The sequence below is a fragment of the Telmatospirillum siberiense genome (genome assembly GCF_002845745.1).
Taxonomy (GTDB): Bacteria; Pseudomonadota; Alphaproteobacteria; order Rhodospirillales; family Magnetospirillaceae; genus Telmatospirillum; species Telmatospirillum siberiense.
The window spans coordinates 56,713-106,206 of sequence record NZ_PIUM01000023.1 but is presented as its reverse complement, the minus strand read 5'-3'; the positions used below and the strand labels follow the sequence as shown (position 1 = coordinate 106,206).

Here is a 49,494-nt window from a genome sequence, read left to right as displayed (position 1 = left end):
CCAGAGGTTCGCCGTCAAATACCCGAGGTGGGAGCCGTATGCGGGAAAGCCGCACGTACGGATCTGTGCGGGGGGCGCTCAGCAATGAGCGTCCCTACCGCGATCCCCGAATCTTCAGCGGAGGCAGCCAAGGCGGACGGGTGTCCGCCGCCCGGCGCGTGAGGGAGAGAATTTAAGCCAGGATAATCGGGTTCACCCGATTATCCTGCGGTTCCGACAATCTTTTCTTGACACCGCTGCCCCAGGCTGTATTTTCCGCCGCCTGACGTTCGTCACCACGCATTTCGGGATTTTTGATCATGGCTAAGCCCGCCACCATTCTTATCAAGCTGCTCAGCTCCGCTGGCACTGGCTTTTTCTACGTGGCGAAAAAGAACCCGCGTAAGACGACTGAAAAGCTTGAATTCCGCAAATACGATCCCGTCGTGCGTAAGCACGTCGCTTTCAAAGAAGCGAAGATCAAGTAATTTTCGCTCGGATATCGTTTTCGGAACGCCCGCTTTAAAAAGCGGGCGTTTTGTTTTTCAGGCAACGAAACCGGCAACGGTTTTCAGAAAGCTGCTGACCGAGATCGGCTTGGCGATGTAGCCGTCGCACCCCCCCTGCCGGATCCGCTCTTCGTCGCCTTTCATCGCGGAAGCCGTGACGGCCACCACGGGGATGGCGTGCAACGCCGGATCGCCCTTGAGAAGACGCGTGGCCTCCAGGGCCGAAAACCGGCGCAGCTGGATGTCCATCAAGATGAGATCGGGGTGCGTCTCGCGGGCCATCTCGACGGCCGACTTGCCGTCCTTGCCGACCACGGTCAGATAGCCGTTGGTTTGAAGCAAATCATTGAAGAGCTTCAAGTTCAGATCATTGTCTTCAACGATCAATATCGTCTTCGACATATTTCCCCTGCCCCTCGATCACCCCGGTATTCAGCATACTCGGGACACCAGGAAGGGCGAAATAAAAAATTTCATCCCCGGGTTGAACGGCATCCGGCAAACGCCGACAAAGCAAGAAAAATCCATCCGAGGATGAAGGATGTGCCTCCGAAAGGCGCCACCTTGCCGACCGGCCAGCCGGTCAGGGCCAGAAGATACAGGGTGCCGCAAAAGAGGATCGACCCGATGACGAAAAACACCCCGGCAAGCGCGGTCAGCCGGCCACCCGGGCTTTGCCGGCCCGCCAGGGCCAGCAGGGCGAGCGCATGATACATCTGATAGCGGCTGGCCTTCTCGACCCATTCGGCGGCCTGGGGGGCGTCGGGAAAGCCATGGGCGGCATAAGCGCCGAAACCGACCGCCAATGCGCCGCTGACGCCCCCCAGCAATAGCCAGAGTCGGCAAAGCCCTTCGTTTTTGAGCATCATGACTTCGGGAAACTCACCTCAAAGACAAAAAAAAGGGGCCGAGAAGAACTCGGCCCAAGTTGCTCTTGAGGGAAAAAGATACTGGACAACAGCCAAAGCAATTGCCGGTATCAGAGGTCATCATAGCGCCTGCGCAATCGGCCACAGTGATCGGCATCACACTTTCCCTCAATTTCCTCGCACATCTTCCACGAGCATCGCCAGCCGCGACATATCGCGGACCAAAAGCGAATTCTTTTTTCGTTCAAGGATCCCACTGCGCGCCAGATCGTTAAGCACCCTGGCCACGGTTTCACGGGTCGTGCTGACGCGGCTGGCGATGTCGGCATGCAACGGAATCGGCGTGATGGTGGCGGCACGGCCGTCGTTCGGCGACGACCACGCTTGGCGCAGCAGTTCGGCATGCACGCGGTTATTGGCGCCCAGGGTGCTCAAATCCATGATGCGCTCGGTCGCCTGGCGAACCATTCGGGCCAGCCGCTTCATGATTTCGAGACCAAGAACGGGTTTCTTCGCCAAAAGCTCCAGGAACACCTCGAAAGGCATGGCGGCGCTAACCGCCGCCCCTCCTTGCGCCATGACGAAGGCTGAACGGGGACCGCCGTCCAGAGCCGCCAGTTCGCCGAAGAAACCGCCGGCCTGGATGTCGTCCAAGGCGACCTCCCGCCCCGAAAGCGAATAATTGACCACCCGCACCGTCCCTTCGATGACGAAGAAGACGTCGCGGCTGTCGCTTTGACCGTCGATGATATGTTCACCTGCGGCGAACCGGCGAAACCGGCATTGCCGGACCAACTGGTCGCGCTCCTCCTGACTTAGCGGTGCCAGCAGAGGGGTACCATCGAAATTGGCGTTTGCATCGTGAACCATTGTCGCCCACACGTTTCAGGCAGATATCCTACCGGCAAACAGCTCGCTTGACGAGAGGAAGACTATTTGAAAACCACCGTCTTGGCGCCGTTCATCAAGACCCGATGCTCGATGTGGTAACGCACGGCCCGCGACAATACGAGGTTTTCGATGTCACGCCCCATGGCCACCAGATCGTCCGGCGTATGGGTGTGATCGACCCGCTCGACCGCCTGGTCGATGATCGGCCCTTCGTCCAGATCGGTGGTAACGTAATGAGCCGTCGCCCCGATCAGCTTGACGCCGCGGGAATGGGCCTGATGGTAGGGCTTGGCACCCTTGAAGCTGGGAAGGAAGGAATGGTGGATATTGATGCAGTGCCCCGACAGCCGGGCGCAAAGCTCGGGTGACAGGATCTGCATATAGCGCGCCAGAACCACCAGATCGGGCTCCAGGTCGTCCAGGAGGGCGATCAGGGCCCGTTCCTGCCGCGTTTTATCCGTCTTGTCCACCGGCAGATAATGAAAAGGGATCTTGTTCCACTCGACCTGGCTTTGCATGTCCGGGTGGTTTGAAATAATGGCCGGAATCTCGACCGGAAGCGATCCGGTGTGATAGCGGTGCAGAAGATCGTTCAGGCAATGGCCGAACTTGGAGACCAGGACCACGACACGGGGCTTGTCCGCGGCGTCGTACATATGCCAGATCATCTGAAACCGTTGGGCGATCATTGAAAACCGCTTTTCCAACTCCCCCTTCGGTGGGCACAACGCCCCCGGAATGAAGACGCAGCGCATGAAAAAGCGCTTGGAAAAGGGGTCGCCATATTGTGCCGCCTCGGTGATGAAGGCGTCGTGTTCGCTTAAAAAACCAGATACCGCGGCGACGATGCCGACCGTATCCGGGCAGGTGATGGTAAGGGTAATCGTTTGTTTGCCGTCCATTCCTCGAACCTCCGCAAGGCCCTTCTGGTAGCCGATGACGGAAGCCGCGCCAAGGGATTAGTTTGTGAAAGGCATTTTCCGCGATCCCTCGCGAAGAGCTTCTTGCTTTTTTTTTCCGGATTGACGATGGTCAGGCCGCCCTTGGTTGGTGGGACGCCGCATTCGACGACAAGGCGGCGGGAACCAACGTTTCGATAAGGGGTAGACCGACAAATGGCCCCCTGCGGCTGTCCCCTCTATGGTTTTTTACCAGGAGCCCATGATGAAGACCGTCTATTTCAAATCCGGCGATGCCGAATGGAAATACGAACTGGAAGACCAAGAATACGACCAGATCATTCAAGGCATCCTTGAGGACGGCACGGATTTCGACGAGATGCTCGACGAATCGCTTGAGATTCTGCGCGATATCTCGTCGATGGACGACGACGAACTCGACGAGGACGATCAGATCGACCAGACCATTTCGGTCGCCTTCATCTGGCACTACTTCAATACGCTGCCGGAAGATCAGGGCCGTATCGAGGGCGATGTCGTGGTCATCGAGGACGAGGACGGCACTGGCGTCTCGGTGCTGTCGGCGGACGAAGCCCTCGAACAGTAAGGGCCCGTTGATATCGACAGGCCCTTGAGCCCGCCGTAGCGGAGCCTAGGCGTCGCCTGGAATCTTGGGATTTGGAGCGATAATTTCGCGACAAGCCTGAGGTGGCGCCCAAGTCAATCCGTTCCGCAGAAGCGCCGCAACGCGTCCATGTCGGCGATGGTGAAACAGCGTCCCCGCGTGGCCACGCCGACCGGCTTCAAGCGGTTGACCGCCCGCGAGAAGCTTTCCGGCGTAATGCCGATCCGGCTGGCCAATTCGCTTTTGGTCAGCGGCAGCGTCACCTGCACATTCACCGCGCCGGCCTCTTGCCCGCCGGCCAGCGCCAACAGATAGGAGCCCAGACGCTGCACCGGACTGCGTCCCTTGAGATCGGCGATCTCGCTCATCAGCCGGCGCTGCCAGCGGGCCAGCGAGGCCAGCAGTTTGGCGATCAGCCCCGGCCGCTCGGACAGCCGTTTCAGAAAGGAGGAGGCTGGAATTTCCAGGAGCCTGGTGCCCGCCGCCGCATCGCCGTTCAAGGGAAAGCGGCCGTTGGCAAAGATCGCCCCTTCGGCAAAACTGTGCCCGGCGTCGATCACCTCTATGATCGACTGGTCGCCGTTTTCCGTCAGGGCGAACAGATTGACCCGTCCCGCCAGCACGACGAAAAACCGGTCGGCCGCGTCTCCCCGCGAAAACAGCAGTCCGCCCTCCGGCAACGCCGCCGACGACGCCCCTTCAAGCAGCCAGAAGACCGTTTCCATCTCGATTTCGGAAAAGAGCGGGGCGGACGCGACCAGCGCGCGGTCGGCATCGTCGAGGACGAGGCTCACTCCTCGGCCTCCTCGATACAGAAGGCGCGAAGCGCGCCGATATCGGCGATCGCCACCAGATTTTCCGACCGGCTTTCGACGCCAAGGGGCGCCAGACGGGCCAGGGCCCGCGACAGGCTTTCGGCGGTCATGCCCAAAGCCTCGGCCGCCAGGCGCTTGTCATAGGGAAAGCGCACGGTGACGGCCCCCTCCTCCTTACGGGTCAACCCCAAGAGAAAACCGGCCAGCCGCTGGGCCGTCGACTTCAACTTCAATTCGCTGATCTGCCCGACCAGTCCGCGCAGACGGACCGACATCGACCCCAGCATCCGCTGGGCCAGATCGAATCGCCGGTCGAGAACGGCGAGAAATGGGGCACGGGGCACCGACACCAGCCTGGCATAACCGACGACGCGGGCCGAATGGGGATGGCGGCCATCGATGAACAAGGCCGCCTCGCCAAGGACGGCGGGACGTTTGGCGACATCGAGCACGGCGTTCCGTCCAGTCTCTTCGACGAACAATTCGACATGCCCGTCGAGCAGGATGAAGAACCCTTGAGCCGCGTCGCCCTGGGTAAACAGGACATCCCCGTCCGGATGGCTTTCGACCGAGGCGCCCGATAACAACAGCGTCGCCTCGTCTCCGGATAGGCCGGCGAACAGCGGCGTCAGGGACAATTCAGCCAGAACCTCCCGGCCCAACGGCTTGATCTGTGATGCGTTCATGACCGCCCGAGTAAAGCACATAGCCAAAGTGTCGGCCATCGGCTAAACCTGCCGAAGACCTATTCACGCACCACAGGAGTTATCCAATGCCATCCTTCGATATCGTCTCCAAGACCGATATGGCCGAGGTGGACAACGCATTGGCCGGAATCGGCCGCGAGATCGCCCAGAGGTTCGACTTCAAGGGGTCGAAATGCTCGGTCGAGCGGAAGGACGAGACGATCACCGTGCTGGCCGACGACGACATGAAGCTGAAGCAGATGCACGAACTGCTGAAGGTCCATTTCACCCGGCGCAACGTCGATACCAAGGCGCTGGATTTCAAGCCGGAGGAAAAGGCCGCGGGCAATTCGATCCGCCAGATCGTCATCGTCAAGCAGGGAATCGACAAGGAAATCGCCAAGACCCTGGTCAAGGAGATCAAGGACAGCAAGATCAAGGTCCAGGTCTCGATCCAGGGCGACGAACTCCGCGTCTCCGGCAAAAAGCGCGACGAACTGCAGGATGTGATCGCCCTGGTCAAGAAGATCCCGGTCGACCTTCCTCTGCAATATGTGAATTTCCGGGACTGATCCCGCGCAAGCGATCAGTCTGTCGCCAATTGCAGGCAATTACGCCCCGACTGCTTGGCGCGGTAAAGTGCCGAGTCGGCTTGACGCACGAGATCTTCCGGGATGTGTTGCCTCAAAGGTATCCGGCTGGCCACGCCAAGGCTGACGGTAACAATCCCCGGAGGTGTTTCCGCGTGTGGCAGCGCTAACGACCAGACCTCGCGCTGAATGTGCCGGGCGGTTTCCAACGCGTCATGGCCGCCCGCATTCGGCAAAAGCACAACAAATTCTTCGCCGCCGTAACGTGCCGCCAGTTCCCCACCGCGCCGCTGCGATTGCGCCAGCGTCTGAGCGAGAGTCCTCAAGCAGCCGTCACCGGCCAAATGGCCGTAAAGGTCATTAAAATGCTTGAAATAGTCGACATCAAGCATGACCAGCGACAAAGCAGTTCCGGCGCGTTGGGCACGATTCCATTCTTGTGCGAGCATGCGATCGAAATTGCGGCGATTAGCGATGCCGGTCAGCGCGTCAGTGTTGCTCAGGACCTCCAGTCTGGTATTCGCCTCTTCCAATTCCCGGGTGCGTTCCTCGACCAGGGATTCAAGCTCGCGATTGCGCTCGTGCAACTCCCTGATCGGAAAGACCTCGTCATCGCGGACTAAATGATAGGGGACGGAGATCCCACTATGCACGATCTTCCAATCCTTGCCCTCGAGGCGGTAAATAAGCACCAGCCGCGCCGTTTCCCGCGATAGAATATGATCTATAAAAGGCAGATGAATATGGAAAAATGCCGTGACGACAACCACGTCTTCGCTGATATCCTGCATTGATATATCTCGTATTTCAATGCGGATAGGGTTGGTGACTTGCGCGAAGTCCTGCCGGGTGATTTTCACCCATTCGGCCCGATCCTTGACGAGAAAATCGCCACCGCCGGTATAGCCGCTGAAGTCTTCGCTGAAGCACCCGGTCAGGCGGTCGTCACGCGAAGCATACATCTGTATGTATTCGTCGAACAGTGAACGGATCAGGTGTTGGCGCTCGCGTCGCATCGGACATGTTCCTGGAGCCGCATGATGACGGCTCATAATATTGTATTTAATTTTATGGATATTATACCGATTTTCGCGTTCCGCGCGACGCGCCTATGGCACAAGCCCATGCTGCGCCGTCCATGGTCTTGTCCACTCCCTCTCCCGGAAAAGCATAAATCCGCCCATCCGATACGCGGAAGACGATTAAAAACTCTTGACCTTTGCTCCCTCCCCATAATTAAATAACTCTTGTTTATTTATTGAATGAGATCGGCCCATCAGAAGGCCGTCGGGAAGGAACTGGCCATGTCGTCCGTCTGCCGCTTACCGGCCGCCGTTTCTATTCTGCATCCCCTTTCCGCCCCCGCCGCCGGCGTGCCGTCATGAAAATGCTGACCCTCGGCGGGGCGATGATCGACACCGTCGCGATCATCGGCAGCGATCGCATCGAACGCATGTCGATGTACAACGCCGACAGCTCCTTCCTTCTGCTCGAAGAAGGTCACAAGACCGAAGCGCAGGATATTTCCACCCACTGTGGCGGCGGCGCCATCAATGCGGCGGTGGCCATGGCCCGCCTGGGACTCGATGTGGCGGCGCTGGTGAAGGTCGGCTGCGACGCGCGGGCGGAAATCCTGCTGGAACGGTTGAGGTCGGAAGGCGTGTCGACGCGATGGGTCCGCCAAGACGGCCGCGCGCCGACCGGCGCATCGGTCCTGGTCTCGTCCCATGACCGCAACGCCGCCATTTTCACCTTCCGGGGCGTGAACACCCTGCTTGAACCCGGAGACCTCGACGATAATGCCTTCGCTGTGGATGCCGTCTATGTGACGACCCTCAGCAACAAATCGGCGGAGTGTTTTCCCACTATCGTGCGGAAGGCGAAAGCGCATGGCGCCCTGGTGGCGACCAATCCCGGCCTGCGCCAGCTCTCGGCCCATGGCGCGGCTTTCCAGGACTCGCTGAAATTCATCGATATCATCGCGCTGAACCGGACCGAGGCGGGCGCCCTGGTTCCGGCGCTGGTCTCGCGGGTCGATTCCAAAATTCCGGCGCCGGCTTTGGTGGACGACGACGGCCGCCCCCTGGCGGCGGCCAAAAGCCTGACCGGCGGCGGTTACGACATGGACATCCCGGAATTCTTTCGGATCCTTGGCGGTCTTGGCCCGGACTATGTTGTGCTCACCGACGGAAGCCGAGGAGCCTTTGTCGGCCTCCCCGATCGCATTCTCTTCTGTCCCGCCGCCGAATGTCTTGTCGTCGGCACCGCCGGAGCGGGCGATTCCTTTTCCGCGACCTTTACCGCCTATGTGGCTCTCGGGTATTCCGCCGAGGATGCGCTCCGCGCCGCCACCATCAACGCGGCCTCGGTCGTCGGCCATGTCGATACGCAAAGCGGCTTGCTGCCATTCAAGGAGATCGAGGCGGCGTTGGCGGATGAAACGCGCTCGCCGCGCGTCCATGCCTGGCCGCTGAAAAGATAAGTCCGGGTCGCGTTCCCGGCTGACCGGACGCAAAAAGCGGCCGGATCTCAACAAAAGGGGAGATACGGATGACGTTCAAAGGAAAATACGGCCTGCTCGCCATGGCGGCGCTTCTTTACGCCGCTCCCGCCCACGCCGACGACGAGACGAAACCACCGCTCGACGACGGATCGGCGGGACTGACCGGCGATTGGGGAGGCTGGCGGCATAAACTTGCCGAGGACGGTCTGATCTTCAAGCTCGGGTGGGTTTCGGAAGTTGCCAACAACCCGCAAGGCGGCACACGGTCTGGAACACGCTATACCGATCAATGGGCCTTCGGCACCACCTTCGACCTCGACCGGCTGCTTTCCATCCCCAACGCCAAGTTCCAGCTCTCCATCTCGGAACGCAACGGCCGCGAGCTCGACGCCGACGAGGATATCGGCACGCGCGGCGGCACCTTGCAGCAGGTACAGGAGGTCTGGGGACGCAATCAGACCTTCCGGCTCACCGAACTCTGGTACGACCAAACCTATTTCAATGATGTCTTGGACGTGAGACTGGGACGGATGGGCGTCGGCAGCGATTTCGCGGCCTTCAGTTGCGATTTCATGAACCTGACCTTCTGCGGCTCGCAGCCGGGCAATATCGTCGGCGGCTACTGGTACAATTGGCCGGTCAGCCAATGGGGCTCGCGGGTCAAGGTCAACTTCGAGCAGTCCGGCTATGTGCAGGTCGGCGCTTACGAGATGAACTCCAATTACGCCACACGCCGCTACGCCTTTACCCTTGAGGAGCCGCCGAACACCACAGGAGCCCTCATCCCGCTGGAATTCGGGTGGTTGCCCAAGGTCGGAACGGCAAGACTGCCCGGCAGTTACAAGCTGGGCTTCTGGTACAACACGTCGGAAGGCACCGATGTCGTCAACGACGTCAATGGCCAATCCGCCGCCCTGACCGGCAAGGCCGCCCAGTCGCGCCAGGGACACTTCGGCACCTATGTGAACTTCAGACAGTTCCTCATCAATCCGACGACCATCGATCCCACGACCTTATCGCTGTTTTTCAACGCCTCCTTCGCCGACCGGATGACGGCGACCGTCGACCGCCAGATTGCTTTCGGCGCGGTTTACGGCGGGTTCATTCCGTTCCGCCCGAATGACGACATCATGATCGGCCTCGGACAGACCCACGTGAACGATCGGGTGACCAGAAACCAGCAATTGATCGATGCGACCGATCCCGGTTCCGTCCTCATCCAGACGTCCGAATATGCCGTCGAATTCGACTACACGGCCCGTCTGACGTCATGGCTGACCGCGCGGCCGAACGTGCAATACATCAACCAGCCCGGTGGCGTCGCCAAGGCGCACAACGCCATCATCGTGGGGCTGAAAACCCAGGTCGACTTCTGATACCGACCCGGAGAGCCAGCTTATCCAAGCTGGCTCTCCGGGTGACCGAACGCGGGCGGAGATCCATATCACGGCGAGAACTTCTTATGGTTGTACAAATTATTAAATTAACTACTATTGATGATAGGTCATCAAGGGTAATGACACCTGCGAAATGCTGGGAATCTACGAACAACTGATGAAAGTCCCAAAAAGTCAGCAGAATAAAAAACGACATCCTTTTGATCTAAAAATTTTAATGATCATCGCGTTGGCTTCCGGCATTTCACCTCTCAAACCGGTCTAACGACTTTTTCACTCCCGAGTTTCGACTTGTCACCCTTTCTTGCAGATCGTACGGTTTCTGCCATCATCGCGTTTCACCATCGGGCGAACCGCGTGACCAAGGGGGAAAGCCGGAAACGGCTAATACAAGAAAGAAATGGAACGCGACTTGACATCTGCGGATTGGAGCAAGGCCCCGTTCGAAGAGGCGCGCGATCTGGGCACCAATCAGAGCGGCATGCGCCAGTTCAACGAACGCGTGGTCCTCCAGATCATCCGGCGCGCGGGCAGCATGCCGAAAGCCGACATCGCGCGGATCAGCAACCTCAGCGCGCAGACCGTCTCCGTCATCATCAATCAATTGCTCGATGACGAATTGCTGATCAAGCAGGAGAAGATCAAGGGAAAAATCGGACAGCCTTCGGTTCCCATCGCCCTTAATCAGCATGGCGCCTATTCCATCGGCATCAGCATCGACCGCCACCAATTGGAAATGGTTCTCATCGGATTTACCGGTGAAATCATGAACCGAACGGCCCAGACCTATCCCTATCCCGATCCGCAATTCATCTTTCCGCTGATCCAGCATTCGATCGATTTCATCAGCCGGTCGATCCCCGCGGAACGGCGCGACCGCCTGACCGGAATCGGAATCGCCGCCCCCTCCTTCATCGTCGGAAAGTGGGAAGAGCAACTGGACGCGCCGCCCGACATCATGGCGCAATGGAAGAACGTCGACATCCGGGCCCAGGTCTCGAAACCATCCGGGCCGCCCGTTTTTCTCGCCAAGGATTCCACCGCCGCCTGCCTCGGCGAATTGATGTTCGGATCCGGCCTCGACTTTCCCAACTTTCTTTATATTTTCGTGGGCCCCTTCATCGGCGGCGGCGGCGTCCTCAACGGCGCGCTCTATCCCGGGGTCTTCGGCAATGCCGGCGCCATCGGGTCCATTCCGCTCCCCGTCTTCGACGACAAGGGGCGCCTTGCCGGGTTCAAACAACTCGTCGATCTGGCCTCCCTGACCCTGCTTGAGGAAAAGCTGGCCCCTCTGGGACTGGATATCGACCAGGCTCTCGCCGACGACAGCGGCAAGGCCCAGGGACTGATCGACGATTGGTGCGACGTGGCGGCGCCGTCCATCGCGCAGGCCGTCGCCTCCGCCTGCGCCGTCATCGATTTCGACGGCATCATCATCGATGGGGCGATGCCACGCTGGCTTCTCGACGCCCTGGTCGAAAAGATCGCCGCGGCCATGGACGGCTTGAGTCTCGACGGCGTCGTCCGTCCCTGGATCCGCAACGGCACCATCGGAGCCAAGGCGCCGATCCTGGGCAGCGCCCTGCTGCCGCTTTATTCGAACTTCGTCCCCAACGGCATTCCCCTGCTCACCCTGCCGGAATGATCACCACTTAAACAATCATCGTGACGCTTCCCCACACTCATCGATTGTTTAATAAATAAATTTGCGTTATTAATTAATCCACAGAGCCGGAATGGCCGGATGGGAGGAAAGTCGAATCGCGGGGAAGCCACGGGTTTTCCCGCTGATTTCAAGGACGAGCGCAAACTTGTCCGGATAAGGTCCTTCCGCGTCCCTGCCCGCTCCAGAACGAATGGCGTGCTATGATCTAGCGCCCCCTCGCCGATCATTTTGATGCAGGGGAAGCGTTGCGAGGCCAAACGGATGAGACAGGTTGCTCGAATGACTCCCATCAATGAAACCAAAAATTCCGCCCGCCCTCAAACCCAACCGGCGGCAACGGGTGAAAGCATAGCACTCCACGCGCCGCTGGCCGGCTGGCTGACGGCGCTCTCCGATGTTCCCGATCCCGTCTTTTCCGGGTATGTCCTGGGCCATGGGATCGCCATCGACCCATTCGAATCGGTGCTGAAGGCGCCCTGCGACGGCGTGGTGACCGTCGCCCACCGCGCACGCCATGCCGTCACCCTGCGGCTGGCCAACGGCGCCGAGGTTTTGCTGCATGTCGGTCTCGATACCGTCGCGCTGGCCGGCGAAGGCTTCACCCTGCACGTCGCCGAGGGACAGGCGGTGAAGACCGGCGATCCCTTGATTTCCTTCGACATGGACATCCTGGCCCACAAGGCGAGAAGCCTCCTGGTGCCGATCATCGTCCTGGGCGAAGACTACACGCTTTCCGCCATGGCGCCCGGGCGTCAGGTGGCGGCGGGCGAGGTGCTGTTCACCGTCAGTCCGGCCGGCACCGCCCCGGCCGAGGCGGCTCCGCAGGCTGCGGGACCGGTCCTGACGCGGGAATTCCGGATCGACGATCCCGATGGCATCCACGCGCGGCCGGCGGGATTGATCGCCGATGCCGTGAAAGGCTTCAAGGCCCGCATAATCTTCCATGCCCACGATAAGGAGGCCGACGCGCGCAGCCCGGTCAAACTGATGCTGCTGGGCCTCGGCGGCGGTGATGCCGTCCGGGTGACGGCCGCAGGCGGTGACGCGGAAGCGGCCCTGGCCGCCATCGGCGCGGTGATCGCCGGTTTTGCCGACGGCAAAGCCCCTTCTCCGGTTCCCGCCGCAGGGACGTCGATCGCCGAAACGCCCCTCCGCCCGGCCTTCGCCTCCCATGAACGGATCGATATCACGGGGGTCCAGGCCGTCTCCGGCCTCGCCACCGGCAAGGCCGTCCGTTTCGCCCAGGAAGAAATTTCCGTCCCTGAAGCCGGCGCCGGCGTCGACGTGGAATTGGAGCGCCTGCGACTGGCCCTTGAAGCCAGCCGTCAGGACCTCGATGGCGAAATCGAGGCGGCGCGGCCCCACAATCGCCAGCAAATGGAAATCCTGAAGGCGCATTTGTCCTTCCTCGACGACGTCGATCTCCTCGGCGCCGCCCAAACATTGATCGACCAGGGAAAAAGCGCGGGCTTCGCCTGGAAGAGCGCCGCCGGACAACAAGCGGCGGCCCTGAAACGCCTGGGCAGCGCCCGGCTCGCCGAACGCGCCGTCGATCTTCTGGACGTCGAACGGCGCGTTCTGATGGCCCTGGCCGGCAAATCGCGCGCCGGCACCGATCTTCCGGCCGGAACCATCCTGCTGGCCGGCGACCTGTTGCCCTCGCAACTGACCGGCATGGACACCAGCCGCCTCGCCGGCCTCTGTCTGGCCGAAGGCGGCCCCACCTCCCATGTGGCGATCCTCGCCGCCTCGCTCGGCATACCGACGCTGGTGGCCATGGGTCCGGACCTCGCGCGGGTGCCCGACGGCACGCCGCTGATTCTCGACGCCGATCATCAGCGACTGCAGGTCAATCCGCTGCCAGAGCTGTTGTCCGCGACGGCGGCGAAAATCGAAAAGCGTCAGGCGCGCCTGGCCCTCGCGAAGAGCCGCGCGGCGGAGGACTGTCACACCGCCTGCGGCCGGCGCATCGAGGTGGTGGCCAATCTGGCCTCGCCGGCCGACGCCCTGCTGGCCGTCGCCAACGGCGCCGAGGGTTGCGGGCTGCTGCGCAGCGAGTTTCTGTTCCTGAACCGCGACACGGCGCCTTCGGAAGAGGAACAACTCGCCCAATATCAGACCGTCGCCGATTCGCTGGAAGGACGCCCGCTGATCATCCGCACGCTGGATGCCGGCGCCGACAAGGTCCTGCCCTATCTGGGCCTGCCCCGCGAAACCAATCCGGCACTGGGCCTGCGCGGCGTGCGGACGGGCATTTGGAAGCCGGAAACGCTGCGCACCCAATTGCGCGCCATTCTCCGCGTTCAGCCCTATGGGCAATGCCGGATCATGGTGCCGATGGTCGCCACCATCGACGAACTGCGGACCGTGCGGACCATGCTGGACGAGGAACGCCGGACGCTCGGCCAAGACAAGCCGATCTCCCTGGGCGTCATGGTGGAAGTGCCCTCGGCGGCGGTGATGGCCGACGTCTTCGCCAAGGAATGCGACTTTTTTTCCATCGGCACCAATGACCTGACCCAATACACGCTGGCCATGGACCGGATGAATCCTCATCTCGCCAAGCGGGTCGACGCCTTCGATCCCGCCGTCCTTCGGCTGATCGCCCAGGCGGCGGCGGCGGCCACCGCCAATGGGCGCTGGACCGGGGTCTGCGGAGGTCTAGCCTCCATTCCCCTGGCGGCCCCGGTCCTCATCGGCCTTGGCGTGACGGAACTTTCCACGACGGCCGCCACCGTTCCCGAAGTCAAGGAAATGGTCCGTTCGCTTTCCCTGGAACGATGCCAGGCCGTCGCCCGGGAAGCCCTTTCGCAAGAGTCGGCGGAGGCCGTGCACCGTCTCCTATCGTCCTATTGGCCCGAGGTGTGATCCTTAGGGCTTGTCGCGAAATAATCGCTCCAAACCCCAAGATTCCATATGACGCCTGCGCTCCGCTACGGCGGGCGAGAAGCGCCGCTCGGACTTGAGGGCCTGTTGATTCGATAATTTATGAACAGGCCCTTGAAAACATAAATGCGAATAAGAAGGAGAGGAAAAGAATGATCGCGTTCAAGACCACCTTCGGATGGCTGCAAAAGATCGGCAAATCCTTGATGTTGCCCGTGGCCGTCCTTCCCGTGGCGGGGTTGTTGCTGGGTATCGGCAGCTCCCACTTCGGCTTCATTCCTCCGGTCGTATCCAACGTCATGGCGCAGGGAGGCGGCGCCATCTTCGGCAATCTCGCCCTGATCTTCGCCGTCGGCGTCGCGCTGGGGCTGACCGAGAATGACGGCGTCGCCGCCATCGCCGCCGTCGTCGGCTTCGTCGTGATGGTCGCCACCATGGGCGTCATGGCCGTCGCCCTGGGCATCGACCCCGTCCTCGTGATGGGCATGAAATCCATGGAGACCGGTGTCTTCGGCGGCATCATCATCGGCGCCGTCGCCGCCATCCTCTTCAATCGCTATTACCGGATCGAACTGCCGGCCTATCTGGGATTTTTCGCCGGAAAACGCTTCGTACCGATCGCCACCGGCATCGCGGCCATCGCCGTCGGCGTCATCCTGTCGCTGATCTGGCCGCCGGTACAGAATGGCATCAACGTCTTCTCGCACTGGGCCGCCGACAACGATCCGCGCATGGCCGCCACCGTCTACGGCTTCATCGAGCGCCTGCTGATCCCCTTCGGCCTGCACCATATCTGGAACGTGCCCTTCTTCTTCCAGATCGGTTCCTACACCGACGCCTCCGGCGCCATCGTGCATGGCGATATCAATCGCTTCTTCGCCGGAGACCGCAGCGCGGGCATCCTGGCCGGCGCCTTTCTCTTCAAAATGTGGGGCCTGCCGGCCGCCGCCATCGCCATCTGGCATACGGCGCGGCCGGAAAACCGGGTCAAGGTGGGCGGGCTGATGATCTCGGCGGCGCTGACCTCCTTCATCACCGGCATCACCGAGCCGATCGAATTCTCCTTCCTGTTCGTCGCCCCGGTCCTCTATCTGTTCCACGCCATCCTGGCGGCCACCACCCAGTTCGTTTCCAACAGTCTCGACATCCACATGGGCTTCACCTTCTCGCAGGGCGGCATCGATTTCCTGCTGTTCAACGTGTTCGGCCCGACCGCCCACAACTGGTGGATGACGCTGGTGCTGGGACCGATCTACGCGGTCGTCTATTACGCCGTGTTCCGCCTGTCCATCATCCGCTTCAATCTGAAGACGCCCGGCCGTGAAGAGGACGGTGTCACCATCCCGGCGGTCGATATGGGCGATGACCATATCGCCATCGCCCGTCAGTTGGTGGCATCCTTCGGCGGACGCAGCAACATCGCCAGCCTCGACGCCTGCATCACCCGCCTCAGGGTCGGCGTCAACGACATGGGAAAGGTTCACCAGGATCGTTTCAAGGCGATGGGCGCCTCTGGCGTCATGGTGGTCGGCAAGGGTGTCCAGGTGGTGTTCGGAACCCGCTCGGAAAATCTGAAGACCGACATCGATGAATTCCTGAAGACCCATCCCGGCGAGTTCGACGACCTTGAAGGCGTCGGTGCCGGGACCGCTCCGGCCGCCGCTCCGGCCGTTCCGCCGAAGCGCGACGTTCCCGCCGCCTCCGACAAGGACTTCGAGCGCCTGGTCGATGCGTTGCGGGCCGCCCTCGGCGGGGCCGCCAACATCCGGCGGATCGGCGCCGTGGCCGGAACGCGCCTGGAGGTCGAAATCAGCGATCCGTCGAAACTGGACCAGCCCGCGCTGCGTAGCGCCGGAGCCCAGGGCATCGTCGATCTGGGCGGCGGCCGCTATCACATCATGGTGGGCAAAGCGGCGTCCGCCTACGCCACGGCGCTGACCGCCGCCTGACGAGAGGAAACCAACCGGATAGGGGAATGGCTTCGCCATTCCCCCCTCGGAGAAACCTCAGGAAGCCATCGACAACCGTTCGGCAAGAAAGGCCGTCAGCCGTTGATCCTCGTAAGTCTTGACCGCCAGCAGGGCGCCCGCCGCCAGCAGATTTTCCTCCGGCTGGGTGGTGGTCAGCCCGACCGTGGCGATGCCGGCCCCGACCGCGGCCCGGATGCCGAGCGGCGTATCCTCGAAGGCGACAGCCCTCTCGCCCGGCACCCCCAACCGTTCCAGGGCCACCCGATAGGGCATGGGATCGGGCTTGCCGCGCGGCACCGACCCGCCGCAAATCTCCACGGCGAATTTTCCGGCCAATCCCAGCGATTGGACCACGGCCCGCACATTGGCCGGCGGCGCGTTGCTGACCACGCCCACGCTCATGCCCCGGTCCAATGCCCATTCGACCAGCGGCACCACGCCGGGGATGGCCAGGGACGCCCCTTCCAGCAAACGGCGGAACAGGGCCTCCTTCTCGTCGGCGATCCGCTCATGCTCGGCGGCCGAAAGGTCGGGGAACAACGACAGGCAGATCTGCGCGTTGGTATGGCCGGACATATGCCTGGCGAAAAAATCGGCGTCGAAGCTGACCCCATGTTCGGCGGCCACGGCGCGAAAGGCTTGGATATGCAGGGCATCGCTATCGACCAGCGTGCCGTCGAGATCGAACAGAAGAGCGTTTAGGGACATGAGGTTCAACCAGAAAGAAGTTTCACGAACAAAATAAACATATACAACAAAATAAAATGATAAAACAAGAATTTAAAATTCAATTTAAGATTGAATCATTAACTAATAAAATATTTTTGAAAAAATATATATTACATTAATACCTAAACTTATTCGTGGCTGACACACCATCCGCCGACGACCTCATTTATCCAGACCGTTATGGAAGGTCAGGCTGTTCGATGATTGTGTCAGCAGGATGTCCACCAGAAATTCCACTGATGGCCGACATCAATTCCGGTCGGAATCGGTTTGCGCCAAGCTCAAACTTCCCTTTCGCCACATAAAACGCCCTCTGAGGAGAATCACCTCAGCAGAGCCAAGGAGTGAGAAACCGCTCACCCCTTGACCACTGTGTGACGCGTAATGACGGGAGGCACGGATTACGTCGGAAGAACCGCCTTAAGTGGCGGACTCCACCGACGAAAAATCACCCTCTGAGATCTCCAACGACAGAGATATTGAAAAAGCTTGCGGTCGCCCCCTGGCACAGACCGACGACCGTAAAATAATGGTAGACACCCTCGGCGGCGTCCACCGCGACAACGGGAGGAACCGCGAATGGTATCGTCGGAGAGGACGACCCTGACGCAAATACGCCGGTGTTGACCCCCTGATAGGCAACGGAGGTGCTGTCCAAAGCCAGTGCCACAGAACAAGATTGACCAGATGTATTCTCCACACTCGCGTAGACATAATAACCAACCATGGGCGGTTCGTCAGACCAATTGAGGGCATAGACGCGCGCGGCCGAACTCAACTCCGTCAAAGCCGACCCAGCCTCGCCCTCCTGGCCATAGACCGTGACAAGACGCAAACGACGACGGTTGAACCACGACAAGACCCCCACTGCGTTCGGCGATTGAACGAATACCGGTCCAGTCTGTGGGCATGCCATGCCAACCAGCGTCCGCGAGGCATCACCCGCCTTGATCTCCACGCCTGTGCTGCTGTCGGTGCCGTGGCTGGTGGTGCTGGCTTCAAGGGCCATTTCGCCACCGCTGGTCATATAAGCGTAGATGTAATAGACCGTGCCAGCGGTCAGGCCGATTGGGCTCAAGGATACGCCGGCCGCCGGAACGGTGCGCATCACTCCACCAACAATCAATCGCTTGCCATTGTAGGGCGACAGCAAGAGATTGCTTCCCGACAGGACAAGACGGCATTGACCGTGTTGCAGGGCCACCTTTGCGACGTCCTCGGTAGTCGCCACATCCGCCGGCAAATCCGCCAGCGTCAGCGACCGGAACGAGGGCGCGGCATCGCTGCCCGAAGCGGGTCCGGCAAAGACGGTATTGGCCGCCGCCGTCGCCGTGCCGGTGCCGCCCAGCGCCACCGCCACCGGGGTTTCCAGGCCGATGGTCACCGTCCCCGAGCTGCCGCCGCCGGTCAATCCCGTACCGGCTTCCACGGCGATGATGCGCCCCAGCGCCGACAGGTCCCGTTCGTCGGTGATCATGTCGTTGGTGATAACGGTCGCGCCGGCCGACAAGCGGACCCGCGCCACTGGGGCGAAGCCGCTCGGGATGGCCGGCACGGCGGGGCTGGCGGCCTCGGTCCCGGTGACGACCGAGACAGTGCCGGTCAACTGGTTGATGACGATGCGGTCGATCCGGGGATTGGCCGCCGGCGCGGTGAGCGACGCGTTCTGCGCGGCGACCTCGGTCAGCGTGGCGCCGTCGAAGACATGCCCGGCGTCCAGCGCCACCGTCATGTCGGGCGTGGCCCGGGCATGCGGGGCGAAGGCGGCGCCGAGGCGCGAGAGGACGGAAACGGAGGCATCGATCGCCGACGGATAGGCGTCACAAATCATGCTGGCGGAATCGGGCTGGTTAAAAGTTTTGACACTCATGGCAGTAACCTTTCTTCATGTTTTGCAGACAATGGTTCTGTTCACGGCGGTGCCCGGCGAGCCGGAACCAGGGTTCCGAATCGCTTGTCCGCAGTGAAACTTCCGGGAATACAAGTAAAAGTGATTATTGGACGTGTTCGTTCGATCGTCGGGACGACGATCCGTCATCGAGCGCCGGGGTTATTATTGTGCCGCCCCGGCCGCCCAATTTCGTAATTCCGCGAGTCTGGCGCGGAGTTCCGTTCCCCATCCGGCGAGATCGACACTCACCTGATTGAGATCGTCACGGCTGGCCAACCGATCCGGCAGAGGCGGCGGCGGAATGTCCGCCATCAGCCCCGCCGGCGGCAGAATCCTGACCATCCGCGTCTCCACCACCGGAGACGGTGGCGAGCAATCCCCGCAACTGCTCAAGAGTATCGGCATCCCGAGCATCAACGGCCCGGCAACCATCATCGGGAATCGTGACATGGCGGATATGCTCCTTGGCTTTTTCGGCGGCGGTGGCGATCGAGCGTTGACGCCGGGCGTCGGCGGCCTGCGCCCGATCGCCGAGATCCTTCGCCGCTTGCAAGGCGGCGATGGTTCGCTGATTTTGTTCCGCCGCCGCCTGCTGAACAGTGATGGTGGCGGCCTGGGTGGCGATCCGCGCTTTCGCCTCGGCCACCCGCGTCCGCAGATCGCCGACATACCAGACGGTAGTGGCGATCAGCAGGCCGGCCAGAGCCGCGCCGCCGATCTTGAGATAAGCCATCGGCGTCATCGCCCTCCTCCCTTGGACGGCGGTGGATTTCCTCCGCGCAGCATGACGCCGATGGCGCCGGACACGACCGCCGCCAACCAGCACCACCGGGACCAGTCGACGGGCACGCCCTGGCTCATGGCCCCGAAAGCCAGGGTGGAAAGATTGGCCCAACTGGTCGGGTCGCGCAGCGCCGGCCCGATTTTTTCGTGAAAGACACAAGACATGATCAAACCTCCATGTCGGTTTCGTCAGGCCGCAGAAACAAATCCCGTTCGGCGGCGCGGCGACGGACGAGACCGGGCAGACCGCCCGAGGTCCATTTCGGAAATTCCCCGGCGGCCCCGTCGTAATCGCCATTGTTGAGACGGCGCAGCAGCGTCGAGCCCCGCAACCGCCCGAGGCCGAGGTTGAAGGAAAAAGACACCAGCGCGGCGAACTGGTTATCGGTCAAAGGAACGGTCGCCGAGGAGGAAACACCGGCCTCGAAGACGGCGAGATCCGCCGCCAGAAAGGCGTCGGCCTGCTGTTCGGTAATGACGTCGCCCTCCAGGACGTGCCCCGCGTGGCCGTAGCCGATAGTCCAGGGCGCCTCGCCGCTTTGCGGATCCGGATAGGCGGTCAGCCGCAAGCCCTCGAAACTCTTGATGAGATCGAGGCCGGCCGCGTTGATATGACGGGACATGCGGTCCTCCAGGACAAAATACGACGGTGCATGCGAGGTGAAGCACTCGATATGACGCCGACAGAGGAATGCTATTTAGAAAGAGGGCTTCGGAGATGTGCAGAAATAAACGAACTACTTCGTCATCCCGTGATACCATCACCAAGAGTGGCTACGGCCGGCTCCACAAAACAGGGGAGAGCGATACTTAGTTCATTACCCCCTAATTGTGCCGCAAATCGCGACGTAGGCTGTCCCGTATTGAACGGCGACATAAGCCATAGGTGATGCGTAATGCAGCCCCTCAGCGATTGTCTGTGTTAGCCGCGCCGCTGCCGTTGCTGGTGCACCACCGGGAAATGACATGCCGTTGCTCTGCGTGCCCCCTGCCACACCATCCAATCCGACCATTATTCCCACGCTATCCCCACCGACCCAATGCACTGTTGACCCAACGGCACCAATATCTCCGCTCTCTCCACATGATATGAAGTAAGCACGAGCATTGGTCGTTACTTCCGTAAGCGCAGTGGCGGTAATGGCAGAACTCGTCGTTGCACCCACCAGAGGCAGATTCCGGCGATTAAAATAATTAATCACATATTGCTTCGCAGGGGAGGACACCCACGCCGGCCCGATTGTTGGACAAGCCCACCCGACGAAGGTATAGGCTGAATTTCCGGTCATGACCTCGATGCCGGTCGTGGCGTCGGTGCTATGGCCGGTGGTGCTGGCCACGAGCATCATCGTCTCTGAGACCATACCGGCATAGATGTAATAGAGTGTGTCTACCATCAGGTTGGTCGGAGCTAAACTGACGCCGGTGGCGGGAATTGTCTGTTCGACCCCGCCGATGATCAATCGATTGCCGTTATAAGGACTCAGCAATAGATTGCCGCCTGACAAAGTAAGATAGCATTGACCGTGTTGCAGGCCTCCGGCGACAACGGCCGACGCAACAAATGCGGTGGTAGCGATCTGCGTAGTGTCCGTTCCGGCCGGCGCGGTCGGCGCCGTCGGAGTGCCGGTCAATGCGGGCGATGACAAGGGGGCCAGAAGCGCCTCCACACTCTCTGCCCGTTCCGTTTCCACGGCGATAGCCGCAGCGACGTCCTCCGTCGTCGCCACGTCCGCCGGCAAGTCCGCCAGCGTCAGCGACCGGAACGAGGGCGCGGCATCGGTGCCCGAAGCGGGCCCGGCAAAGACGGTATTGGCCGCCGCCGTCGCCGTGCCGGTGCCGCCCAGGGCCACCGCCACCGGGGTTTCCAGGCTGATGGTCACGGTCCCCGAGCTGCCGCCGCCGGTCAATCCCGTACCGGCTTCCACGGCGATGATGCGCCCCAGCGCCGACAGGTCCCGTTCGTCGGTGATCATGTCGTTGGTGATAACGGTCGCGCCGGCCGACAAGCGGACCCGCGCCACTGGGGCGAAGCCGCTCGGGATGGCCGGCACGGCGGGGCTGGCGGCCTCGGTCCCGGTGACGACCGAGACAGTGCCGGTCAACTGGTTGATGACGATGCGGTCGATCCGGGGATTGGCCGCCGGCGCGGTGAGCGACGCGCTCTGCGCCGCCACCTCGGTCAGCGCAGCGCCGTCGAAGACATGCCCGGCGTCCAGCGCCACCGTCATGTCGGGCGTGGCCTGGGCATGCGGGGCGAAGGCGGCGCCGAGGCGCGAGAGGACGGAAAGGTCGCCGTCGACGGATTGCGCCTGGGTGCCCAGGCTGGTCTGCTGATAAGTGGATACGGTCATGAGTTCCATTCCTTCGATATCTTGAGGTTTTCAAAAAACGAGCCATCCGCCCCGGCCTTGAAAAGACGCAATTCCGCGTCCGCCCGAAAAGCTTGGGCGGATGGAAAATGACCACGACGGCGGTGAGGGAAGCAGCGGTCACGATTTGCGGTTAATTCCGTGGCCCGTGACCATGCCAACGCGATGAAAACGCCTGATTATGCCCCATCGCGCAGGGCCATGGATTCCATGTCGAAACACGAAATCCATGAAATTATTAATTCCATCAAAATAAGTTTTGAAAAATAATTAATAAAACATTGAATTACTTATTTATATATTTCGGATTAATGCAATTATATCATTTCGACAATTTTAAACCACCAAGGCACCAAGACACCAAGGTGACGGAGCAGTCCGAAATCGTTCCCGATCTCTTCAGCGACATTCCGCCGGCTACCCGCAAATGGTAAGAAGGGCAAAAGGGCGGACAAAAGCCCTTCTCCCCTCGCGGGAGAAGGGGTGGGATGAGGGGGCGTCCCGCCGAAAATTCTCAGGCGTCGCGCGACTTTCCTCACCCTCCCGCGCTACGGCATTCACGCATCTCGACTTTGCCGGGGAGAAATGCCGTCGTTCGCGAGCCTTCAGGCGAAGCAATCCAGCCCTTCCGGCAGACTGGATTGCTTCGTCGCTTCGCTCCTCGCAATGACGCTTAATATATCGACAGTACAAAAAATAGAGATGTATGAATCCCGTAGCCCGCAAAGCGGGCGAGGGAAAAGACTATAAAGCCCGGCCTTTTTCCCCTTTGCGGAAAATCGCCCGGTGCCTTTGCGGTTCATCAGAGCCCCTGATTTTTTACCTCACACCTTTGCACTCCAAAGTAATCGATCAGGGCATCCAACCCCTCGATCATCGCGCCGTAAACCCGCGACGCGATCGCCCCCTCCTCGAAGAGCCGCGCCGGCGCGGCGTCATCGATGACCAGATTTTCCACGGCGGACCAGGACATCCCCTGGCCGACCGCGTCGATCGCCCCCTGATAGCGGGCCTTCGCCCGGTACCATGCCTCGTCGGAGACGTCCGGACGCCGGCTGCTTCCGGCCACCAGGCCGTAATGGGCGACCCCCGCGGTGCGCGGCGGAAGCTGGGCCATGGCGGACCAGGTTTTCCAGGCCATGAGAAGCTTTTGAGCCGCTTCGTAATGACAGCGCTCGATCCGCCCGGCGAGAAACAACCGCCCCACCGACGAGGCGGCCTCCTCCCTGTCGGCATTTTCAAGCCCGACCAATCGCGCCCTCTGGCGATAGGTTTCGGCCAGGATGGCCGGCCGCGCCGGAGAGCGATCCAGCAGACGCCCGGATTTTCCGCGCGGTCCGATGCGTCGTTTTCCGGCCATCAACGCCTCCCCTTTCCCAACTGTTCGTCCGCCACCTGCTCGACCACTTCCCGACGCCAGGGATCGGCGACTCGCGACGGATCGAGCAAAACCAGCCCCTTCTCCCGGCGCAGCGCCTTGGCCATCACCCGAATGCGGTCCGCATCGGCCGGCGATGCCCCGGTACGGCATTCCGCCGATCCCGGACGGATGTCCGAGCGCTGAACAAGCCCCATATGTTCGTGATTTGTTCTCATAAAAACCCATCCCACGCCGGCGCTCCGCCTTACAAAAGGCATTTGCGGAGACGGAGCGCCCGACAACCAATGAATGATATGCTGACATATGTACGACATCATCGTACGAAACGCAACGATTTTTTCGCATGGACTTGTGCGCTATTTTCGCACAAAATCGCACCGTGATGGAAATCTCATTGGCATCGAAGCGGCTGAAGACCTTGCGGGAACGCTCCAAGCTGAGCGTGCAGGATCTCGCCGACCGCCTGGCCCTTCCCAAATCGACCTATGCGTCGAAGGAAGACAAATATAAGAAGGGCAATTTCCCGATCGAGTTCGTGACGCAACTGCTGCCCATCCTGACCGGCCTGGGAGATCCCCCCATTACCGCCAGAGAAGTCTGGGAACTGGCCGGAATATCGGAAAAAACCCTCAAGACCATCGCCACGCGGGCGACAGCCCCCAAAGTCGACGCCACATCCATCCGGCAACCGCCGGATATGCCGGGCACGCCTTTGGAGGGGGAGTCCAGGGCGGCCATTCCCGAAATCAACATCCGCGCCGGCATGGGCGGCGGTGGCGAAAGCCTGGTCATGGCCCACACCGACGAATTCGGCAATAGCGTCTCGGTCGATGACGTCAAAGCCGTCTGGAATCTGCCCTCGGACTACGTCCGGCACGAATTGCGGGTTTCGCCGAGGGACAGCCGGATCATCGAGGTCAAGGGCGACAGCATGAGCCCGACGCTGGAAAGCGGCGACCGGGTGATGATCGACACCCTGGACCGAACCCCCTCGCCCGGCGGATTGTTCGCCCTGTGGGACGGACTGGGCGTCATCGTGAAACGCCTGGAGCACGTCCTGAACTCCGACCCGCCGCTCATCAGGATAAAGTCCGACAATCCCCGCCACGACCAATATGAAAGGGTCATGGACGAGATCAACATCATCGGGCGCGTCGTCTGGTTCGCCCGCCGGGTCTGAGACGCGACGCCATCCGCTTCGCCCCCCCCCCCCCCCGTCAAGCCATCACGGAGCGGGCGGGAAGCGTCGCTCGCCATCGGACGGCAACTCGATATTCACCTCGAGAACGGAAAAGTTCCGATCGCTGTCCAGCTTCACCTGCACCCGCTGATCGTCGATCTCGACATATTTGCGGATGACATTGAGGATGTCGCGCTGCAGTTGGGGCAGAAAATCGGGGCTGTTCAACTCGGCCCGTTCGTGGGACAGCAGGATCTGCAGACGTTCGCGCGCCGCATCCGCCGTACCGCGCGGCGAACGGCGGAACAGATTCATCAGGCTCATGCCGTTCTCCCCAGCAAACGGTCGATGAAGCCCCGCCTGGCGACGCGCGGGATGACGATCTCCGTCTCTTCGCCGAGAATGCGCCCAACCGCATCGAGATAGGCCTTGCCGGCCGGCGACTTGTCGTCGAGGACCACCGGCATGCCGACATTGGAGGCTTGCAGCACCGACGGGCATTCCGGCACCACGCCAAGCAACGGCACCGCCAGAATTTCCTGCACGTCCTCCACCTTCAACATTTCACCCCGCTCCACCCGTTCGGCATCATAGCGGGTCAGCAACAGATGTTGCGGCATCGGCTGGCCCTGTTCGGCACGGCGCGATTTGCTGGTCAGCAACCCGATCATGCGATCGGCGTCGCGAACCGAGGACACCTCGGCGTTGGCCACGACGATCGCCTCGTCGGCAAAATACATGGCAAGATGAGCGCCGCGTTCGATACCCGCCGGACTGTCGCAGACGATGTAGTCGAACAGCGGAGCAAGCTCGGCGATGATCCGCTCGACCCCCTCCTCGGTCAGGGCATCCTTGTCACGGGTCTGCGACGTGGCGAGGATGGACAGCGTTTCGACCCGCTTGTCCTTGATCAGCGCCTGATGGAGTTTGGCATCGCCGTTGATCACGTTGATGAAGTCGAAAACCACGCGGCGCTCGCAGCCCATGATCAGGTCGACATTGCGCAGGCCCACGTCGAAATCGATGATCACGGTCTTGAAGCCGCGCAAAGCCAACCCGGTGGCGATGGCGGCGGAGGTGGTGGTCTTGCCGACACCGCCCTTCCCGGAGGTGACTACGATGACTTTTGCCACGATGACGTCCTTTTGTCGGTGAATAATTCAGAGTGGCTCGAAGATCAGCCGTTCGTTGTCCAGCCTGATCTGGACGGGCTTGCCGAACAAATGGGGCTCCATATGTTCGTTGACCTCGTAATAGCCGGCGATCGATATCAGGTCGGCATCGAAATGGCGGCAGAAGATTCGGGCCGATCGGTCGCCGTTCGTGCCGGCCAGGGCGCGTCCGCGCAAGGGACCATAGACATGGATATTGCCATCGGCCAACAATTCGGCGCCGCGACTGACCGGAGCGGTCACGATGAGGTCGCTTTCCGCCGCATAGACCTGCTGACCGGAACGCACGGGTTCCGTCACCAGGCGGGCGGTGCTCGGGCGCGGCAACGGCGCGGCCCGTCCATGGACGCTCACCGGATCGGCGCTCCGTCCCGCCGGAAAAACCGCCAGTCCTGCGGCCAGCGCATTCCGCTCCCAATCCGCCGTCGCCCCTTGGATGCCCACCGGCGTCAAGGTCAATTCACGCAATTGGGCGCAGAAGATGGTCAAATCGACAGGGTTTTTGCGGGCCACGGCGGCGAGATCGAGGATGATCGGCGCGTTGCGGTAAAATCCGGGCGCCAGAGCCAAAGTGTTCGCCAGATGGATAAAAAAGGCGGGATCGCACGGATCGATCACCTTCAGGGCGAGCAAGGTGGAACTCGTCCCACGGATCTGGAAGGGCAAAGGTGAATCGTTCGAAACGGTACCGGCGCGCCGCGCCTCCATTGGAAAATCCTGTCGGTTTCGATCTGCGAGCCCGGCGCGCTGGTCAAATTGGCCTTGGCCGGGGGGGCCGTTTCTTTGCACCATCTCCCCAGGCCGGTGCAAGTGAAAAAGCTGCTCAGCCATGCACGCCGCCGCCACCGGCAGCTTAGACCTTCACGCAATGGCTCATTTTGGGAAAGCCCCGTAAAGGGGAATGGGGCGAGTGATCGGGTTCGAACCGACGACATCCAGGACCACAACCTGGCGCTCTAACCAACTGAGCTACACCCGCCACCGAGAGGCACGTTGTCTATCCCAAACCGGAGGGCGTCGTCAAGATGAGTTAACATTATCTTCGCAGGCATCACGGCGGGACGGCCCCCCCCAGCACGAAAGCCGCCGTCAGCGCGGCCAGACCGACAAGCGTTTCCATCGCCACGCTGAGGCGCAACCACCGGCGGCCCCATTGCGGACGGCGTGACAAGGCGGGCGTCAAAAGCCCGCGATTGACCAGCGCGAGAACCATCATCAAGGCCACCAGACCGAGTTTGCCCGCGACGATCAGGCCATAGGGAGCGGCGAGCGCCTCCCATCGCCCGCCGGTCCTAATCCAAAGATTGACGGCACCGGTGAGCAGCAAAAGGGCGACGGTCGCCGCACCGAATCCCGAAAAGCGCCGGAGCGCGACCTCCAGTTCCGCCGGTGAGGCGCCCTCGCCGCGTGAGCGGGCGAGCAACCACAGGAAAGGCAAGGCGCCAAGCCAGGCTCCACCGGCCAGCAAATGCACCACCTGGACGGCCCGCTGGAAAAGGCCGGAAGCCCCCTCCTCCATGGCCGCATGGCCGATCAAGCCGAGACCGGCCAATTGCAGCAGGGCCAGCACCGGCAGCAGGCGTCCTGGACCGCCACGACGCGTCGAGACCACGGCCGCCGCCCCGGCGATTGCCAGATGCCATCGCCAAACCCGGCCGAAGGCGGTGTCGCCGAGCACCGCCAGGATGGTCTCTCGGTCCGTCATGGCGCCAAGATCATCGGTCATCGCGGCGCTCTGCAAAGACAGCCAGGCCACGGCGGTGACGAAGGCCGACCAGGCGGCGACGGCCACCAAACGCCGGCCAACCGCTCCGCCGAAACCGGCCGCCGCGGTCCCGCCGATCAGCAGCGGACGAACGGCCAGGGTGCCGAACAGCACCATGACCGCCGCCGTATGCACCGTCGCGCAAGCCACCAGCGCGACCATCATGTCCCCACTCCACGCCCCCGGCGCCAGCCCGTCACGGCCGCACCGTGAAGGTGAAATGACCGCTGCTCCGGTGGGTATCGACCGAGACGACCGACCAGGACACGCTATAGACGCCGGGCGCCAACGGCCCCGGCAGCAGCAAACCGAGGACGCGCCCATCCTGGGGATCGGCCCTTGCCGGCTCCGAGGAAACGGCCCGGCCCGCCGCATCCGTCACCGTGATCGACGAGAATTTGCCCTCCACCCCCTCGCTGAAACTCAATCGAACGGCGGCGGCGCTCGCCACCTCCGCTCCGACGGCGGGCTCGGCCTGGAGGAGATGGGCGTGGGCGAAGGCGGGGCTCGCCGAAAACACACCCGCCAGGACGGCCAGAACGGTCAGCACCTTCATCATGTTCCATCTCCTCAAAACAAAGGGCGCCCCAGGCTCTGGGGAAAGATGTCGTCAAGGAAAAGATGAAATTGCGCTATCGCGCCGACACCGGTGTTGGTCGCCCGGGTGGCCGGCAGCAAAGCCTCGACGCCGACTTGCCAGCTATCGCCGGAATAGAGAATGCCCGGCGAGACGGTGCCCACCGTCGAACTGCCGGGAGCGCCCTTGGCCGGCGTCGTCATCGCCATCTCCACAAGCGGCGTCAACCGCCCAAGAAAGCCGGGCAGCCCGAAATCCTTCACCTGCGCCTGCAGATAGGGCAGCGAATATTGGACGGAAGCGCCGAAAACCCATTGATTGGCGCTGACATTGGGTTTGTCGGAAAATTGGTAGCCGAACGTTCCCGTGACGGCCAGGGGCCGCAGGAAGGCGATGGGCAGATCACCCCACCCCTTGCCGAAATAAAGGGTGGGGGTGGTCGAACCGAAAGTCACGTCCTGCACCCTGGGAGAGCCGGTATGGCCGAATTCGCGGATCACCCCGAATGAGGACATGAACTCGTGCTCAGGGCTGACAAAGGCCTGATATTTCAAGGTTCCGGTCAAATTCTGCCAACCGTTCAACGTGCGACCGCCGTCTTCGCCAAGCGTCGTGTGGTCGACATTGAGGGCAATCCCCAAATGTTCCGTGATCCGTTTGTCCCATTCGGCGCCGGCCTCGAATTGCCGGCTGCCGGGCGCGCCGCCGTCCTTGGCGGCGCTGTTGTGGATCTCGGAGAGGGTCGGCAGGGACAATTCGTCGCCGACGGCGGGATCATCGATGGTCAGGGTGGCGGGAAACGCGCGATCGCCGGCGATGCCATGGGCTTGGGCGGCGAAATTCCAGGTGATGGCGGCCGACAAGACGGCCACCGGCAACGTAAAACGCTTCATTCCTTGGTCTCCAGGAAACGTCGTGCCTGATACCGTGGCGCCGCCCGTCCAAAATGGACGGCGTCACGATGGGATGGACATGAGTTCTCGGAGAATGGAGGGAGGCGCCCGCGGCTGTTGGGGGCGGTCCAAGGCGGGAGACGGCGGAGCGAATGTGGGCCCCGGCGGCGTCGGCCCCTCGATCCGCACCAGGGCGGTTCGCAACGATATCGGTGCCGTGGCCGGCGCGCCGGTGGACAGCACCCGGCAAACCAGGCAAAGGGGGCAATGATCGGCGTTTCCGGCGGGATCGCCGCTATCGTGTCCGCCCCGGCCGGCCGGATCGGCGTCGCCGGAATGGCAAAATGCCGCCGCCTGCCCGTCGAAGGAGCGCTCCGAAGGCGCATGGCACCACGGGAGCGCGACGACATTGAGCAGCAGGAACCAGACACTCAGCCATACCGACAAACCCTGCCGGACACCCCGCACAGACGTCTCCCCCTTCCGACCACGGAAAGGGCACGTGGTGAGTCCCCCGCGTCATTGCAAGATGCGGGGGGGCCCAACCTTTTCTGCCGACGCCGTCCGCGCCGAAGTCATTTCCGGCCGAAGAACCGGGCCAGGCGCCGTAACGCCTCCTCGATCGCCTCATCCTTTTTGGCGAAGCAGAAGCGGGCGTAATGTCGGACGTCGCCGGCCTGGTAGAAGATACTGACCGGCACCGCCGTCACCCCGGCATTGACCGTGATATGCTTGCAGAATTCCACATCGTCGCCTTCGAAGCCCAGGGGGCGGAAATCGGTGGTCAGGAAATAGCTGCCGTAGCAAGGCAAGACCTTGAAACCGATATCGGCCAACCCGTTGGCCAGCTTGTCGCGCCGGGCCTGTAAGCCGCCGGCCAGCCCCTGGTAATAGGAATCCGGGCTGGCCAGGCCCTCGGCCACCGCCTGCTGCAGATTGGGCGGCGTGGCGAAGGTGAGATATTGGTGAGCCTTGGCCACCGGCTGCAACAGCGCGGGACAGGCGGTCACATAGCCGACCTTCCAGCCGGTGACGGAAAAGGTCTTCCCCGCCGAGCCGATCCGCAGACAGCGTTCGCGCATGCCGGGCAGGCCGATCAGGGGAACATGCCGGCGCCCGTCGTAGATCAGATGCTCGTAGACCTCGTCGCAAACGCAATAGGCGTCATGACGTTCCAGCAGCGAGGCGATGAAGGCCAGGTCATCGGCGTCGAACACCTTGCCGGTGGGATTCATCGGCGTGTTGATGATCATCAGCTTGGTCTTGTCGCTGAAGGCGGCGGCCAGAGCCTCGCGCGGCAGTCCCCACTCCGGCGGCTCCAGACGGACCAGGCGGGCGATGCCGCCGGCACGCCGGACGATCGGCAGATAGCTGTCGTAGAGCGGCTCGATCAGCACCACCTCGTCACCCGGCTCGATCAGGCCGAACAGACAATCGCCCAGGGCCTCGGTCCCGCCCGAGGTGACCATCACCTCGCGGTCGGGGTCGACCGTCAGGCCGTGGAACCGCAGGGCATGGTCGGCCACGGCGCGGCGCAGCGCGGGCGTACCCATCATCGAAGGATATTGCTGTGAATCCTCGAGAAGGGCTCGCGCGGCCGATTTCAGCAGGACGGGGGGCTCCAGACCCTCAGGAAAACCCTGCCCGAGATTGACCGCCCCATGTTCGGCGGCCAGACGCGACATCACTTCGAAAATGGTGGTGCCATAACTGGAAAGAACGGAATTGGCTGGTTTCACGACGACTTTTCCCAACGATAAGGATGGATGCGGCAACGGGCTTTGAGAATTCACCCAAGACGAGACTTGCCGCTTTGGACAGCACCATTGCCGAATTATTCGGCAATGGTGATAAAAAATGAGGCACAACTGTTTGGTTCGGCAAGAAAACCCTCTAAAAATGGGTCATTTTCAGCATAGCCCAACTGGCACAATGCGTGCTAAATGGGAGTGCGGTCAACGCAACGGGTCCCAAGATTAGCAGAGCACCGGGGTACATGAAAAAGATCGAAGCGATCATAAAGCCCTTCAAGCTGGACGAGGTGAAGGAATCCCTTCATGAGATCGGTCTGCAGGGCATCACCGTCACCGAGGCTAAGGGCTTCGGACGGCAGAAAGGACATACCGAACTGTACCGCGGCGCCGAGTATGTCGTGGATTTCCTGCCGAAGGTAAAGATTGAGCTCGTCATCGAGGACAACCTCGTTGAACGGGCCATCGAAGCCATTCAGCAGGCGGCCCACACCGGTCGCATCGGCGACGGGAAAATTTTCGTCACCCCCGTCGAGGAAGCGATCCGCATACGCACCGGCGAGCGGGGCAACGACGCTATTTAATCCGTCCGGTCACGCCATTTTCAGTCCGGCTGCCGGTTGAAAGCGGTGTCCATCGGGCTTGTCTTCAACGCATGCGTTTAAATCTTTCAACAATTGGGAAACTCAACCATGTCCGAAGCCAAAAAAGTCCTCGATTTGATCAAGGAGCACGACGTTAAATACGTCGATTTCCGCTTCACCGATCCGCGTGGCAAGTGGCAGCACACCGCCCAGCACGTCAGCACGGTCGATGAAGAGATGTTGACCGAGGGTGTCATGTTCGACGGTTCGTCGATCGCCGGCTGGAAGAGCATCAATGAATCGGACATGATCCTGCAGCCGGATCTCTCCACCGCCGTCATCGATCCCTTCGCCGCGCAGACCCATCTGGTCATCTTCTGTGACATCGTCGAGCCGTCGACGGGCCAGCTCTATGACCGCGACCCCCGCTCGATCGCCAAGCGCGCCGAGAAGTATCTTGCTTCGACCGGCATCGGCGACACCGCCTTCTTCGGTCCGGAAGCCGAATTCTTCGTGTTCGACGACGTCCGCTACGAAGTCAACATGGACTCGGTGTTCTACAAGATCGATTCCGAGGAAGGCCCCTATGTCTCGGGCAAGGAGTTCCCCGAGGGCAACTCCGGCCATCGCCCCGGCATCAAGGGCGGCTATTTCCCCGTTCCGCCGGTGGATTCCGCCGTCGACATGCGCGCCGAGATGCTGACCGTCATGGGCGACATGGGCCTGCCGATCGAAAAGCATCACCATGAGGTCGCCCCCTCGCAGCACGAACTGGGCTGCAAGTTCAGCACCCTGGTGCGTTCCGCCGACTTCATGCAGATCTACAAATACGTCGTCCACAACGTGGCGCACAGCTACGGCAAGACGGCCACCTTCATGCCGAAGCCGATTTTCGGCGACAACGGTTCGGGCATGCATGTCCATCAGTCGATCTGGAAGGCCGGCAAGCCGACTTTCGCCGGCTCGGGCTATGCCGACCTGTCGGAAACCGCGCTCTACTACATCGGCGGCATCATCAAGCATGCCAAGGCGCTGAACGCCTTCACCAACCCGCTGACCAACAGCTACAAGCGCCTGATCCCCGGCTTCGAAGCCCCCGTGCTGCTGGCCTATTCGGCCCGCAACCGTTCGGCCTCCTGCCGCATCCCCTACGGCGCCAGCCCGAAGGCCAAGCGCGTCGAAGTGCGTTTCCCCGATCCGGGCGCCAACCCCTACCTGGCCTTCGCCGCCATGCTGCTGGCCGGCCTCGACGGCATCCAGAACAAGATCCACCCCGGCGATGCCATGGACAAGAACCTCTATGACCTGCCGCCCGAGGAACTGGCCACCGTTCCGACCGTTTGCGGATCCCTGCGTGAAGCCCTGCTGAGCCTGCAGGCCGATCACGACTTCCTCCTCAAGGGCGATGTCTTCTCGAAGGAGTTCATCGACAGCTACGCCGAGCTGAAGTGGGAAGAGGTCTACAAGTTCGAACACACCCCGCATCCGATCGAATACGCGATGTACTATTCGGTTTGATCGACGTTACGCGGATACGAAAGAACCCCCGCCGGGCAACCGGCGGGGGTTTTCTTTTGTCCTGTCGAAGTTATCTCTTTGCTTGTGGGCCTGTCGCTCCCGATGGTGTCGTGGGCGGCCGACGCCTCACACTTTCCGGGCGTCGAAGCGGAGGCGCACGTAATCGGCAGTCCAGCGCCCCTGATCGTCGCACAGCGATGGCTGAAGAAGCATAATCGCCTCGGAAAGCGCCACGGAACGATCGTTCTGGCTGAAGTCCCTGAAGAAGGGGCCGGAAAAAGTCTCAAGCCAACCGATCATTCCGGTCGGTAGCGGGGTCGGCCGGGGAATCAATTCGATGGAGCGAACCTCGAAGCCACCCGCGGCAAGGCGGGACGCATACTCCTCGGCGGTCGGAAAATACCAGGGAAACCGCGCCCAGCCGTCGATCCCCCGCCGCGCCAGGACCGCCAGCAAGGCGGTAACCACGGCCGCCACATTGCCATGACCGCCGAATTCACCGACGAACCGCCCCCCGGACTTCAGCGAACGATGAACCCCGGCAATCACCGCATCGGGATGGATCATCCAATGGAGGGCGGCATTGGAAAAGACGGCGTCGAAGGTGTCGAGAAAGGTCAATTCCTCGCCGTCCACCTCAAGCGCCATCAGCCCGCGCCCACGCGCCGCCGCCAGCAAATCGGCTGAAGAATCGGCCCCCATCACCAGGGCACCACGGGCCGAGATCTCGGCGCTCAGGCGCCCATCGCCACAGCCCAGGTCGAGGATCTGCTCACCTTCGCGAGGCGACAACAAATCGACCACCGGATCGCCGAGATCGGCAACGAAACCGGCATTCCGATGATAGCCTTCGGCTTGCCATGTCTGCCCGGACAAGCTCCCCATTCGGCACCCTCCCATCGCGTGTCTTTACTTTAGGGTAAGCTTACCCCTTTTCGCGCGATGCGGGTGTGATGGCGATGCCCCCCCGAATGTTTTTCAAAACGACGGGGCCGCGCGGCATCGAAGCCCCGCGACCACGCCGGCCCCCGTGAATATTCTCAGAGATCCTTACCCTTCACAGTCGGATGTTTCGGTCCCAAAGTGGTGTGGCAGGTCGTACATTCCATTTTCCCGCGGGTATTTTCGAGTTTCCCGCCCTTGTCGTGACAGGAACGACACTCCTGAACCTCTTTCGGGATGGGATAGGCCGCTTTGAACACGCCATCCGCCTGCGCATTGAGCAACTCCACGGTTTTCTTTGCACAAGAGGCGGTCAACCAGGCGCAACGCTCGTCGCGATCGAGGGAAAAGGCCTTCACATCCGCCTTCTCGCACCAGCGCGTCACCGAGACGTGGCAAAGCACGGAATTGGATACCGATTTCGTCGTGATTTCCACCCGCGGCTTCTGCTGGGGATGGTAGTCGGGAAGCTCGGCGGCCTGATACCAGTTGAACAGTTCGTCGACCAACGGCTTCGGGTCCGAGCTGAGCAGAGAGATCGCCAGGGCGGGACCGTTCAGCGCGCCGCACAGCGAGGCCCAATCGGCCATGCCGCCGGCCCCGATCTTCATCATGGCGAAGGGGAAGTTGTCATAGGGCGCCCCCTTCTTTTCCGCCAGTTCGCCGATGATGCCGTAGAAACTGCCGTACATGCAGTGCCCGCTGAGAAACCCCTTATAAGCCCGCTCGGCCACCGCCTGCGGATCGAGTTTGACGTAAGGCCACGGAACCGCGGGAGCATTGGTGGGCATCGGCGCCATCGCGGCTCCGGTTTCGGCAGCCGCCGCCCGCCCGCACAGGAAGGAACCGAGCAACGCCGAACCGGCCCCGCCGAACGCTCCGAGCACTTCTCTCCGTGTGGTCATAGTCTTCCCCCTCTTAAAAAAATCCGCTGGGAAACGGCGGATCACGCCACCGACGCCATTCGATGCGCGAGGATGATCCCCGAAGGCCCTTTCCCTGGGTCGAGAGACTATTACCTTTTATTTAGTGAGGATATTGGGGGAAGCCCCCTTTGCGCTTAGGGTTAACCCTAAGTCAGTCCGCCTCCACCAGAATGCCGGCCAGCAGGATCATCCGCGATAGCTCGGCGACGGAACCGGCCGCCATCTTCTCCATGCCGGTGTGACGATGGACCTCCACCGTCTTTATCGAAATATCGAGACCCTGCGCGATCGTCTTGTTCTGTTTTCCGGCCAGCACGCCCATCAGCACCTCGCGTTCGCGTCGGGTCAGCCGCTGGAAACGTTCGACCACCGCGCTTCGCTCGCTGCCCGCGGACAAGCGCTCCCGCGACTTGCGGATGGCCAGATGGACCGCATCCAACAGATGCTGATCGCGATAGGGCTTCTCGATGAAATCCTCGGCGCCGCCCTTCAAGGCGGCCACCGCCATCGGAATGTCTCCATGCCCCGAGACCATCAGCATCGGCAGACCAAACCCCTCCTCGTTCAGACGGCGCTGCAGCTCCAATCCGCTCATCCCCGGCATCCGGACGTCGAGAAGCAGGCACCCGGGACGATCCTTCGGCAGCGCATCCCGTGCCGCCAGGAACTCCTCCGCCGATTTGAACTGACGCGAATCGAGGCCGACACTGGCGAACAGAAAAGCGACCGAACCGCGCATGGCGTCATCGTCATCGACCACCAGAATGAGGGGGGCCTGATCGGATGTCATGCTCATGATGTCGGGTTTCCTCACGATAGAGCCGGCAGCGTGAAGGCGATGGTCACGCCGCCTTCCGGCCCGGGCCTCACCAGAAAGCCGCCGCCGTGGCTTTCGACGATGGTCCGGCAGATCGAAAGCCCCAGTCCCAGCCCCTCGGACTTCGTGGTGAAGAACGGATCGAACATGCGTTCCTCCACGCCGGGGGCCAGCCCGCTTCCGGAATCACTGATCGAGACGGTTACTTTTCCGTCCGCGACCTCCGTCGTCAGCAGGATGTCGCCACCGTCCGGGGTCGCGTCAAGCGCGTTCTGCAGCAGATTGAGCAGCACCTGCTGGATTTCCACCTTGTCGCCCAACACCGCCGGGAGATGAGGGGCCAACCTCCGCCGGACCGGAACCTTGGAACGGGAGGTGGAGGTCTCGAAAAGCGAAAGGGCCTCCCGCGCCAGACTGTTCACATTGACGCGAACGCGGTGTGGCGGACGACGGCGGACGAACCCCCGGATCCGATGGATGATCGCCGCCGCCCGTTCCGCCTGCTCGGCCACCGCCACGGCGCCGGTCCGCAGCATGGCCTGGTCCGCAGCCTCGCCGTCGAGCATGTGGACCATCCCCCGTCCATAATTGAGGATGGAGGCCAACGGCTGATTGAGTTCATGGGCGATGTTACTGGCCATTTCGCCCAGAATACCCAACCGGGCGAACTGATCGCGTTCCGCCTTCTGCCGCTCGATCTCCGCCCGGTTCTGTTTGAAGACGAACATGGCACGGGCCATGCGGCCGATCTCATCCGCCCTATCGGCAGCCGGCACATCGATTCCCAGATCTCCCTCGGCCAGACGGTGCATGGCTTCCGTCATCGCCACCAGGGGGCGGCTGATGGTCTGGGATATGAACCAGGCGATGGCCACTCCGGCCAACAGGACGACGACGCCGACCCCAAGGGCCCGCCAACGCGCCTGGGCGTATTGCGTGGCGTATTCCCCGGCATCCATGGTGATCTCGGCCACCGCCACCGGCTTTCCCGAATAATCGTTGATCGGCGCCAGCAAAGCGGCGACGGAACGCCCGTCAAACATGAAACGCCGGAGAACGGTTTTTCCCGCAAAGGCCTGACGCCGCAAATCCGGGTCTTCGAGAAGGGCCGGCGCGGTCGCCGCCACGGTGCGGAAGCCGTCATCCGACGGCAGATGGATGGCGAGGTCAACGGCGAAACGGGACTTGAATTGCCAGGCGAACTCCTGCCCGAAATCCATGCCGAATTCCACCGACCCGATATTTTTTCCATCCGGGGCAATGGGGACGATCGCCCGCGCGCCAAGGTCGGCGACACCGTTTTCCAAACCCTGGACGGTGGAGCCGCGGCGATTGGCCTCGACCACCATCTGCCGGAAGGACGACAGATCGTCACCGAACAGAGCCGGCTGGTGCAGGCGCAAAAAAGATGTGGCGGGGGCCATATGGAACTGGAACTGCTGGACGCCTGCATCCTCCCTCATTCTGGCGAAGGGCGCGGAGAAAACCGACAGCAACCGCGCCCGGTCGCCATCGGCGACGGCCGACTGGACGTCGGGCATGGTGGCGACCATTTCGGCCAATGCGAGCGCCGTCTGGGTCCTGAGCCCCGCCATCGCCTCGACCGCCCCCAGATAGCCCTTCAGTTCGCGCTCCTCGGCGCGGGAGACGGTCTCGGTCACGCCATTCAGCATGACCGAGACGAGAATGGCGACGGTGGCCGCCAGCAGAGCCACGAAACAGACGGTCAGACGGACTTTGAGCGGCATGGGTCTATCCCGGAGCGAACGGCCGCCGGCCCCCCTATTCCGGCCGCCGGATGGACGAGGCCCGCCACAGGTCGATGTCGCCATCCATCGCGTAGCGGTCGATTTCGGCGAGTTCCGCCGCGGACAAGGGCGCGCCGGCCAGCGCGTCCAGGGAATTGTCCAATTGCTCGACGGTCCGGGCGCCGATCAGCGCCGAGGTGACGCGGGGATCGCGCAGCACCCAGGTGAGCGCCATCTGGGCGAGGCTCTGCCCGCGCCGCTGCGCGATGGCGTTCAGCGCGCGGACATGCTCGATGTTGCGTTCGCTGAGAAAACTTTGCCGCAACGAGCCCCCCTTGGTCGCCCTGGTTCCCTCCGGAACACCGTTCAGATAGCGGTCGGTCAACATTCCCTGGGCCAGCGGCGAGAAGGCGATGCATCCGATCCCCAGTTCTTCCAGCGTGTCCAGCAACCCGCCCTCGATCCAGCGGTTCAGCATGGAATAGGACGGCTGGTGAATGAGACAAGGCGTGCCCAGGGATTGGAGGATCGCCGACGCCCGGCGCGTCATCTCCGGCGAATAGGAGGAAATCCCGGCATAAAGCGCCTTGCCCTGACGCACCGCCTGATCGAGCGCCGCCATGGTCTCTTCGAGAGGGGTGTCGGGATCGACCCGATGCGAATAGAAGATGTCGACATAATCCAGCCCCATCCGCCGCAGGCTTTGATCCAGACTGGCCGACAGATATTTCCGCGATCCGCCGACTCCGTAGGGTCCCGGCCACATGTCGTATCCGGCCTTGGTGGAAATCAGCATCTCATCGCGATGGGCCAGGAAATCGGCGGACAATATCCGCCCGAAATTCTCCTCGGCCGAACCGGGCGGAGGGCCGTAATTGTTGGCCAGATCGAAATGGGTAACGCCCCGATCAAAGGCGCGCCGCACGATGGCGCGCCCGCTCTCGAAGGAATCGACGCCGCCGAAATTCTGCCAAAGCCCCAGGGAAATGGCGGGAAGCTTGAGCCCGCTCCGTCCGCAACGGCGGAATGGGGCGTCCTGATAGCGGTGTGGATTGATCTCATGGACCATGATGGCTCCCTTTCATTGGCAAGCCCGGTAAGGGCCTGTTGATAAATTATCGAATCAACAGCCCGAGCGGCGCTTCCCGCCCGCCTTAAGCGGAGCGCAGGCGTCATAAGGACTCTTAGGGTTTGGAGCGATAATTTCGCGACAAGCCCTAAGTATCGCCACTGATGCCCGATGCGAAAAGAACGAACTGCCGGCAAGACGCCTCCCCTCATCGCGAATGCGACCGGACGGGAGAACCAATTCCTAAGTAGTATCCGAACCTCCCGCTGAACAATGAAAAGATGGAAAATACTCCAAGATCATACAGTCGTGGAATCGATCATCATGCCCGAAAAAACCAGAAATAGTCTCCGATACCGATGTGCACAAAAAGCGGTGCTTCTTTCAAAAGAAGGCTACAGCAACCTCGGCATCATCACGAATATCGGTAATGGCGGATTTTGCATGGCCGTCATCGGATCTGCCCGGGCTTGGCCACATGAGAGGGTCGAGATCATGGTGATGGATGAGACGTTCATCTGTGACATCGTGAACAAAAGCGAAAGGGGTTTGCATTGTCGCTTCGAAAAGCCGATTGGTGGGCCTGACGCTTACCCCACCCTCCACCCCCGGCTCGCGCATGACTCTATTGCAGCCAGGACATCGGACTGTTAGAGTCCAGCCCATGCGTACGTTTTCGCCCTCTTCACGTTGGTGGTGGCCCGTCTAACAGGGACGGCCGACGCATATCTTTTTGTCAGGCCGTCTCGGGTTCGAGGCGGCTTTCGATTTTTCAAAAGACGAGCGCACGCAAGACCGAGCCCGAGGCGAGCACAAGCCCAGGAGCAGGTCCATGTCTCACTATGATTATCAGACCAGCGGCGGCATCGCCGTCCGGCGCACGGTGGAGGATGTTCCCTATCCGGGTAACGTCGCCGCTCTCGCCGGCCGGCTCGACGGGCGTCGCGGCGTTCTCTTGTCCTCCGGTTACGAATACCCGGGACGCTATACCCGTTGGGACATCGGGTTCGCCGATCCACCCCTGGTTCTGACGGCGCGGGGACGCGATTTCACGATCGAAGCGCTGAACGACCGGGGGGCCGTTTTGTTGCCGGCCATCGCGGCGGCATTGACGGGCGTCGACGCGCTCTCGTTGACGGAGCGGAGCGGACGGCGCCTCGACGGCGTCGTCGCCAAGACGGAAACCCGCTTCGCCGAGGAAATGCGCAGCCGCCAACCCAGCGTTTTTTCGCTTTTGCGCGCGGTGATCGATCTGTTCAAAAGCGGCGAGGACCATCATCTGGGTCTCTACGGCGCCTTCGGCTACGATCTGGTCTTCCAGTTCGAACCGATGGACCTGCGGTTGCCGCGCGCCGCCGACCAGCGCGACCTCGTCCTTTATCTGCCCGACGAGATCCATCTGGTCGATCATATGCGAAAGACGGCAACGATCCGGCGCTACGACTTCTCGGTGGATGGCCGCGGCACCGCCGGCCTGCCCCGGGAAACCGCCCCCGCCCCTTACCTGGCAACCCCACCGGCCCGGCTCCCGGCCGAAAGCGACCATGCGCCGGGCGAATACGCCGGGCAGGTCGAGCGCGCGCGGGAGGCCTTCGCTCGCGGCGATCTGTTCGAAGTGGTGCTGGGTCAACTGTTGAGCGCCCCTTGCGCCGAGGCCCCCAGCGAGATCTTTCATCGGTTGCGCCGGACCAACCCGGCCCCTTACGGGACATTGATCAATCTGGGCGACGGAGAATTCCTGGCCGGCGCTTCGCCCGAGATGTTCGTCCGCGTCGAAGGCAAGCGCGTCGAGACATGTCCGATCAGCGGCACCATCCGGCGCGGCGCCGACGCCATCGAAGACGCCGAGCGCATCCGCGAACTGCTGAACTCGGCCAAGGACGAGTCCGAACTGACCATGTGCACCGACGTCGATCGCAACGACAAATCGCGGGTCTGCGAGGCGGGCAGCGTACGGGTCATCGGGCGGCGGCAGATCGAGCTTTATTCGCGCCTGATCCATACGGTCGACCATGTGGAGGGCACGCTGCGCCCCGAATTCGACGCCTTGGACGGCTTCCTGAGCCACGCCTGGGCGGTCACGGTGACCGGCGCGCCGAAGCGTTGGGCGATCCGTTTCGTCGAACAACACGAAAAGAGCGCGCGGCGCTGGTATGGCGGGGCCATCGGCGCCCTGACCTTCGACGGCGACATGAACACCGGACTGACCCTGCGGACCATCCGCATGAAGGACGGCATCGCCGAGGTCCGCGTCGGCGCCACCCTTCTCCATGACAGCGACCCGGTGGAGGAAGAGGCCGAAACCAGGCTCAAGGCCTCGGCCATGCTGGCGGTCATCGGCCGGCAGCCGGCGCCGGCGCGGCTGACGGAAACGGCCGAGCCCACCCGGATAAGCGGAGCGCAGGTTCTGCTGATCGACCACGAGGACAGCTTCGTGCATACCCTGGCCGGCTATTTCCGCGCCGCCGGCGCCCGGGTCACCACCTTGAGACCCGATCACGCCCGCATGGAACTGCGGAACGGCCTTCGACCGGATCTGGTGGTGCTGTCTCCCGGCCCCGGACGGCCGGAAGATTTCGACATGGAGGAAACACTCTCGCTGTTGATCGAACGGCATTTGCCGATCTTCGGTGTCTGCCTGGGACTGCAGGGAATCGTCCTACATTTCGGCGGAGCGCTGGGGATCCTGAACCAGCCGATGCACGGGAAACCGTCGGAGGTGCGGATTCTCGGGGGCCGCCTGATGACCGGCCTGCCGGAACGCTTCACCGTCGGGAGATATCATTCGCTGCATGCGGCCACCATGCCCGACTGCCTGATGACCACGGCGGAAACGGCCGACGGCACCGTCATGGCCATCGAGCACAAAACCTTGCCGATCGCCGCCGTGCAGTTCCACCCCGAGTCGGTGATGACCGCCGCGGGGCTCGGTCGCCGGCTGATCGAAGGCGTCTTGTCGGCACTGATGAAGGAAAGAGAAACGGCGTAGAACTTCGAGAGGTATGAAGGATATCTAGGGCGTCGAAGCAATGACGCGGTTATTTGTCAGCGGGCCCCAACTGACGACAGGCTGCCGGAACGCCCCGCCTCCCCCTGCTCCGCACGCCCTGGAAGAACCGGCAGACCTCGGCGTTCAGGAACCCGGCCTGCCGGGACAGATCGAGTTTGAACTGTTCGGCGGCACGTCCGCTGTCAGGCGCCGCCCGCTCGACATTGTCGGCGACCTCACCGGATGCGGCAGCGATTCACGGTCGCCGGATAAGCCATCATGCTGAGATGGAACAACGAGACGGCGTGGCAATCCGGCAGACAACTCCGGACATAATAGGCTCTGTTTGCCCCATCACATCTGAAACAAATGGCCTCCGGATCTTAAAGTCCAGGAAGCCTCCGAGGACAAGGCTTTATAACCAACTAACGGATAATTTCGTTATTTATTGATAATATCATCATATTGATATAAACTAGAATAGTGCGAATAAAAAATATTTTTCTAAAAATAATGTTGCGCTTTTTTAGTTAAATAATCACAAAAACGACACCGACCTCAATGGTGAGGCAGGAGGATAATCCTAGATGTATCCTTACGAAGACAAAGGGTGATCTGACATGTACGATGACCATCCACGGCAAGCATGTTCCCTCGGTCCACCGGCAGCATGTCTGATTGATCGAGCCGAAAAGTCGGTACTGGCGATGCTGATTGCCATAATGGCGACGGCACTGAGCGCCTGTACCCCCACTCCTCTCGACAACGCAACATCATTTACCCGCAACGGCGTGAGATTCACCAGCCCCGAAGCGGCCCTCGAAGCCAGGCGAACCGAAGCGGAAATCTCACTCGCGTCATTACCGACCGAAACGGATCCCGTACTCGGCAAACTGCGTATCGTCATTCCCGATCAAGATCGCCTACGTCCATATGCGGCATCGCGGCTATCCGATCAGAGCCGACGCACGCCGGTCGAGATCCGCTACCTTGTCAGTGACGGTGACCTTGTGATGCATATCGATGCCGAGGCGTTGATCCGGACTCATGCCTTTCAGCACTCGGAAACGATCCAGATCAACGACACGCTCGACCCGGACTCCGGCGATGCCGATTTTGTCCTTTGGTTTCAGATCGCTCCACAGCCATATTCGACGAGCGATGCCTGGACGGGACGTTGGCTGGTACGGCGCGTCAGCAGCCCTGCAATCCAGCCTGTTGGATTCGATGCCGGCACGCGGCCGCTGAGTACGGCCGCTTACGCCTCCTTCCTGAAAAACATACGCCAAGCCGCGCTAAACCTCGGCGGCAAGACAATGTCCGGAGCGAATCCGTTGGCGACGTCCGCGATGATAAAGACCAGCGGTTCCGGCGTAATCGTCGATGAACGGGGCCATGTGGTGACGAACGACCATGTCGTGCCGGCGTGTCGCAGCATTCATGTCTTCAATGGGAATCACGACGTCGAAGCCGTCGTGGTCGGGCGCGACACGGTGAACGATCTCGCCCTGCTCAAATTGCCCATGGCCACGCCACGGGCCGCCGTGACCTTCCGAAACGGCGCCGCCCTCCGCGCTGGCGAGGATGTGATCGTCACCGGTTTTCCTCTGCCTAGCTTGCTGAGCTCGGACATGTCGATCACGTCCGGATCGGTCACCTCGCTCAAAGGTCTGCACAACGACACTCGCATGGTGCAAATAAGCGCACCGGTGCAACCGGGAAATAGCGGTGGCCCCCTGCTCGATGAGACCGGTGCCGCCGTCGGCATCATATCCCGCACGCTCAACCCTGAAGCCGTCGACGCCGCCCTCGGCGCCCCCTTGCCGCAGAACGTGAATTTCGCGATCAAGGCCGAAGTGATCTTGCCATTCCTCTCCGCCAATGAGATTGGCTATGAGAGGAACGTGGCTACACGCCGGATATCGACACCCGATATCGCCGATAAAGCACAAAAATTCACCGTCCGGATCGAATGCCGCTAACGTTTTTCACATTTTGATTTTATCAAAATGTGCCTTCTGTTTCCTTCCCAGAACTATTTCCAGGCAATGGCGAAACGGAAGGCGTCAACGGCTTACGATCGGCGGACGACGATACTCTCTTCCGATGCAACGCTCCGGTCGCGCCCAATCGGACGGTCAATAATGGCAAGATTGGCCAATCGGTTCGCGTTTCGCACTCATTACCGGTCCATTTCAGGGTATTCAACGACATCGGACGGACGCCCCATGATCAGCTCTATACGGCGGGCCGATTCGTCCGCAATATTTCTGTCGGCGGCGGCTACCGGGGTACCATCGTCGTTCCGGCCCGGATTCACCGAGGTATATTGCCCCTTGGTGACGAGGTCCTGATAGAGAGCTATCGCCTTGTCATTCTGGCCCGTATTTTGATAGCCCGTGGCGAGATTGAACTGGTTCACGACGGTTGGATTGGTCGCCGAGGCTTTCTCGGCGTTACTGACCTCCGAAGCCCAGTTCCCCTTATTGGCGGCCGACCGAGCATCCGCGCCTTGGAGTAACGAATTGTCGCTGGCGCAAGCGGTCAGGAGGGAGGCACCGGCAAAACCGATAGCCAGAGAGCAGAGGCGAAACCGTTCGAAAACGGTGGGCGCCCCACTCATGAGAGAGGAATTATTTAGACGCATCATGTGCATTCCCTTAAATTGTGAGATAATAAAATATCTCGATTTCCACATTATAATTTATTAAATATTTTTCATAGCATCGGTAAATACTTATTTAATAAAATACATGTCACATGATATTAATTTATTACGTAGGTATTTTCCGTGAGTAGTAGACAATTTTCCGAACAGCATCCGACCAGAGATGTAAATGATCTTAAAATTTATGGAATATCAGCATTTTATTGCAACCGGCGACGAAACAGCCAGGATGCGGTAGCCAGGGTGAAAACGGCGATAACGACCATCGGCCAAAGATTGTCGAGCACCAATCCGGCCGGCATATCCTTGAGGAACACCCCCCGGATGATGACGATGAAATAGCGGGCCGGATCGATCAGCGTCACCAGTTGCAGCCAATCGGGCATGTTGGCGATCGGCGTGGCGAATCCCGACAACAGGATGGCGGGGGCGACGAAGGTGAAGGCGCCCAACATGGCCTGCTGCTGGGTGGCGACCAGCGAGGAGATGAACAATCCGACACCGATCACCGCCGCCAGATAAACCGTCATGCTGAGATAGAGCAGCCAGAGGGATCCCCCCAGCGGCACGGCGAAAACGAAGTGGGCGAAACCGATGATCAGACTGCCCTCGATGAGACCGATCAGCAGGCCGGGCACCGTCTTGCCGACGATGATCTCGCCCGGACGCGCCGGTGAGACCAGCAGCTGTTCGAAGGTGCCGAGTTCCCGTTCGCGGGCCACGGAAAGCCCGGTGACCACCAGACCGACCAGCATGGTCAGGATGGCTGTCAGGCAGGGCACCGTGTTCCAGGCACTTTCAAGATTGGGATTGAAGAAAGCGCGCGTCACCAGGGTCGGCTGCTGACCTCGGGCGGCGCCGGGCAGTTCGCCCTGATATTGATCGACGATCGATTCGACGTAACCCTCCAGAATTTGCGCGGCGTTGGAACGCCGTCCGTCGAGCAGGATGTCCACCGATGCCGGCCGTCGCGCGCCGATATCGCGGGAAAAATCGGCACCGAACCGCACCACCATCAGCACGTCCTGGGCCGCCAGAGCGGCCGTGGCCTCCTCTTCGTCATGCATCACCACGACCCGCCTCACCAAATCCTTGGCGCCGGCCAATCGCTGCATCAATTCGATCGAATGCCCCCCCATGTCGCGGTTGAGCACGGCGATCTCGACGTTTTTCACTTCCAGCGTGGCGGCAAAGCTGAACAGCACCATCTGGATGATCGGCGGAATGATCAGCATGGCCCGGCCTTTGGGGTCGCGCCACACCGCCCACAGTTCCTTGATGATCAGGCTTCTGATGCGTTGCCACATGTCCGACTACCCATCCAGCCGTTTCGGCGTCTTTTTGGCGACGACGGCAAACAGCACCGTCGCGATGACCAGCAGGGCCAGACTGTTGGGCACCAGCACGCCCGGCACGTCGCCGGCCAGGAACATGGTCTGCATGCTGGGAACAAAATAGCGGGCCGGAACCACATAGGTGAACAGACGGATCGGCCAGGGCATGCTGGGGATCTCGTAAACCAGGCCGGAGAGCAGGAAACCGGGAAGAAAAGCCGAAAACAGCGCCGCCTGGGTGGCGACGAACTGATTCTTGGCGAGAGTGGAGATCAACAAGCCCTGGCCCAGCGTGGTCAGCAGAAACACCGTGCTGACGGCGACGAGAACGAGAACGGATCCCCGGAAGGGCACGTCGAACAGCCAGACGGCGATGGTGGTGGTCACGCCAAGCGCCGCCATCCCCAGCAGATAATAGGGGATCAGCTTGCCCAGCAGCAGTTCGAACACCGAAAGCGGCGTCGCCATCATCGCCTCCATGGTACCGCGCTCCCATTCGCGCGAGACCACCAGGGCGGTCAGCATGGTGCCGATCAGGGTCATGATCACCGCGACCAGACCCGGCAAGAGGAAGTTCCGGCTTTCCTTTTCCGGATTGTAGCGATAGCGGGCCGTCACCCCCAGCCTGGGGGCGACGCCGCGCCCGCGACTGTCGGCCTCGATGGCCTGCCAGGTCTGCCAGGTGCCGCTGATGTAATTGGCCATCAGGCCCGCCGTATTGGGATCGCTGCCGTCGACCAGAATTTGCATCGGCGCCGGATCGCGGGCATAGAGGCGGTTGGCGAAATCCGACGGAATGACCACCACCGCATTGACCCGTCCGGCGACCAGATCCTCCTGACAGTCCCTGGTCGTCACGGCGCCCTGCACGCTGAAAAACCGGGATGCCAGAAAAGAGGCCGTAAGCTCCGAGGCCGCCGCGCTCTGCTGTTCGACCACCAGACAGATCGGCGATCGGCGCAGATCGAAACTCACCCCATAGCCGAACAGGAACAGCAGCAGCAAAGGCAGCACCACGGCGATCAACAAGCTGCTGGGATCGCGTCCGATCTGCAAGGTTTCCTTTCTGACCAGCGCCGTCAAACGGCGCAGGCGGTCACGTGGCGTCATGCCCCCTCCCATTGCGCTCCACGCTTTCGACCAGGCCGATGAAAGCATCCTCCAGCGTCGGATCGGGACAGGCCCCCGTCCTGCTCCGGGCCTTCAAACGATCCGGTGAGCCTTCGGCGATCAGCCGGCCCTGATAGACCAGACCGATGCGATCGCAATATTCCGCCTCGTCCATGAAATGGGTGGTCACCACGACGGTCACGCCGCGACCGACCAGGGCGTTGATATGGCCCCAGAATTCGCGCCGCGTCAGCGGATCGACGCCCGAGGTCGGCTCGTCCAGGAACAGCACCGCCGGATCGTGCATGGTGGCGCAGGCCAGCGCCAGGCGCTGCTTGAAGCCGAGCGGCAAGGCGCCGGCATTGACCTCGATATAGGGGCCAAGGCCGAAAGCCTCGACCATCTTCGCGATCACCGGGACGCCCCCTTTCGCCAAGCCGTAGATTCCCGCGAAAAAGTCAAGATTCTGGCGCACCGACAGATCGCCGTAGAGCGAAAATTTCTGGGCCATGTAGCCGATCCGGCCGCGCGCCTGCGACGCGGCGCTCATCAGATCGAAGCCCGAGACGCGGGCGATTCCGCCGGACGGCTTCAGCAGACCGCAAAGCATTTTGAAGGTGGTCGATTTGCCGGCGCCATTCGGTCCCAAAAGACCGAAAATCTCGCCGCCCTTGATGGCGAAACTGATCTCCGAGGCGGCGGTGAAAGACCCGAACCGTTTGGTCAGGCCCTTGGCCTCGACGGTCACCTCGCCGGCGGTGCCCAGCGCTTCGCGTGCGGCATAGGGCGAATCGCCGGTTTGCCTCTTTCCCAAACGGGCGACGAAGGCATCTTCGAAACGAGGCGGCGTCGGATCCAGCGATGCCGTCGGCGGCGCCCCCAGTTCGGCGGGAGTGGGTGGAGGCGCCCCTTCCGCCAGAACCAGCCGCAAATTGGCGCCCTGAACGATCCCGTCGATCACCGAGGGATGTTTGAGCGCCCGTTGAAGCACCTGACGCCGTTCGGAACCCAGGCCCCGCACCAGAAAGCTGCGGCCGGAAATTTCGGCGGTCAGGTCCCCTGGCGGACCGGAAAACAGCGACTTCCCCTGATTGAGCAGCAGGACATGGTCGCAGCGTTCGGCCTCGTCCAGATAGGCCGTGCTCCAGATCACCCCGATGCCCTGCCCGACCAGATCGGCGGCCATTCGCCACAGCTCGCGCCGCGAAATGGGATCGACGCCGACGCTGGGCTCGTCGAGCAGCAGAACCTTGGGCACCTTCACCAGGGCGCAGGCCAGGCCCAATTTCTGTTTCATCCCGCCGGACAGACGTCCGGCCAGGCGTTCGCTGAAACGGGCCAGATCAGTGAAGGACAACAGGCGTTCGAAGGTTTGGCGCCGTTCGGTACCGACGACACCCCGGATATCGGCATAGAGGACCAGGTTCTCCATCACCGTCAGGTCTTCATAAAGACCGAAGCGCTGCGGCATATAAGCGACGACGTCGCGCAGGCCGGCGGGTTCGGCGACCGGATCGAAACCGGCGACCCGCAATCGCCCGGCCGAGGGCTTCAGCAGCCCGGCCAAAAGACGAATCAGGGTGGTTTTTCCGGCACCGTCCGGCCCGACCAACCCGTTCAGCCGCCCCGCCTCGAAGACGACGGACAGGCTGTCGATCGCCGGCTGAGCGCCGAAGACCTTGCTCACCCCATCAATGTGGATGAGCGGTTCCATCGCCGACGCCCCTATTTACCGGCCGTTTCGGGAAAAGACACGCTGACCGGCATGCCCTGGCGCAGGGACTCGTCGGCCTGATCGACGACGACGCGCAGCCGATAGACCAACTCGGCGCGCTGTTCGGGCGTCTGCACGGTTTTCGGAGTGAACTCGGCCAGGGGCGAGATATAGCCGACCCGTCCATTGAAGGTCTTCCCCCCGTCGGTCCTTACCGCGGCGGCCATGCCGGGGTGAATCCGCTCCAGACTGGGTTCGGCGACATAGGCTCTTATCCAGGTGGGATGGGTGAGAACCGAGGTGAAGACCACATCGCCGGCGGCGGCGATGGTGCCTGGTTCGCGCACACGCGAGAGGATCACCCCATCCTCCGGCGCGAGCAGACGCGTATCGGAAAGATGCTGCTCGGCCAGGGCAACAGCGGCGCGGCTTTGCGCCACCTGCCCGCGCGCCGCCTCGATCCGCTCCGTCCGCGGCCCCTGGATAGCCAGGGCCAGGGCCGCCTTGGCGCCGGCCAGGCGGGCCTCCGCCTGCTGCTGCTGCGCCAGGGCCTGATCATAACCGGACTGTGGCGTATTGCCCGTTCTCAGAAGGTCCTGCTGGCGCCGGAAGGTCAGCCGGGCATTGACGAGGGCCGATTCGCCTTCATTCACCTGGGCGCGGGCCTGATCGATCTCCTCCGGCCGGGAGCCGTGCAGCAACTCGGCCAGATTGGCCTCGGCGACGGCGAGTTGTCCCCGCACCTGGGCGAGATCCGCCTCGAAGTCGGCGGTTTCCAACTCGGCCAGGACTTGGCCGGCCGTCACCTTATCCCCCTCCTCCACCGCGAGACGGTGAATACGCCCGCTTACCTTGAAGGCCAGATCGGCCTGCCGCACATCGACATTGCCCTGCAAAACCAGCGGGGCCGTTCTCTTGGCGTCATGCAGCCAGATCCAGGCGCCCGCCGCCGATACCGCCAGAATCATGCCAACGAATATGAAAGGCCGGTTCATCGGGGTTCCCCCTTGCCGGCCAGCAGGCCGTTCAGCAACATCTCGAACATGGCGTGCCCCTCCTCCAGCAAATCGAGGCGGCGACCGGTCAAGGACCAGCGCACCACGAGTCCCTGTAGCAAACCGATGATCATGAAAGCGGCGCGGTCGACGTCGAGCCCGGCGCGGAAAACCCCGCTCACCGTGCCGGCCCGCAGAATTTCGGCGAGAAGATCGTGAATCCGCCCGATATGCCCATAGACTGCGCTTCGCAGACGTTCGTTGTCCTTGTGCAACTCACGGGAAAACAGCAGCGCCGGCA

The 49,494-nt window shown here is 61.6% G+C and carries 50 protein-coding genes and 1 tRNA gene (1 of these 51 only partly in view); 15 read left to right on the top strand and 36 right to left on the bottom strand.

Annotated features, from left to right (window positions below):
- Positions 1-172: 172 nt before the first annotated feature.
- Positions 173-301 carry a hypothetical protein gene (locus tag CWS72_RS28650; RefSeq protein WP_274540610.1) on the bottom strand — a complete coding sequence of 43 codons (129 nt, stop codon included), beginning with the start codon at positions 299-301 and terminating at the stop codon, positions 173-175.
- Here CWS72_RS28650 and rpmG point away from each other — a divergent pair.
- Positions 300-467 carry a 50S ribosomal protein L33 gene (gene rpmG / locus CWS72_RS18320; RefSeq protein ID WP_101252076.1) on the top strand — a complete coding sequence of 56 codons (168 nt, stop codon included), beginning with the start codon at positions 300-302 and terminating at the stop codon, positions 465-467. The two genes, CWS72_RS28650 and rpmG, sit on opposite strands and share 2 nt — an antisense overlap.
- A gap of 57 nt (positions 468-524) precedes the next feature.
- Here the strand turns inward: rpmG and CWS72_RS18315 are convergent, their stop codons facing one another.
- From CWS72_RS18315 to purU, 4 genes are all read right to left on the bottom strand, one after another.
- Positions 525-890, bottom strand: coding sequence for a response regulator (locus CWS72_RS18315; RefSeq protein ID WP_101252075.1), 366 nt, complete (start codon positions 888-890; stop codon positions 525-527).
- 71 nt (positions 891-961) lie between these two features.
- Entirely contained in the window at positions 962-1,357 is a 396-nt protein-coding gene (locus tag CWS72_RS18310) for a DUF423 domain-containing protein (RefSeq protein WP_241911801.1), read from the bottom strand.
- Positions 1,358-1,525: 168 nt separating this feature from the next.
- A complete protein-coding gene (locus tag CWS72_RS18305; RefSeq protein WP_101252074.1) occupies positions 1,526-2,227 on the bottom strand; it encodes a Crp/Fnr family transcriptional regulator in 702 nt (233 codons plus the stop codon).
- A 62-nt stretch (positions 2,228-2,289) separates the two neighbouring features.
- Complete coding sequence (gene purU / locus CWS72_RS18300; protein ID WP_101252073.1) at positions 2,290-3,150, bottom strand: formyltetrahydrofolate deformylase; 861 nt, start codon at positions 3,148-3,150, stop codon at positions 2,290-2,292.
- Between the two features lie 259 nt (positions 3,151-3,409).
- Here purU and CWS72_RS18295 point away from each other — a divergent pair, with 259 nt between their 5' ends.
- Positions 3,410-3,754, top strand: a complete 345-nt coding sequence (locus CWS72_RS18295; RefSeq protein WP_241911800.1) for a hypothetical protein — start codon at positions 3,410-3,412, stop codon at positions 3,752-3,754.
- 113 nt (positions 3,755-3,867) lie between these two features.
- Here the strand turns inward: CWS72_RS18295 and CWS72_RS18290 are convergent, their stop codons facing one another.
- Together CWS72_RS18290 and CWS72_RS18285 are read right to left on the bottom strand one after the other, a co-directional pair.
- Positions 3,868-4,566, bottom strand: coding sequence for a Crp/Fnr family transcriptional regulator (locus CWS72_RS18290; protein WP_241911799.1), 699 nt, complete (start codon positions 4,564-4,566; stop codon positions 3,868-3,870).
- Positions 4,563-5,273 carry a Crp/Fnr family transcriptional regulator gene (locus CWS72_RS18285; RefSeq protein WP_158240711.1) on the bottom strand — a complete coding sequence of 237 codons (711 nt, stop codon included), beginning with the start codon at positions 5,271-5,273 and terminating at the stop codon, positions 4,563-4,565. Before CWS72_RS18285 ends, CWS72_RS18290 begins: the two co-directional genes overlap by 4 nt.
- Before the next feature lie 86 nt (positions 5,274-5,359).
- Between CWS72_RS18285 and CWS72_RS18280 the strand changes: the two genes are divergently transcribed.
- Positions 5,360-5,845, top strand: a complete 486-nt coding sequence (locus tag CWS72_RS18280; protein ID WP_101252071.1) for a YajQ family cyclic di-GMP-binding protein — start codon at positions 5,360-5,362, stop codon at positions 5,843-5,845.
- A gap of 14 nt (positions 5,846-5,859) precedes the next feature.
- Here CWS72_RS18280 and CWS72_RS18275 read toward each other — a convergent pair whose 3' ends face one another.
- Positions 5,860-6,879 (bottom strand): diguanylate cyclase, encoded by a 1,020-nt coding sequence (locus CWS72_RS18275; protein ID WP_101252070.1) that lies wholly within the window; start codon positions 6,877-6,879, stop codon positions 5,860-5,862.
- 365 nt (positions 6,880-7,244) lie between these two features.
- On the opposite strand from CWS72_RS18275, the gene CWS72_RS18270 reads away from it, so the two are divergent.
- The 5 genes from CWS72_RS18270 (at position 7,245) to ptsG (ending at position 16,264) form a co-directional block, all read left to right on the top strand.
- Complete coding sequence (locus CWS72_RS18270) at positions 7,245-8,345, top strand: carbohydrate kinase family protein (RefSeq protein WP_101252069.1); 1,101 nt, start codon at positions 7,245-7,247, stop codon at positions 8,343-8,345.
- A gap of 68 nt (positions 8,346-8,413) precedes the next feature.
- On the top strand, positions 8,414-9,742 hold the full coding sequence (locus CWS72_RS18265) for a carbohydrate porin (RefSeq protein ID WP_101252068.1): 1,329 nt from the start codon (positions 8,414-8,416) through the stop codon (positions 9,740-9,742).
- Positions 9,743-10,175: 433 nt separating this feature from the next.
- Positions 10,176-11,408 carry an ROK family transcriptional regulator gene (locus CWS72_RS18260; protein WP_158240710.1) on the top strand — a complete coding sequence of 411 codons (1,233 nt, stop codon included), beginning with the start codon at positions 10,176-10,178 and terminating at the stop codon, positions 11,406-11,408.
- 300 nt (positions 11,409-11,708) lie between these two features.
- Positions 11,709-14,297, top strand: a complete 2,589-nt coding sequence (gene ptsP / locus CWS72_RS18255) for a phosphoenolpyruvate--protein phosphotransferase (protein ID WP_101252066.1) — start codon at positions 11,709-11,711, stop codon at positions 14,295-14,297.
- 170 nt (positions 14,298-14,467) lie between these two features.
- A complete protein-coding gene (ptsG, locus tag CWS72_RS18250) occupies positions 14,468-16,264 on the top strand; it encodes a PTS glucose transporter subunit IIBC (protein ID WP_101252065.1) in 1,797 nt (598 codons plus the stop codon).
- A gap of 57 nt (positions 16,265-16,321) precedes the next feature.
- Here the strand turns inward: ptsG and CWS72_RS18245 are convergent, their stop codons facing one another.
- The 8 genes from CWS72_RS18245 to CWS72_RS18210 form a co-directional block, all read right to left on the bottom strand.
- Positions 16,322-16,993: an HAD family hydrolase gene (locus tag CWS72_RS18245; protein ID WP_101252064.1), complete on the bottom strand. Its 672-nt coding sequence runs from the start codon at positions 16,991-16,993 to the stop codon at positions 16,322-16,324.
- Between the two features lie 469 nt (positions 16,994-17,462).
- Positions 17,463-18,884, bottom strand: a complete 1,422-nt coding sequence (locus tag CWS72_RS18240) for a hypothetical protein (RefSeq protein WP_101252063.1) — start codon at positions 18,882-18,884, stop codon at positions 17,463-17,465.
- A 283-nt stretch (positions 18,885-19,167) separates the two neighbouring features.
- A complete protein-coding gene (locus tag CWS72_RS18235) occupies positions 19,168-19,647 on the bottom strand; it encodes a hypothetical protein (RefSeq protein ID WP_101252062.1) in 480 nt (159 codons plus the stop codon).
- Positions 19,644-19,853, bottom strand: a complete 210-nt coding sequence (locus CWS72_RS18230) for a hypothetical protein (RefSeq protein WP_101252061.1) — start codon at positions 19,851-19,853, stop codon at positions 19,644-19,646. The genes CWS72_RS18235 and CWS72_RS18230 overlap by 4 nt, the downstream gene beginning before the upstream one ends.
- Before the next feature lie 2 nt (positions 19,854-19,855).
- Complete coding sequence (locus tag CWS72_RS18225) at positions 19,856-20,311, bottom strand: lysozyme (RefSeq protein ID WP_101252060.1); 456 nt, start codon at positions 20,309-20,311, stop codon at positions 19,856-19,858.
- A gap of 195 nt (positions 20,312-20,506) precedes the next feature.
- Positions 20,507-22,042, bottom strand: a complete 1,536-nt coding sequence (locus CWS72_RS28115; protein WP_199175778.1) for a hypothetical protein — start codon at positions 22,040-22,042, stop codon at positions 20,507-20,509.
- A gap of 820 nt (positions 22,043-22,862) precedes the next feature.
- Positions 22,863-23,420, bottom strand: coding sequence for a hypothetical protein (locus CWS72_RS18215; RefSeq protein WP_101252059.1), 558 nt, complete (start codon positions 23,418-23,420; stop codon positions 22,863-22,865).
- The gene (locus CWS72_RS18210) at positions 23,420-23,656 is read right to left on the bottom strand and encodes a hypothetical protein (RefSeq protein ID WP_146002801.1); all 237 of its coding nucleotides are present in this window, start codon (positions 23,654-23,656) and stop codon (positions 23,420-23,422) included. The genes CWS72_RS18215 and CWS72_RS18210 overlap by 1 nt, the downstream gene beginning before the upstream one ends.
- A 179-nt stretch (positions 23,657-23,835) precedes the next feature.
- Here CWS72_RS18210 and CWS72_RS18205 point away from each other — a divergent pair, with 179 nt between their 5' ends.
- A complete protein-coding gene (locus CWS72_RS18205; RefSeq protein ID WP_158240709.1) occupies positions 23,836-24,621 on the top strand; it encodes a S24 family peptidase in 786 nt (261 codons plus the stop codon).
- Between the two features lie 45 nt (positions 24,622-24,666).
- Here CWS72_RS18205 and minE read toward each other — a convergent pair whose 3' ends face one another.
- The 9 genes from minE to CWS72_RS18160 form a co-directional block, all read right to left on the bottom strand.
- Entirely contained in the window at positions 24,667-24,945 is a 279-nt protein-coding gene (minE, locus tag CWS72_RS18200) for a cell division topological specificity factor MinE (protein ID WP_101252056.1), read from the bottom strand.
- Positions 24,942-25,754, bottom strand: coding sequence for a septum site-determining protein MinD (gene minD, locus CWS72_RS18195; RefSeq protein ID WP_101252055.1), 813 nt, complete (start codon positions 25,752-25,754; stop codon positions 24,942-24,944). The genes minE and minD overlap by 4 nt, the downstream gene beginning before the upstream one ends.
- 27 nt (positions 25,755-25,781) lie before the next feature.
- Entirely contained in the window at positions 25,782-26,501 is a 720-nt protein-coding gene (gene minC, locus CWS72_RS18190; RefSeq protein WP_101252054.1) for a septum site-determining protein MinC, read from the bottom strand.
- 194 nt (positions 26,502-26,695) lie between these two features.
- A tRNA-His gene (locus CWS72_RS18185) sits at positions 26,696-26,772 on the bottom strand.
- A 72-nt stretch (positions 26,773-26,844) separates the two neighbouring features.
- The gene (gene copD / locus CWS72_RS18180) at positions 26,845-27,723 is read right to left on the bottom strand and encodes a copper homeostasis membrane protein CopD (protein ID WP_101252053.1); all 879 of its coding nucleotides are present in this window, start codon (positions 27,721-27,723) and stop codon (positions 26,845-26,847) included.
- A gap of 31 nt (positions 27,724-27,754) precedes the next feature.
- Positions 27,755-28,117, bottom strand: a complete 363-nt coding sequence (copC, locus tag CWS72_RS18175) for a copper homeostasis periplasmic binding protein CopC (RefSeq protein ID WP_101252052.1) — start codon at positions 28,115-28,117, stop codon at positions 27,755-27,757.
- An 11-nt stretch (positions 28,118-28,128) separates the two neighbouring features.
- The gene (locus CWS72_RS18170) at positions 28,129-29,028 is read right to left on the bottom strand and encodes a hypothetical protein (RefSeq protein WP_101252051.1); all 900 of its coding nucleotides are present in this window, start codon (positions 29,026-29,028) and stop codon (positions 28,129-28,131) included.
- Between the two features lie 63 nt (positions 29,029-29,091).
- Complete coding sequence (locus CWS72_RS18165) at positions 29,092-29,496, bottom strand: DUF2946 family protein (RefSeq protein WP_101252050.1); 405 nt, start codon at positions 29,494-29,496, stop codon at positions 29,092-29,094.
- A gap of 107 nt (positions 29,497-29,603) precedes the next feature.
- On the bottom strand, positions 29,604-30,767 hold the full coding sequence (locus tag CWS72_RS18160; RefSeq protein ID WP_101252086.1) for an aminotransferase: 1,164 nt from the start codon (positions 30,765-30,767) through the stop codon (positions 29,604-29,606).
- Positions 30,768-31,024: 257 nt separating this feature from the next.
- On the opposite strand from CWS72_RS18160, the gene CWS72_RS18155 reads away from it, so the two are divergent.
- Both CWS72_RS18155 and glnA read left to right on the top strand, forming a co-directional pair.
- Positions 31,025-31,363 (top strand): P-II family nitrogen regulator, encoded by a 339-nt coding sequence (locus tag CWS72_RS18155; RefSeq protein ID WP_101252049.1) that lies wholly within the window; start codon positions 31,025-31,027, stop codon positions 31,361-31,363.
- A 108-nt stretch (positions 31,364-31,471) separates the two neighbouring features.
- Positions 31,472-32,881, top strand: a complete 1,410-nt coding sequence (gene glnA / locus CWS72_RS18150) for a type I glutamate--ammonia ligase (protein ID WP_101252048.1) — start codon at positions 31,472-31,474, stop codon at positions 32,879-32,881.
- A gap of 126 nt (positions 32,882-33,007) precedes the next feature.
- Here the strand turns inward: glnA and CWS72_RS18145 are convergent, their stop codons facing one another.
- The 5 genes from CWS72_RS18145 to mgrA form a co-directional block, all read right to left on the bottom strand.
- Positions 33,008-33,766, bottom strand: a complete 759-nt coding sequence (locus tag CWS72_RS18145) for a class I SAM-dependent methyltransferase (RefSeq protein ID WP_101252047.1) — start codon at positions 33,764-33,766, stop codon at positions 33,008-33,010.
- Between the two features lie 155 nt (positions 33,767-33,921).
- Positions 33,922-34,728 (bottom strand): C-GCAxxG-C-C family protein, encoded by an 807-nt coding sequence (locus CWS72_RS18140; protein ID WP_101252046.1) that lies wholly within the window; start codon positions 34,726-34,728, stop codon positions 33,922-33,924.
- A 172-nt stretch (positions 34,729-34,900) separates the two neighbouring features.
- Positions 34,901-35,545 carry a response regulator transcription factor gene (locus CWS72_RS18135; RefSeq protein ID WP_101252045.1) on the bottom strand — a complete coding sequence of 215 codons (645 nt, stop codon included), beginning with the start codon at positions 35,543-35,545 and terminating at the stop codon, positions 34,901-34,903.
- Positions 35,546-35,559: 14 nt separating this feature from the next.
- Positions 35,560-37,314, bottom strand: coding sequence for a cache domain-containing protein (locus CWS72_RS18130; protein WP_158240708.1), 1,755 nt, complete (start codon positions 37,312-37,314; stop codon positions 35,560-35,562).
- A 34-nt stretch (positions 37,315-37,348) separates the two neighbouring features.
- A complete protein-coding gene (mgrA, locus tag CWS72_RS18125; protein WP_101252043.1) occupies positions 37,349-38,383 on the bottom strand; it encodes an L-glyceraldehyde 3-phosphate reductase in 1,035 nt (344 codons plus the stop codon).
- Positions 38,384-38,707: 324 nt separating this feature from the next.
- Between mgrA and CWS72_RS18120 the strand changes: the two genes are divergently transcribed.
- The 4 genes from CWS72_RS18120 (at position 38,708) to CWS72_RS18110 (ending at position 43,354) form a co-directional block, all read left to right on the top strand.
- Entirely contained in the window at positions 38,708-39,037 is a 330-nt protein-coding gene (locus CWS72_RS18120; RefSeq protein WP_146002800.1) for a hypothetical protein, read from the top strand.
- Positions 39,038-39,215: 178 nt separating this feature from the next.
- Complete coding sequence (locus CWS72_RS18115) at positions 39,216-41,372, top strand: anthranilate synthase component I (protein WP_101252041.1); 2,157 nt, start codon at positions 39,216-39,218, stop codon at positions 41,370-41,372.
- A 40-nt stretch (positions 41,373-41,412) separates the two neighbouring features.
- On the top strand, positions 41,413-41,658 hold the full coding sequence (locus CWS72_RS27490) for a hypothetical protein (RefSeq protein WP_146002799.1): 246 nt from the start codon (positions 41,413-41,415) through the stop codon (positions 41,656-41,658).
- 334 nt (positions 41,659-41,992) lie between these two features.
- Positions 41,993-43,354, top strand: a complete 1,362-nt coding sequence (locus CWS72_RS18110) for a S1C family serine protease (protein ID WP_101252040.1) — start codon at positions 41,993-41,995, stop codon at positions 43,352-43,354.
- A gap of 200 nt (positions 43,355-43,554) precedes the next feature.
- Here the strand turns inward: CWS72_RS18110 and CWS72_RS18105 are convergent, their stop codons facing one another.
- The 6 genes from CWS72_RS18105 to CWS72_RS18080 all read right to left on the bottom strand — a co-directional run.
- The gene (locus CWS72_RS18105; protein ID WP_146002798.1) at positions 43,555-44,022 is read right to left on the bottom strand and encodes a hypothetical protein; all 468 of its coding nucleotides are present in this window, start codon (positions 44,020-44,022) and stop codon (positions 43,555-43,557) included.
- A 218-nt stretch (positions 44,023-44,240) separates the two neighbouring features.
- The gene (locus CWS72_RS18100) at positions 44,241-45,347 is read right to left on the bottom strand and encodes an ABC transporter permease (protein ID WP_101252038.1); all 1,107 of its coding nucleotides are present in this window, start codon (positions 45,345-45,347) and stop codon (positions 44,241-44,243) included.
- Positions 45,348-45,353: 6 nt separating this feature from the next.
- Positions 45,354-46,484: an ABC transporter permease gene (locus CWS72_RS18095; protein WP_199175776.1), complete on the bottom strand. Its 1,131-nt coding sequence runs from the start codon at positions 46,482-46,484 to the stop codon at positions 45,354-45,356.
- Positions 46,471-48,198, bottom strand: a complete 1,728-nt coding sequence (locus CWS72_RS18090; protein WP_101252037.1) for an ATP-binding cassette domain-containing protein — start codon at positions 48,196-48,198, stop codon at positions 46,471-46,473. Before CWS72_RS18090 ends, CWS72_RS18095 begins: the two co-directional genes overlap by 14 nt.
- 11 nt (positions 48,199-48,209) lie before the next feature.
- Positions 48,210-49,193: an HlyD family secretion protein gene (locus CWS72_RS18085; protein ID WP_101252036.1), complete on the bottom strand. Its 984-nt coding sequence runs from the start codon at positions 49,191-49,193 to the stop codon at positions 48,210-48,212.
- Positions 49,190-49,494, bottom strand: the 3' portion of a protein-coding gene (locus tag CWS72_RS18080) for a TetR/AcrR family transcriptional regulator (protein ID WP_101252035.1). 307 nt of this gene lie beyond the right edge of the window; only the last 305 of its 612 coding nucleotides appear in the window; its start codon lies off the right edge, out of view — the gene reads right to left on this strand; the stop codon is at positions 49,190-49,192. Before CWS72_RS18080 ends, CWS72_RS18085 begins: the two co-directional genes overlap by 4 nt.

Coding starts and splice junctions, on each gene's coding strand:
- rpmG (WP_101252076.1), top strand. CDS start 300: ATGGCTAAGCCCGCCACCATTCTTATCAAGCTGCTCAGCTCCGCTGGC.
- CWS72_RS28650 (WP_274540610.1), bottom strand. CDS start 301: ATGATCAAAAATCCCGAAATGCGTGGTGACGAACGTCAGGCGGCGGAA.
- CWS72_RS18315 (WP_101252075.1), bottom strand. CDS start 890: ATGTCGAAGACGATATTGATCGTTGAAGACAATGATCTGAACTTGAAG.
- CWS72_RS18310 (WP_241911801.1), bottom strand. CDS start 1,357: ATGATGCTCAAAAACGAAGGGCTTTGCCGACTCTGGCTATTGCTGGGG.
- CWS72_RS18305 (WP_101252074.1), bottom strand. CDS start 2,227: ATGGTTCACGATGCAAACGCCAATTTCGATGGTACCCCTCTGCTGGCA.
- purU (WP_101252073.1), bottom strand. CDS start 3,150: ATGGACGGCAAACAAACGATTACCCTTACCATCACCTGCCCGGATACG.
- CWS72_RS18295 (WP_241911800.1), top strand. CDS start 3,410: ATGATGAAGACCGTCTATTTCAAATCCGGCGATGCCGAATGGAAATAC.
- CWS72_RS18285 (WP_158240711.1), bottom strand. CDS start 5,273: ATGAACGCATCACAGATCAAGCCGTTGGGCCGGGAGGTTCTGGCTGAA.
- CWS72_RS18280 (WP_101252071.1), top strand. CDS start 5,360: ATGCCATCCTTCGATATCGTCTCCAAGACCGATATGGCCGAGGTGGAC.
- CWS72_RS18275 (WP_101252070.1), bottom strand. CDS start 6,879: ATGCGACGCGAGCGCCAACACCTGATCCGTTCACTGTTCGACGAATAC.
- CWS72_RS18270 (WP_101252069.1), top strand. CDS start 7,245: ATGAAAATGCTGACCCTCGGCGGGGCGATGATCGACACCGTCGCGATC.
- CWS72_RS18265 (WP_101252068.1), top strand. CDS start 8,414: ATGACGTTCAAAGGAAAATACGGCCTGCTCGCCATGGCGGCGCTTCTT.
- ptsP (WP_101252066.1), top strand. CDS start 11,709: ATGACTCCCATCAATGAAACCAAAAATTCCGCCCGCCCTCAAACCCAA.
- ptsG (WP_101252065.1), top strand. CDS start 14,468: ATGATCGCGTTCAAGACCACCTTCGGATGGCTGCAAAAGATCGGCAAA.
- CWS72_RS18245 (WP_101252064.1), bottom strand. CDS start 16,993: ATGTCCCTAAACGCTCTTCTGTTCGATCTCGACGGCACGCTGGTCGAT.
- CWS72_RS18240 (WP_101252063.1), bottom strand. CDS start 18,884: ATGAGTGTCAAAACTTTTAACCAGCCCGATTCCGCCAGCATGATTTGT.
- CWS72_RS18235 (WP_101252062.1), bottom strand. CDS start 19,647: ATGACGCCGATGGCTTATCTCAAGATCGGCGGCGCGGCTCTGGCCGGC.
- CWS72_RS18230 (WP_101252061.1), bottom strand. CDS start 19,853: ATGTCTTGTGTCTTTCACGAAAAAATCGGGCCGGCGCTGCGCGACCCG.
- CWS72_RS18225 (WP_101252060.1), bottom strand. CDS start 20,311: ATGTCCCGTCATATCAACGCGGCCGGCCTCGATCTCATCAAGAGTTTC.
- CWS72_RS28115 (WP_199175778.1), bottom strand. CDS start 22,042: ATGACCGTATCCACTTATCAGCAGACCAGCCTGGGCACCCAGGCGCAA.
- CWS72_RS18215 (WP_101252059.1), bottom strand. CDS start 23,420: ATGGCCGGAAAACGACGCATCGGACCGCGCGGAAAATCCGGGCGTCTG.
- CWS72_RS18210 (WP_146002801.1), bottom strand. CDS start 23,656: ATGAGAACAAATCACGAACATATGGGGCTTGTTCAGCGCTCGGACATC.
- minE (WP_101252056.1), bottom strand. CDS start 24,945: ATGAGCCTGATGAATCTGTTCCGCCGTTCGCCGCGCGGTACGGCGGAT.
- minC (WP_101252054.1), bottom strand. CDS start 26,501: ATGGAGGCGCGGCGCGCCGGTACCGTTTCGAACGATTCACCTTTGCCC.
- copD (WP_101252053.1), bottom strand. CDS start 27,723: ATGATGGTCGCGCTGGTGGCTTGCGCGACGGTGCATACGGCGGCGGTC.
- copC (WP_101252052.1), bottom strand. CDS start 28,117: ATGATGAAGGTGCTGACCGTTCTGGCCGTCCTGGCGGGTGTGTTTTCG.
- CWS72_RS18170 (WP_101252051.1), bottom strand. CDS start 29,028: ATGAAGCGTTTTACGTTGCCGGTGGCCGTCTTGTCGGCCGCCATCACC.
- CWS72_RS18155 (WP_101252049.1), top strand. CDS start 31,025: ATGAAAAAGATCGAAGCGATCATAAAGCCCTTCAAGCTGGACGAGGTG.
- glnA (WP_101252048.1), top strand. CDS start 31,472: ATGTCCGAAGCCAAAAAAGTCCTCGATTTGATCAAGGAGCACGACGTT.
- CWS72_RS18145 (WP_101252047.1), bottom strand. CDS start 33,766: ATGGGGAGCTTGTCCGGGCAGACATGGCAAGCCGAAGGCTATCATCGG.
- CWS72_RS18140 (WP_101252046.1), bottom strand. CDS start 34,728: ATGACCACACGGAGAGAAGTGCTCGGAGCGTTCGGCGGGGCCGGTTCG.
- CWS72_RS18135 (WP_101252045.1), bottom strand. CDS start 35,545: ATGAGCATGACATCCGATCAGGCCCCCCTCATTCTGGTGGTCGATGAC.
- CWS72_RS18130 (WP_158240708.1), bottom strand. CDS start 37,314: ATGCCGCTCAAAGTCCGTCTGACCGTCTGTTTCGTGGCTCTGCTGGCG.
- mgrA (WP_101252043.1), bottom strand. CDS start 38,383: ATGGTCCATGAGATCAATCCACACCGCTATCAGGACGCCCCATTCCGC.
- CWS72_RS18120 (WP_146002800.1), top strand. CDS start 38,708: ATGCCCGAAAAAACCAGAAATAGTCTCCGATACCGATGTGCACAAAAA.
- CWS72_RS18115 (WP_101252041.1), top strand. CDS start 39,216: ATGTCTCACTATGATTATCAGACCAGCGGCGGCATCGCCGTCCGGCGC.
- CWS72_RS27490 (WP_146002799.1), top strand. CDS start 41,413: ATGACGCGGTTATTTGTCAGCGGGCCCCAACTGACGACAGGCTGCCGG.
- CWS72_RS18110 (WP_101252040.1), top strand. CDS start 41,993: ATGTACGATGACCATCCACGGCAAGCATGTTCCCTCGGTCCACCGGCA.
- CWS72_RS18105 (WP_146002798.1), bottom strand. CDS start 44,022: ATGATGCGTCTAAATAATTCCTCTCTCATGAGTGGGGCGCCCACCGTT.
- CWS72_RS18100 (WP_101252038.1), bottom strand. CDS start 45,347: ATGTGGCAACGCATCAGAAGCCTGATCATCAAGGAACTGTGGGCGGTG.
- CWS72_RS18095 (WP_199175776.1), bottom strand. CDS start 46,484: ATGACGCCACGTGACCGCCTGCGCCGTTTGACGGCGCTGGTCAGAAAG.
- CWS72_RS18090 (WP_101252037.1), bottom strand. CDS start 48,198: ATGGAACCGCTCATCCACATTGATGGGGTGAGCAAGGTCTTCGGCGCT.
- CWS72_RS18085 (WP_101252036.1), bottom strand. CDS start 49,193: ATGAACCGGCCTTTCATATTCGTTGGCATGATTCTGGCGGTATCGGCG.